The sequence below is a fragment of the Gammaproteobacteria bacterium genome, assembly GCA_029880545.1.
Classification (GTDB): domain Bacteria; phylum Pseudomonadota; class Gammaproteobacteria; order Acidiferrobacterales; family SZUA-150; genus JAOUOD01.
Window position 1 is genome coordinate 1 of record JAOUOD010000014.1, and the last position, 57,671, is coordinate 57,671.

Consider the following 57,671-nt stretch of genomic DNA (forward strand, 5'->3'; position numbering starts at 1 on the left):
GCATACGGGCACGCTGAATACATGAACATCCTACAGCAAGCTACGGATATTATTCAATTTATCGGGTATCCTAGCGCCTGCGGTTCGTTCCATGGCCAGGTGCAACTGCGCATAATGTATATTATGTCAAATTAGTTTCACACGTAAAAAGTTACGTTATTTTTCAATTGGTATTTTGACAAATGTCAGGTTCTTTATTATCAATATAGAAAAAGATAACTACGCGGTTCGTGATATCGGGGTGGTATCATGGGTCTCACCTCGCACGGTCATGGGAAGAAGTTACAACTACAACAGGACAGGATGACCCGATCAATGGCTACAAAGAAAATTCACAATTCTGCTCAAACCGGATCCAGGCTTGGCGATATCGGCATGGTACTCATGGTGACACTGATGAGTGTCGCTGCAAACCTGCCCGATACATTCGAAATCAACTTTGACAAACGTTACCTGCTCGCGGCATTGATGGGAATTGTCGGTGTTTCGCTGATCAAGTACCTGAAATTTGCCCTTGTTCTGGTTGTTGTCGTATTGGCGGTGGGCGCCAATCTTCCCGAGCATATGGCCAGTGAAATGAACGTGAATCAGAACGTTATGTTGTTTGCGCTGGTTGCGATGGTCATCGTGTCCCTGGCCAACCATGCGTTCAAACTGCCAACGGGGCTTGAACAGACTCGCAGCCAGACGGATCGTGGTCCTGGTGGCTCGGCGTTATACGGCGCAATTTCAAAAGGTCGCCTGTCTACCGTCAAGGCCATTCTGGACCAGGGCGTTAACGTCAATATTCGAACACCTTCCGGTCAGACGCCGCTTATGTTCGCTTCATACAAGGGGTTCGGCGATATTATTCAGCTGCTGATTGACCGTGGTGCCGATATTCATGCGAAGGACAAGGACGGCAAGACTGCGTTGAATTTTGCAACGCAAAAGGGCTATACGCGGGCCGTAGACTTACTGCGTAGCTCCGGCGCGCAGATGTAAGCCCGCCCTGCTGCGCGGTCATTTGGTCCGGCTGAATCATTCCGGGCATCCAGAAAATCTTTATAAGAATATTGGTGCCCGGGGCCGGAATCGAACCGGCACGGTGTTTCCACCGAGGGATTTTAAGCTATTTGTGTCTTAATTTTCGCCTGTTAGCAGTTTTTTTAACTTCCTTTAAAAACAATAAGATAGTCTCCTTTCCCTTGCGCTATTGTTTGACAAAATTAGTGGTTATTCGCTAGAGTTGGACCTCAAGTGTCTACACTGTGTCTACACCAAGACGCGAAGGATCCAAATTGGCCACCAAACGACTCAACAAAAGTTTTGTCGACACGCTGTCTACACCAGCCCCAGGGCCTGGTGGCAAGAAGACGCAAAGGTTTTTTCGGGACAGCGCGCTCCCCGGCTTTGGGCTGCGAATTACTTCGGGCGGGGCCAAGTCCTTTATTGTCGAGAAACGCATCGCCGGAAAGGTCAAACGCATCACCCTGGGCCGGTACGGCCACCTCACGGTGGAGCAAGCCCGCATCGAGGCCCAGAAGCTCCTGGGTGAAGTCGCCACTGGCAAGGACCCGATCAAGGAGAAGCAGGCCAAGCGGGCCCGGGGTGTAACGCTCAAGGAAGCCTTTGACAGCTACCTGCAGACCCGCAAGGACCTCAAACCGCTAACGATTCACGATTACACGCGCTCGATCGAAGGACCGTTTAAAGACTGGCAGAATCGGGCGCTGGCCAATATCACCAAGGATATGGTGGAACTGCGTCATCGGGAATTGGGGCAGCGCTCCCCTGCCCGCGCGAACAATGCCATGCGCCTGCTGCGTGCCATCTTTAACCACGCCCAGGCCAAGTACGAGGACGAGAACGGCAACCCCATTATTACGGTGAACCCAATCGATCGGATCAGCCAGAATCGGGGCTGGTACGAGGTCAAACCGCGTCAGACCTTGATCAAGGCCCACCAGCTGGGCGACTGGTATGCGGCCACGGAACAGCTCAACAACCAGACCACCCAGGACTATTTGCGGTTCCTGCTGTTCACCGGGCTGCGCCGGTCCGAAGCCGCCGGGCTGAAATGGAATGATCTCGACTTTAAAGACAGAACGTTCACGATCAAGGAAACCAAAAACAAGCAGATCCATACCCTGCCCTTGTCGGATTATTTGTTCGACCTGCTGAAACGACGCCATGACGGCGCAACGTCGATATTTGTATTCCCCAGCAATACCGCCCGGGGCCATATGATTGAGCCCAGGACCGCCGTCAGCCGGGTGTCGGAGCTGTCCGGGGTGCCGTTTACCCTCCATGACCTGCGCCGGACCTTTATCACCATTGCCGAAAGCTTGGATATCGCGGGTTATGCGCTGAAAAGGTTGCTGAATCACAAGGATCCGAACGACGTCACGGCCGGATATATCGTCTCGAACGTGGACCGGTTGCGTGAGCCGATGCAACGGATAACGGACTTTATTGTTGAGCATTGCAATGACAAGAACAGCGAGGAAACAAAAGCATGCTAAAAGCCCCCATTCGGCTACTCGTTACACTGTTTTTTTGCTTTCCAATAGCAACTTCTCAAGCTGGCTATGAATCTGTATTTGATAGTGAGCTTGATAAAGCGGTCACCAGGAATTCATTAATCAATGCGATCGAAAAAGACGATTATGAAGCAGTAGCAAAGATACTGGATTCAGGAAAGATAGACATAAACTTCACAACCGAAAAAGGCGGTTCGGCAATCATCTACGCGGCCCGTAAAGGGAATCCAGGAATCATAAAAGCACTTGTTTCAGCAGGTGCGGATGTAAATCACAGCACTAACGCTGGCAATACCACGCTAGCGTATGCCATGTCGGGCACAAAGAAGAATGCATACCAGATAGCGAAACTCTTAATAGATGGCGGCCTGGATGTGCGCGCGAAAAGAGATCCGAAAAATATAGAAGTCGATCCACCTGTTACTGCCGCCGTCCACAAAGGAGACGCCAAACTGGTGCGCCTGTTTCTCAAGAACGGCGCGGATATCAATGCCAAAGATTATCGTTTGTGGACGCCTCTTGATATTGCTATCAGGACAGGAAAGGCGGAAATGGCGAGAATATTAATTGGACACGGCGCGAAGATTGAAACGCTATTTATAAGCAACTTGTTTGACGGGTGGCCACCCATAAAATACGCGTATAAACAAGGCCACCATGAAGCCGTCTATGTCGCAAAGAGAGCAAAAAATGGTTTTATGCCCCTCGATATTCACTCACATTTTGACGAGCAACGGAAAATGGCAGAGGCGCTATACGAGCTATCGGGTACCAGAAAATATTCTATTGAGGGCCATAATTTTAATACGTTGACTAATGCGCTCTATGAAGACCCGGGAGTAATACTTCGGTATGAGGGAAACAACACAAAAGAACAACTGAATTTCTTCAATAAAGAGCAGTTACAGAAACTGAGGAATGCCATCTTTGCCCGGCATAACTATGCGTTTAAAACTGAAGAATTGCGGGCTTACTTCACAGAATTGTTTCCGGGTTACAGTGCTACAAATAAGAACGTGAAACTATCAAAGTCTGACAAGGATAATGTGAAGTTTATTCGTGATATTGAAGCAACTAAACAGTAAAACAACCGTGGAATACCTTCAAAGTAGCTTCAAAATACCTTCAATTGACCTTCAAAATAGCTTCAATTGACCTTCGATCTAGCTTCAGAAGCGGCAATTGGGGGTTTGAAATTGGCTCAAGTGGTTATCTGGGAGCCAAGGAGTATTTGTATGTTGTTGTATGAAATATTTGATTACTTCGATCCGAAATCAGGTCCGATGCCCGATTATTTTGAAGATCATTTCGGGTTTGTTGCAAAGAGAGCTCGCACTGTTCTGATGAGTCGAAACAAAGAATTCATACTTAATGCTTACGATATTCTCGAAGCAATGTATGACGAATGCGGTCCCTGGAAGATGGAAGCGCTAGAGAATGATGGTCAACCAGATTATGAGTTGCATAAACATTACTTAGAGGGTGATGCGCAATATTCAGTGGCGTATGATTTTGTTCACATGATAATTGGTGAATACGATCTTGTTAGTGAAGAATCCCTAAAGCATCCGACATGGCCGGAGATGCTCGCAGTAATCGCGCTGGCAAAGATTGCTGAGGCACATTGGAATATTTCTCAAGTCTCATCTGAAGAGCAAGACATCGGTCACGAACTTGATGCGATTGATTCCTGTGGAATACTCCTGTCTGAAGCAACTGATGCAATCGCTATTGCAGAAGGACTGCAATATACCGAGGATATGATAGAACATATTGACAGATTAGATAAATTGACAAGTGGTCCGAGCCGAGGAGGAAAAAAACGGGCAGAGAACTATAAGCCTTTAAGGGGCTATGTCATAAGTGAATGGCTGGAAAGGCATAAGAATATAAGTGTCAGACAAGCTGCTATAAAAATATGGAAGACTGTCCCGGACGATCTAAAAGACCTAATAAGCACAGATGACCCGGAAAAACGTCTCGAGAAATGGATTGGGATATACAAGAAACAATTTAATCTGAAATAGTTATCATGCTCGCCTAAATGTACCCGTACTAGCGCGGGTATACCTCTAGTAGCGGCGTCATTCCAATCGCCCTCAAAGACATTTATATATTTCCTCATGTTCGAAACTGCATGAGGAAATACACATGGAAACAAGACTACTCAATACCCAACAAGCAGCCCAATATCTGGGCGTAAGCAAAGCCTTTTTGGAGCGTGATCGCTGGGCTGGTGCTCGGATCCCGTTTGTCCGGATCGGCTCCCGGTCAGTTCGCTACACTCAGGAAGCTCTGGACAAATATATTGCGGGCCAGGTCCGCATGAATACTTGCGATCTCAAGGCCGGGGGATCGCATGGATGAGGGGCCGATATATAGCGATCTAAACCCCCGCCCGATTCCCAGGCAGATCCAGGGAACCCGGACGATACCGGTTCCCCTGCTCGGTCGCCCTCTGGGCGGTCCAGGGGATGTGGGCTTTATTGAGCGAGCTCTGACCAGGTCTCCGGCAAGGTTCCGGGAGGATATCGCCCGGGAGTATGAGCGCCTTTTTAAAACCAAAGGGCGACAGACTGCGAACCTGTATATGCTGGATATCGGAAACGACTTCCGATCTCACAATATCTTGCTCGCTGGAGATGATGATTATATCCGGTCCTATGCGCGGCAATGCTCGCAGATGTGCCGGGGATTTTGGCGTCAATCCCGGGACCTGGTTCACGCCTATAGCATGCAGATAGCTTACGCAGCCGAGAAAGGCATTAGTCCCCCGCTCCCTGACCGTAACCGGGTATTGAGAAGCCTGGTTCGTCGGCTTGCCTGTGAGAAGTGGTGGCGCCGGGCACTGCGGGCCACACGAGCGCAACTGGTCGAGGGTCACGCGATTCGGCTTGGCCTCGTGCATGCTCACAAGCAAATCTACGCCAGTGATGAAACCGTTTACCGATGCCGGCAGCAAAACGCCCATAATCGGGATCTGCTGGCATCGATGGAAGCCGTCAACGAACTGGATCAGTGCTACACACTGGAAGAGCTGGCCGAGCTTTCAACATCAAACCCAAAGATTCGCCGGGCTGAGCTAATGGCCAGGATGGCCGGGTTTGAATTACTCGCTGATTCACTCCGTCACATCGCAGAGTTTTACACATTAACAGCCCCGGGACGCATGCATAGGTACCGGTTCTGTTCTGGAACGGGTACCGGTCCAGCAAGGTTAAAGCCTGTATGTAACCGGAACCATGATGGCTCCAACCCCCGGGACGCGAACCGATACTTGTGCCGGGTCTGGGCACGGATCCGGGCCAAGCTAAAGCGCCAAGGCATCCCCATTTACGGCTTTCGGGTCGCCGAACCGCACCACGATGCCACGCCCCACTGGCATTTACTGCTATTCATGGCGTCTGAACACCGGGAAGCGGTCCGAGGAATTCTCAGGCATTACGCATTGCAGGACAGCCCGGACGAGCCAGGCGCGCAGGAGCATCGGTTCAAAGCCGTTGAGATCGACAGGCGCAAAGGAACGGCAACCGGTTATATTGCCAAGTACATTTCAAAGAACATAGACGGCGCTCATCTGGATCATGGAGTTTACGGAGAAGACCCTGTTAAAGGTGCTGAGCGTGTTAATGCCTGGGCTAAAACCTGGGGTATCCGGCAATTTCAGCAGATTGGTGGGCCACCTGTTGGCATATGGCGTGAACTGCGACGCATCCCCAGAACAAAGCAGGACCAGGAATCCGACAAGGACCCCTCCCTTTTGGATCGGGCCCGGGACGCTGCAGACCAGGGCGATTGGGCCAAGTTCGTGCTTTTAATGGGTGGCCCAGATGCATTGAGAAAACACCACCCTATTTCACTGGCTAAGCTACACAGCGACGCTGAGGGCTTTTATGGGGATCCTGTCGGGGAATCGGTATTCGGGGTTTCTTTTAAAAGCGAGACCTTTGAGACCCGACCTCACACCTGGACAATTCGGTCCCGAGCCCAGGTGCAGTTAAAAGAAAGTCCTTTTAAAAGGGGCTGTACGCAGCAGTTTGAAACCGGTCTGTTTAAAGAACGGCCGCTTCCCTTGGAGTTCTGTCAATAACTGTACGCAATTTAACATGCCGCTCCAGCCCATATATGTCCGCTATCGGCCAGTAGCGGACATTAATCCATGGCTTATACAGCTACATGACTATTATCTTCTCTTTCGCCTACTAGAAAAGAATAGCTGCGTGACAAAAGGCCAATCTCGATTATACCAAGCAATAGCCAGGTTGCCCCAATTAGCAATAAATTCAAAGTTGAGAAACTATCAGGAAATAGGTCTAGAATTAGTTCTGTAATAATCGGGGGAAGACTAACCAGTAATGTTAACCTCCAGCCATTTCCCCTTGATAAGCGCCATGACCACGCTGGAGTTTGTTGACCAATTCCAATTGCACATGAAGGCAATACTAAAGACCAGCGCGATATAATGTAGTATATTGGAATAATAGCGGGATAACCGATTATTGTATTTAACATATTTTCTTGTTCAATAACTGCTTCATCAATAGAAAAAGAAATCAATGCAAATGGTAGGTACAATATCGCTGCTAAAACTATAAACAAAATCCACCACGCACCATATTCAAGCTCATTCCCCGTCCAATGAATATATTTTCTGTCTTTTACATAATCTTTACCAAGAATGAAAATTCTGTGGCATCCGACTATTGCCATAAGAAGAGACAATGTAAAAATGAACCATAATAGTGCTAATACAAACATGCCTAGAACATTATCAGCACCAAGCAAGTAGGAAAAAGAGAAGAAATGATGGTAAGAAATCAGTATCGTGCCACTAATTACTGCTGGTGCGCCTACCTTTAAAAAAGCAACAGGGTTCTGAAAAGGCACCGATACCACCTGAAAAAAGATATCTCTAACTGGTAGTTTTATTGTATCCATATATCAAAATCTATATGCCCGCTTTGGGTCGTTAGTGGAAATTAATCAACCGCCTACAACCTGAATAACTATTGAAACACATCTTGGTCGCATGAGTATACTGTTGAAAATTTGTCGGCTCCCTGACCCCCCCCTCCTTGTGTCTGATATCCGTATACCCATCCAGGACAGCCACAAACTGTCCTATTTGGGTCGATTTCTGCCACATGATACATCTCCCCAAAGTGGTCATCTATATATCAATGTGTTTGTCAGAGCCCCATTTAAGGCCATCATCAACAGTCTTGTATTTTGACACGCCTAGGTAGCTCAAAAATACAATTGGTAATGCTATTGCATAAAATACAATATTTCCAAACCCAACGAATAAGGCGATGAATGGAAAGATAAGCAACGCAAGAACGAATCGTAACTTTCTTAAGTTGGCACCATCTTCATCCTCGCATAAAGTCACCCCACAGCTATCACAGACGAACGTACTGTTTTCATGGCTCAGTCCTGGTTTTAGCCAAGATTTACAATTAGGACACGATGGCATAATGAAAATATGATGTTCCCTTTATCTGAAAAACATGGCTACAAACTTTACAAAGCCCAGCAGCATTCGTCCATATCTTGGACAGTTGGTGTCATTCATGTCTACGCAATTCTGATAGGTGTCTAACACTCCATATAAAAGCAGTCCTACGACTATTGCTCCGATAGCGTTGATAATTTTATTGCTTCTCTCGTATTTCGCTCTCCACTTGTCTGCTATCTTAGCTTGCTTCCCTGTATCGCCTTCTTCTGCTGCAAAAATATATATTGATCCGCAGTTTCCGCATTTTGACGTGAGTGGATCACCATTTTTACTGGTATAACCGCAATCACGACATTTATATTTCATGCTTCATCTCGTATTTCGCGTCAACAACGAATGACTGCTTTGGGTCGATTCCAGCCGAATTGAGCCCTGGCTGGAATCAGGCGCCAATAACTCCAAAAATATTTGGCCCTCACCCTTCATAAAGGAAATCCGATATTTCTGATTACTTCAATCTATTCAGGACCATAAATATTTCATAATGGTCTATCAGTGCGAAAACATTCTTTCTGCGCTAGGTTCATTGTTTTAGGTAATAACTGAATTCTAAATCCACCATATTATCGTCTTAATGGTGAAGCCATGCTTAAGTATGAGTGTTTCATTACCAAAAATTGACGAGTACGAGATATAATGAAACCAAATACACCAGCGTGATGCTAATGATTTTCCATTGGTCCGTTTGCCAATAAAAAGATGCTGAATCTCTTCTCCTTGCGCCCTTCTCAATTTGAATCTTGCGCGTTGTTTTGAATGCAAGCCAGGCAAAACCGCCGCTCAGACCAAGCAATATGAAGGGAAGATAAAATAGACGCCTTAACTCCTCTTTGGGTGTCTCTATAGTGTCTGGAGGAAAAATTAGAGTGAAACTGACATTTCCCGCGGCTGCGATAAATAATAACGCCAATAGAATCTCAGTCAGGAGAGATATATAGAGAAAAACAATAAAAGCCCTGTTCAAAGATATTTCCTTATCCCGTTCTGGTAGATCAGAATCGAATAATAAAAAGTTGTCAGCTAGCCTGAATTCTGTGTTTCATTCGCCTAGCTCGTTCTTTTTCTCCAAATATATAGATTGATCGTCTTGATTTGGCCTTTTCAGTAAGCATGGATATAGACTAAATAATGCATTAACTACAGCAGCGTTTGCCGTATCTGGCTCGCTTGAAGCTTTCAGCTTCTTATCGTTTAGCTGCATGATCGCCAGAACATTCTTCTGCATTTCCCAAAAAGTATTTTTGCCTTCCGCTGACGATATGCATGAGGGCGAAATGAATTCTCCAGTGTCAATGGCTCTGGTAACGAAAATCCCGCTCATGGCACCCTTAAGGACGCCCATGCAGTATCCAACAACTTCCATTTGTTCTGGCTGAATATTCTTTTGGTGGACAATAGAGCATTTTTCTATGTACTCATTTACACTCCAATTAAATGCATGCACAATGGATGTGCCGAGTAACATGGTGAAAACAAAAAGCGCTCTGATCATGATATCCTCCCGCGAAAACTATGTTCTGCCACCTCTTAATATTTTTGTTCACCACTATTCGGACTTCCTAGTCGTACAAATCGTTGGTACTCGGATGCGACAACAATTGGACCAAATAGGGGCACAAAGAATAGAATCAATATTAAGCCAGAGTGCTCATCAATCCTTTGTTCCCGAGTGCCAAAATAATAGAGAATAAAAGCTGTACATAAAAGCCATATCGCTATCCATAGCTGAAATATTGGATATTTCTTTATGTATTCTCCAAGCGTTACACCTGGCTCGCCGTACCCATATGCTTCGTCACCCAATAGGCTTCTGATCAATAGCGAGGGTGCTAGTAATATAATAAATAGCCAACTCCAGTTTGATATCACCCATTCATAAAATAGTGTTCCCCCAAATAGGAGCGCCAAAACAAACCACCACGAAGCTACTAATGTTCTTTGTCTTTGATTCATGGTGTTTTGAACAAATTCTCACTGATCGTTTTTTAGTGATTCACTACAAGCATTAATTCTAGCCAATATCAATCGAGTCCGACCCTTTTGGTTCTTATCAATCGAGTCCGACCCTTTTGGTTCTTAATGATACTCCAAGTATTATTTTGGATGCCAAAAAGGCAATGATGATATTCCACCATTATTTATAACTATTGCTACACTTTGAGCCGCGCGTGTAACCGCAACATAAAAACTTGCTGCCGGTACAGGTTCTAGCTGTTCTCCAGACTGAATAAATTTAGCAATACCAGCTGTTGGTATAATAAGAACACGCTCATGTGTAGAGCCCTTCGAAACTTTAAAGTTCATATAATCTAGATCAAATGCTTTTCCAGAGCTTGCACTGTGACGCAGGCATTGTGGATAAAACATTGCAATATATTCGTTAACGTGATCAGGGTGCACAAGAAATACACCATCATGACCAGTGATTATGTTATTCTGTGACTCTGTTGTTGGAAAGGTCCATGTTGAGTCAAATATCGTATCTGAGAAAGCCGCGATACCCGGATTGCAGCGCCATGTGGTGTTATTTTCTATAATCTCCAACAAGCCACTTTTCTCTCGATCACGAAACCAGTTGATTGCCTCAGCGTAGGAATACTTCTTATTCTTATTGCTTCGTGGGTTTGTCGCTAGAACCGACTGCCTAATATCGCCAACCATATGTATATCTAATGACGACCTTAATAATACGTCAATTATTTCCCAATCATGCGCACTTAAATCCTGCGCCTCATCAATCAATACTTCATCATAAATGCACTCAAGGCGATGAATAAGTGCTCCTTTACTTTCATAGATTAGCTCATGTGCTAAGCGACCTATCTCACATGCATACACAAAGTGTTTTGAATCTAAAAAACGCCTTTCTCCTTTTGCAAAGCGATTAGGATATCCCTCAAAGTTGAATCCCTCTACTCTTTTTCCAGGAAACTTAAAAGGTATGAACGGCCGAGCAAAATCTCGCATTAAAAACGTAAACCAACCAACTACTTGAATACCAGGGTGGTCTCCAGCATAAACAGAGAGCCTTTCAAGTAGTTCTGCCTGATTATTCTGAGTGTAGGTTACTACTAATGCACGCTTGTTTTGTGGTAGCGATGCACAATGCTCTACTATTCCTTGAGTCTTACGTGAGCCAGCAACCGCAAGAGTCAATTTATTTGCCATGGATAAACTCAGCTGCAGATTTCATATAATCAGGTGGAGATATTGTTTTATTCGAAGATGCTATGCGGATAGCACATTCAGTCTTCTCACGCTTCATCCACTTATCAAGGTCAGCATGCTCTTCTATACCCAATATCTCCCGCAGATCACTTTCAGCATTAAAGTTAGCTAGTTGCGGCTCAAGCGTTGTTCCATGCTCTACATCTCCAATGAAAAGTTCGCGTTTTTCTTTGGCCAGCCATTCTTTTACTGGAGTTCGCAACTCATCTGGGTTAAAGCCATCATTGTCTCGTAAAACTGCAACCGTTTTATTAAGCGATGCACAAAGTTCTAAACAGCGCTTATGTGATAGACCCCGCATACTTAAAACATCAATTCCACACTCCATTGGTTTCTTCTTATAAATGTCGTGAAATATTCTTTCAAAAATTATTTCGTCTGATGGGCCTTCAACTAGCACAATTTTATCGGCCAATACTAAACGAAGCGTGTCGTAACCAGGTAATTTTTGGAAATATGAGACAGTATCTGGTTTGAGCTCGGGCAATTTATTCACTTCGTTTATTGCCATTAATAGAAGTGAATCAAGTCCCAGTCTATTTAGAACAAATGAACTGTGAGTTGTAATAAATATTTGCTGCTGCTCACCAGAAAGCGACTGCATGCGTGCCAATAAAGTAGCAAGACTTGTATGAGTTAGATGATTCTCTGGCTCTTCTACCATGACGAAATTGGCTCTGTCAGAATGCTTATTCATGGCGAGAGATATTTTTATGGCTGCTTGCTGTCCTTGCCCAGACATTGAAAATGGAACTTTGTCTACATGTGGCGTTACTGAGGCTTCCCATGAAGTTCTAGAGCTCTGATCCATTGCAAGTGAGATCGGTCTATCATGCAGTGATGCATGAAGTTTTCCAATACGTTCGTTAACAGACTTGAGTGTGTTACTTGACATTGAAGCCTTTACTTCACGATATGCAAGTGAGATAGAGGCCCGCTCAGGCGGGTCAAGATGTTCTCCAAGAATGTCTCGTAGGTGATAATCTACTCCAATTGTGGTTCTCACAGTCCTGGAGTCAATTATGGCAGTTGATAACTGTCGAGGCCGACTCGTGATTTTCTTATCAGCAAACGTACGCCAATCATCCATGTAGTATTCGATTGGAAGAATTTCTGACGGGCTTTCGACCCATTTCGCAAGATCTTCAGCATAATCAGGATTAGGTATGATTCGCATAGCAATTCCTGGGCACGCTAAAGTCGGTACCTCACTGTTTATTGCCCCGCATAATTGTTGCAATTCGTCTCGATTATCGAAAAACAATTCAATTCGTATTTCTGGAAAAGCGGCATGCTCGCCATTAATTCGTTTCTTTACGAAATTCTCTACTATTGCAGTATTGAATAAATATGGATTTAGTACTTCAGAGACTCTACGCCCGTCGATTCGACCCGTCAGAGCTAGTGTGATCGCCTCCATTAAAGTAGACTTACCACTCTCGTTTGGACCAACGATCAGGTTTAGTTTTGAATTTGGTTCGAAATCTAATCTCTCGTAGATACGGTAGCCGTGGATTTTAATTCTATTAATCAATGTCAGCTATCCCCTATGGTGTATAGAAGTTATATTACATGCTTGCTCTTTTTAGTATCTTTTCTAGCCCAGCCTCAAGAATGCCTGGTTCAGGAAACAGCTTTTTTGAATATAGCCAATTTTTTCTATGACCTATTGAAAATACACCGCTGTATAGCTTATATCCCGGGTATATCCTGAAGTCACCAGAAGATAATATTTCTTTCGCCTGATCTTTCGTTAGTGTCCATTGATGACCGCTTTGTTTTCCAGGCCGTCTGTCATCAAGATAACACTCCAAGCCCATATCAGTTACTTTAAGTTTTGTTGTTTGTGTGGATGTCGAGAAAACCAATAATTCAGAAGGAATAGCTGTCTCTTTACCTTTTGCTTCTGCTCCCGCTGGTTCTGTTTCCTGTACTGGCGTTCTTAGTAATGTTTGATACGCTATCCATGTACCAAGTCCTGCGAATATTGTTGTCGCAATTTTTGAAACTATATCGATTATTTCAGTAAAGCAGGACCAAGACATAAATTTACCTGGAAACTGAGCTCATAAAGTATTATGCAGGATGAGCTGAATAAAAGTGACGTACATGCATACACATAAAGCCGAGTTAGCTATATATCAGATATAGGTAGCCATGGCATTTAATGCAAAAAATAGTTGTCTACACCACGTCTACACGAGATTTTGCCCAACCTGGGCTGATTTTGAGAAGTTCTGTAAGTGATTGTTTTAATTGGTGCCCGGGGCCGGAATCGAACCGGCACGGTGTTGCCACCGAGGGATTTTAAGTCCCTTGCGTCTACCAGTTTCGCCACCCGGGCCTGATTGGCCGGTTCCAGTAAAACCCGGGTGAAATGGCATCGATTGCCCGACCCGGACGGTGTTCTGGACTGGACCCCGTGCAAGTCGGGGTCGGAAAGAGTTGGAGGCCGGGGCCGGAGTCGAACCGACCTACATGGATTTGCAATCCAGTGCATAACCGCTTTGCTACCCGGCCAGGGTGCCCTGTGTTTTCACAAGTATACTCAAAAAAATAGGGGAAGCGGAAAGCCTCCCCTATTTCCGAATCTGGAGCGGGAAACGAGATTCGAACTCGCGACCCCAACCTTGGCAAGGTTGTGCTCTACCAACTGAGCTATTCCCGCGAAGGCGCGTATTCTAAGCATTCACGCCTGACTGTCAAGCACGTTTGCTGCGGTTTACGACTGCCCTTTCAGAACCGGCCAGGCGGCTTTGAGGTAGGCAAGCATGGACCATAGCGTCAACGCGGCGGCAATATACAACAAAACTTCCCCGGTACGAAAGCATGGATGACCGAACCAGGTCAGGTCGCCCACCAACATGACCGGAATTGCGGCCATTTGCGCAGTAGTTTTCAGTTTGCCCACAAACGACACGGCGACACTGGAGCGTTTGCCCAGTTCCGCCATCCATTCCCTGAGCGCGGAAATGGTGATTTCACGCCCCAGGATGACGATAGTGACGACACTTAGTGCCATAGGGCTGATGGAAATGGCCTGGTTCTGGGGGTCTGCAACCAGCAGTATCAGTGCTGCAGCCACCATCAGTTTATCCGCGACGGGATCGAGAAACGCACCAAATGGCGAAACCTGGTTCCATTTGCGTGCCAGGTAGCCATCAAGCCAGTCTGTTACCGCCGCCATGATAAACAGGCCGGCCGCTGCGTCATTGGCCCAGGATTGGGGCATGTAATAGGCGATCACGAATAACGGGATCGCGGCAATGCGGGCCAGCGTCAGGATATTTGGAATGTTTAGCAGCACGTTGGTCTACACCCAGTTTTTGTTGTGATGCGCGAACGTACAGCCGGCTTGACGGCAGTCAGGCGTGCAAGGCATCAAAAATCTTTTGGGCCAGTTCCTGGCTGATACCAGGCACCTTGGCCAGTTCGTTCACTCCCGCGCGGGCAACTTCCTGCAGGCCGCCAAAGTGTTTTAACAGGGCCTGGCGACGCTTGTCACCGACACCGGGAATCTGTTCCAGCGAAGACTGCTTGCGGCTACGCGCCCTCCTCGCCCGGTGACCGGTAATGGCGAAGCGGTGGGCCTCGTCCCGTACCTGCTGAATCAGGTGCAGAGCCGGAGAGTGAGGCGGCAGTATAGTGGCGTCCTTGGCGGGCCACAAGAACAGCCGCTCCTTGCCGGGAATACGCTCCCGACCCTTGGCCACGCCTACCAGGGTAACGTCCACCACCTGCAACTCTTCCAGGATTTCGGCGGCAACGCCGAGCTGTCCCTTGCCGCCATCGATCAAGAGCAGGTCCGGAACGGGATGCTCACCGTCCATGGCCCGCGTATAACGACGTGAAAGCGCTTGTCGCATCGCCGCGTAGTCGTCGCCGGGTTGAATGTCCTTGATATTGAAGCGCCTGTAATCTGACTTGAGTGGGCCTTCAGGACCAAATACGACACAGGACGCCACGGTTTCAGTGCCGTTGGTGTGACTGATATCGAAACATTCAATGCGCTCGGGCGTGGCAGATAACGCCAGGGCATCGGTGAGCTGTTCAAACTGAATGCGCAGGCTGGCGTGCGTGGCCAGGCGCCGACGCAAGGCATCTTCAGCATTGATCTGGGCCATTTGCATCCAGCGACGACCGTCACCACGTTCCGGGACGAGTAGTTGAACCTTGTGCCCGCTTTGCTGGCCCAACGCCTCGGCAAGCAGGTCAGGGTCTGACACGTTTATGCTGATCATAATCCGTGTCGGCACCTGCTTTTGCTGGTAGAACTGCGATACAAACGCCTCGAGGATGTCGGCAGGCAGATCCTGGCTGTCATCGGCAACAGAGAACTTCGGGAAGAACGCCTTGCTGCCGAGATTACGGCCGCCACGAACAAAGCTGGCGCTGACGCACGCCAGGCCGCCTTCAACGGCAACCGCGAGAATATCGGTGTCGCGGCTATCGGTGCCGACAAATTGTTGTTCCTGCACCCGCGTCAGTGCCGCCAACTGGTCGCGAAACACCGCAGCCTGTTCAAACTCGAGGTTTGCCGATGCCTGCTCCATGTGCTGGAGTATCTCGTCGTTCACCTCGCGACTTTTGCCTTCCAGGAACATGGTAGTGTGGCGCACATCGTCGGCATAATCCTTGTCGGTAACCAGGCCGACACAGGGTGCCCGGCACCGTTTGATCTGGTACTGCAGGCACGGTCGCGACCGGTTGCTGAAATAGGAATCCCGGCACTGACGTACACGGAACAGCTTCTGCAGCAGGTGCAGGCTTTCCCGGGCTGATGACGATGACGGGTATGGGCCAAAATACCGGCCTTTGCCTTTCCTGGCACCGCGATGGTATCGCAGCTCGGGGAACACGTGATCCGACAGATAGATATAGGGATAACTCTTGTCGTCACGAAGCAATACGTTGTAGCGCGGATTGAGCGACTTGATCAGGTTGTTTTCGAGGATCAGGGCTTCGTTTTCGGAATGGGTAACCGTGATCTCGATATCGACAACTTGCGATACCATGGACTGGATGCGATTGCTCAGGCCGCTGGCGCGAAAATAGCTGCTCACCCGGTTACGCAGGTTGCGCGCCTTGCCTACATAGAGAATGACCTCATCAGCCCCGATCATGCGATAAACGCCCGGCAAGGCCGGCATGATTTTGGCCATCTCTCTTAGTGCGTTGATATCCCCTGCTTCAACCATTCTGCTTCAGGATTTTGTCAATGTTGCTAAAAACATCGTGGAACATCTTTTCGGTCAGTCGCCGTGTCTGCGTGTTGTAGCGACTGCAATGGTAGGAGTTCACCAGTGTCAGCTGCTCCAGCTTGTGTACGGCGTTATGGGCGAACCGGAATTGTGACTGCTTCAGATCAAGCGCACGCAACACCGCCTTGTGAGCGATATTGCCCAGGGTCAGCAGCACCGCATTTTTTGGCAGCGTCGCCAGTTCGGCTTTGAAATACGGGTTACAGGTTTTCTCTTCTTCCGTAGTCGGTTTATTGGCCGGCGGCAGGCACTTGACCGCGTTGGTAATCCTGCAACCGGTCAATACCAGGTCGTCATCTGCGGCAATGGATTCGGGCAGGTTCCCGTAGCCGAACTTGTGTAGCGTCTGGTACAGCAGGATCCCGGCATAATCACCGGTAAAAGGTCGGCCGGTGCGATTGGCGCCATGCATGCCCGGCGCCAGGCCGACAATCAGGAGTCGGGCCTTGGGGTCGCCAAATGGGGGCACGGGTGCGGCATGGTAGTTCGGGTAATCCTGGCGGATACCCGTCAGAAACTTGTCCAGTCGCGGGCATTGGCGACAGGCGGGATTAAAAGTGGATTGTTTTGCCATGATTATTTGATATCTTACATTAAATATAGTCTATAACACATTGTTATATAGGAACATTATTCCGACAATATGTCTCATCTCAGCCGCACGGTTTTTGCGTTGTCGGCGCCGCCACCGGCCGCGCCCTGGATTTTGGAATCCAGGCGACCAGCGAGCTTTTCAAATTCCGATCCAAACAATAAAATCAGCGCTCTTTTTTACACAAGCGAAAGCGGAAGACAAACACTAATGAAAATCTCAGCATTTGATATTCGCCCGGGCAATCTCATTGAGCATAACGGAAAGCTGTGGCGTGTAGCCAAGATTCAGCACGTCAAGCCCGGCAAAGGCGGCGCTTTTATGCAGGTGGAGATGAAAGATATTGCCAGCGGCTCCAAATTGCATGAGCGTTTCCGCTCTGAAGACAAGGTTGAGAAGGCCCATGTTGAAGCACGGGAAATGCAGTACCTGTACCAGGATGGAGAAAGCCTGATATTTATGGACAACGCCAGCTACGAACAGGTAGCGATTCCGGTAGAGGATCTGGAGGCGCAAATGGGCTACATGTTGCCCAATACTGTCGCCGTGGTGACTTTTCACGGCGACACTCCCATCGGACTGGATCTGCCCGCTTCCGTCGTCCTGGAAGTCGTGGAAACAGAAGCGGCCATCAAGGGTCAGACGGCTTCCGGATCCGGCAAACCTGCCAGGCTGGAAACCGGCATCACTGTGACTGTGCCCGCATTTGTGAACACCGGTGACAAGGTAAAGGTTAATACCGATACTGGCGACTACATGGAACGCGCCTGACGGCATGTAAAAGGGCGGCTACGGTCGCCCTTTTTCTGTTTTGGTGTCAGGCTGCGACAGTGTGACCCTGTCGTACAGGCAGCCATAAGACTACAGTTGTGCCCTTTCCTTCCGCGCTGTGTATGACAATATCGCCCTTGTGTTGCGTCATGATTTGCTTGACCGTAGGCATGCCCAGTCCGACACCAAAACCCTTGGTTGAAAACAACGGCTCAAATATCCTTTCCATGTTAGTGGCCGGTATGCCATTGCCGTTGTCGGTTACGGTAATTTCTATTCGGTCGTTACGCAATGCTGTTGCAATCCCCAGCTTCGGTACATAGCCTAGCCCGATTATCTCGGACATTTCCTGTATGGCCTGGCACGCATTCTCTACAACATTGATTACCGCGCGCTGCAGCCGGTTCTGATCTATATCCGCCAGGTATCCATCAAGATCGTATTGGGTATTGACGGGTATTGATTCCGGAATCTGCATTTCATCAATTATGTAGCCCAGCCAGTTGTCCAGCGCTACGGGTTGCAGGCTCAGGGTCATGTGCCGGGTGAAATCCAGCAGCTCGTCTATAATGTGATCACATCGGCTGATGTTGCGGTCAACCCGGTCTATGGCCTGCAACAATCGTTCATCACCATGAGCGCATTTCTTGCGTATTACGTAGATGGAAGGCTTAATGGCGCCCAATGGATTGCGAAGCTCATGAGATACGGTTGCAGTAAGGCGGCCGAGAGTGGCTAGGCGCTCGTTTTTCACCAGTTCTTCGTGAACCAGTTTCAATTCGTTTGTGCGCTCATCGACAAGATCTTCAAGATGATGGCGGTACTTGTCCAGCTCCTGTTCCGTTTTCTTCCTGTCGGTAATGTCTCGACCAGTAAGGTAGAACAGATTGTCCTGAAGACTGGTATGAATGTTCCACTCTATCCAGCGATACTCTCCATTCTTGCAAATGCACCTGTTTGTAATGAGATGCTGGAGTTTTCCTTTTCTTAAATTTTGCGTAACTTCCTTGACTGAGGCAACATCATCCGGATGTATGAAGCTGATGAACCTTCTTTCAAGAATTTCCTTGTCATCGTAGCCAAATGTTCTCCGGAATGACGGATTGATCTTGGTCAGGCGGCCATTCATGTTTCCCAAACCAACCATGTCATAAGACAGTCTGAACATGTTTTCAATCTGTTTTTCGGCGCGTACCTGTTCGGTTATATCCTGGACTGTGCCCACGGATCTCACTGGCTTCCCGTCAACATCAAAGAATGATTCGCATGTCTCACGGACGTGCTTGATCCTGCCATCACTCATTTTGAGGCGATGCGTTATTTCATATGGTGCTTTATTGGCCAGGGAGTCAGTATAAGCCTGGTTGACCATGTCCCGATCATCGGGATGTATAGTGTTGAGAAACGCTTCATAGGAAGCATCGAAACGTGCCTTGTCAACTTCAAAAATTCGAAATATCTCGTCAGACCATTCCAGCCTATTGTTGGTCAGATCAAGCTCCCATGCGCCCACCTTGGCCAGCCTTTGGGCTTCGTTCAATCGTGCCTCGCTGTTACGCAATGCCCGTTCCACAATATTACGTTCAGTAATGTCGTTGAATGTAATGACCGTGCCGATGATCTTTCCGTCCTGAAACATTGGCTGAGACCAGCACTCGGCATGGAACGATTCTCCACTGCGGCGTCGAAATATACCGTTGACAGACAAGGATTCTTCGTCGGAGCGGGAAGCTTTGCAGATGATACATTCGTCCTGCATGTCTTCCCTGTCCTTGTTGACGGCGCTGTGAACCAGAGAATGCATGTTTTTTCCAATAATTGAATTGGCATCCGGGTATCCAAGCAGGGTTGCGCAGGAATTGTTCGCGAAAATGCAAATCCCGTTCATATCTACTCCGTATATGCCTTCACCCGTGGAGTCGAGAATGGTGCGAAGTATTTCTCCGGATTCGTGAGCCTGTTGCTCGGCAAGTCTTCGCTGACTGATATCCTCCATACTTGCAAGCAGGAGCTTTCTGCCGTTCACCTCAATATAGCGTGCTGATACCCTGACAAAGACTTTTGTGCCATCTTTTCGATACAAAGCCTTCTCATAACCACTTTTTGAAGCGAATACTGAAGAATCGAGAACCGGGGACCCGGAAGGAAACAGATCGCCATGATTCAGTTGCAGCTGGTCACTGGCGTCATAACCGAGAATTCCAAATATGGCAGTGTTTGCGTCAATCAATCTGTCCTGCTCGTTAAACAGAGCCAGTCCCGAAGGTGACGAGTCAAATAGCATGCGGTTGTAGTTTTCATTGTCGATAATGCGTTTTATCATCGGCTTGTTAATGCGAAACAGCAAGGCCGAGGCTATGGCAATGACAAGCAATGCAATGCCGAACCCGTACAGCGTCATCCGGATATAAGGCCGCCTGACCTCGTCCATATCAATTTTTGCTACAAGGCCATAGCCGAGCTGGGGTATGTAGGTGTAGGCGGCAAGCACCTCCTTGTTACGGTAATCGTATGCGACAACCGTGCCTGATTTGCCTGATAGCGCGTATTCAACAGGCATTGGTAACGTTGCACCAGCCCCGCTCTTTTCTGAAACAGGGATCCTGTCCGGGTATTGGGATGACTTGTGGCGGGTTCTTTCGACAAAAACAATGTTGTCGTTTTCCAGTCTCGCCAGCAGAAACTCCCCGGTTTCACCGAACCCGCTGTAATTTCGGTGGGCCTCGTTTACCTGGCTAAGGGTGGCGCCTGTTGCCCCCTTTTCATGGTCACTTGCGCTGAAGCTGGCATCAAACCGGGCTACCGCCTCGATCAAGGTGGCCTGGCTTTTAACCAGTGCCAACAACTGGTCGCGCTGCTTCTGGAATGCCGTTTGATACAAGAAAATTGACGTCATCGACTCCAGCAGCAGTACAGCGAGGGAAAAGACAGCTATCAGCAGGAAATTACGTTTGTACAGCGCTTTATGTCCAGCCATTCAGACACCCTGATCCTGGTTGATAAACCAGGTATTTAACAGTTTTCGGTTTATGCAGAATACTCTGTCAACGCCTTTATGGTATCGCCAAAGTCGGAGGAATGATGGTGCCTGGCTGGCACAAATTGCGAATTGTATTAAAAATTTACAAATTTACTGCTTTTGCTGCGAGCAGCGGGGTCTTGGGGTGAAGGGCGAGATAGACCGGGATATGTCAGGATGGCATATCCCGGGCTTAGTGCTAACCGGAAAAACAGGTTGGACTTCTCGTTGCCTAACGCGGCATGTTGCTGCCGTAGAAGATTTCCAGCATTTCTCGCTTGAGATTCTTGGAGGCCTTGCTTCGCTCCTGCGTGGACAGGTCATCAGGATGGAAATTGAAAAAGTAGTTATCCAGATCGATATCCTTGAGCATCATCTTGGTATGGAACATGTTCTCCTGGTACACATTCACATCAACTGCCTGGTAGCGCTCAAGAGTCTGCTTGTCCATGAAGTTCTGAATGGAATTGATCTTGTGGTCGATGTAATGCTTGGTGCCCTTGATATCACGCGTAAAACCACGAACGCGGTAGTCACAAATAACAATGTCCGAGTCAAAGCTGTGGATAAGAAAGTTCAGCGCGCGTAGTGGCGAAATCTTGCCGCAGGTTGATACATCAATATCGACGCGGAAAGTGCTGATGCCATTAACCGGGTGGCTTTCAGGGTAGGTGTGTACCGTCAGGTGACTCTTGTCCAGGTGGGCGACAACGGTGTCCGGCAGTGGACCGGGCGCTTCGGGATTTTCCGGTTCTTCGGTAATCGGTTCTTCAGAGATTAGCATGGTGACGCTGGCGCCTTCGGGCTCATAGTCCTGGTGGGCGATATTGAGAATATTGGCGCCTATTATATCCGCGACCTCTTTCAGAATGTTGGTCAGGCGCTCGGCATTATATTCTTCATCGATATAGGCTATGTAGGACTTTTGTTCCGCCTCGGTACGCGTATAGGCAATATCGTAGATATTGAAACTCAGGGTCTTGGTGAGATTATTAAAGCTCTCGAGCTTCATTTTCCCGATGGGTTTGATCTTTGGCAATTCGTTACTACCTCTTTCTCTGGATTGCGGGTTGCCGCATTGCGGGCAAGGGCCAAATTTTATCCCCAAAGTCGTCGCGGTAAAAGCATTAAACAAGCCGGCTGATGGCTTCAGTGGATTCCTGCCAGCGAGGGTCCCCGGCAAGCGCCGTCCGTGCCAGCACAGGCTTTCCGTGCATGCGAGCCAGTCTAAGCATGCTGGTTGGTTCAGGTTCCCGCCTGTAGCCATCGAGCAACCGTGCGACTTCGTTGCTGTTATTGCACACAAGAGCCATGTCGCAACCGGCATCGATGGCGACCTCGGCCCGGGCGACTATATCGCCGGCCACGGTGGCACCCTCCATTGTCAGGTCATCACTGAATATGACCCCTTGGAAGTTCAGCTCTTTACGCAAGATCTGCTGCAGCCAGACCCGGGAAAACCCGGCCGGCGCCTCGTCAACGCGAGGGTAACGCACATGCGCCGGCATGATTCCTGCCAGGCCGTACTCGACCAGGCGTTCAAACGGTACCAGGTCGTCCATGCGAATATCGGCCAGGGAGCGTTCGTCAACGGGCAGAGCCACGTGTGAATCGGCAGCCACGGCACCGTGGCCGGGGAAATGCTTGCCGGTAGCGGCCATGCCGCCCTTTTTCATGCCGATAATCAGTGAGTGAGCCAGGTCGCTGACCACGTCCGGATCCCGATGAAAACTCCGGTCGCCAATGACTTCGCTGACGCCGAAATCCAGGTCAAGTACGGGCGCGAAACTGAAATCAATACCCACGGCGTTCAATTCCGTTGCCATGAGCCAGCCTGCCATTTCGGCCAGACGCTTGGCGCGCTTGCGATTTTCACCATATATCTCGCCAAAACGGCGCATGGGTGGCAGAACGGTAAACCCCTCGCGGAACCGCTGTACCCGGCCGCCTTCATGGTCGACGCATATGAGCAGGCGCCGCTTCTGTAGCGCATGAATTTCCTTGGCCAGCTCCTCTATTTGCTGGGCTGATTCGAAGTTCCTGCTGAAAAAAATCAGCCCCCCGGTCAGCGGGTGGCGCAACATGTCGCGCTCGTCTTCCTGCAACTGCGTGCCGCGCAGATCCATCATTACCGGACCCAATGCCATTCTAGCTTCCCTCGTCTATGGTTACCGTGGTGCCTGCAGGTACCAGGTCAAACAGTTCGACAACATCTTGGTTTTTCATCTTGATGCAGCCATGGGATCCAGGTTTACCCATCTCGTCGGCATCGGGCGAGCCATGGATGTAGATATAGCGGCGCATGGTATCGACATTGCCTCCGCGATTGAAACCCGGTTCACAACCGCACAGCCACATAATCCGGGTCAGGATCCAGTCACGATCCGGGTGAGTTTCGCGCAGGGTCTCGGAAAACACCTCGCCGGTATCACGACGGCCGACAAAAACGGTGTTGGCAGGCTTGCCTGCACCGATCTTGGCGCGAATATAATGTTGTCCCCGGGGCGTCTTTTCACTGCCGCTGAGTTCGCCAATACCGTTTTTGCCGGTTGAAATGGCATAGGTTTTCATGCGTTGACCATCCGCGAACAGGTGCAGCTCCTGCTTCGAGGTATCCACGACAATCCGATATGTTCCGGTTTCAGTTTGGTTCATGGCAGGAAATGTTTCATGGTCGAAGAAACAAGGCAATGGACTCTACATGACTGGTATGAGGAAACATATCCATGATGCCTGCCTGCGCCATTCGGTAACCTTTCCTGTTGACCAGGACGTTGGCGTCCCGGGCAAGTGTTGCCGGGTTGCACGAGACATAGACAATGCGTTCCGGTCCTGACCTGGCATCAGGCAGTTCCTTGATTGGCTCCATGGCCCCTGATCGCGGCGGGTCCAGCAACAACTTGCTGAAACGGAATCCGTGCCATGCAGGTGGCTGCACTTCTTCATACAGATTACCGGCGCGAAACTCGGCATTGAAAATCCCGTTGCGGTCGGCATTTTCGCGTGCAGCAGCAACAAGATATTCGTCAGCTTCGATGCCCAGCACCTTGCCTGCCTTGCGCGCAATCGGCAGAGTAAAGTTGCCCAGACCACAAAACAGGTCGAGAACATTGTCGTCCTGGTCAAGCTCAAGCATGTCGATGGCAAGGTCGATCATCGAGTTATTGATGTCGGCGTTGACCTGGGTAAAGTCGGTCGCCCTGAAGCGCATCTCCAGGTCGAACTTCTCCAGGCGATAGTTTAACGGCGCAGGCACCGCTGGATAAAGGCAGTGAATGCTGTCCGGCCCCTTTGGTTGCAGCCAGACCTGCAACCCGGTCTGCTTGCCAAATGCGCGTAGCAGTGTGAGATCGTTGTCATTCAGCGGTTCGAGGTGGCGAACAACAATTACTGCTTCATTGTCGCCTGCCGCCACCTCAATTTGCGGAATACGATCAGGCGTGCTCAGGCTGCTGACCAGTTCGTGCATCTTCGGCAATGCGCCGGAAAACCGTTGGTCCAGCACAAGGCATTTCTGCAGGCCGGTTAGATAGCTGGACCGTTTTTCACGGAAACCAATTAGCATACCACCCTTTTTCGGGACGAAACGCGCACCCAGCCTTGCCTTGCGTCGGTAATGCCATTGCGGACCGGTTACTGGCTCCAGCCAGGTTTCGGGCTGACAAAATCCGAGTTGTTCAAATTGACTGGCGAGCAGTTTTTGCTTGGCAGAAATCTGTGCGTCATGAGCCATGTGTTGCAGGCTGCAACCACCACACAGTTCAAAGTATTCACACGCCGGCTGTATGCGCTCGGGAGCCGCGGCCAAGACCTCAATGGTAACAGCGCTGGAAAATTTGCTGCGATCGTGAACCGGTTGAGCAATGACGGTTTCGCCGGGCAAGGCGCCATCAACAAACACCACCTTGCCGTTATTTGTCTCATTATCGTTGCCCTGGATGCGCCCGACTCCGCGGCCATCATGTTCCAGCTCGGTGATGCTGACTTCTACCGGCTCGGCCGGTCTGCGGACCCTGCTTCTGCGTCTTGCCATGGCAGGTTGTTCAACCTTGTTCCCAGGCTTCGAGGAATTCCAGCAAATGGGCTGTGCCGGAATTGCGTAACTCGACCCTGACCAGGTCGATTTCCTGTTGCCACGCGGCTTCTGTCAGTTGACCCTTGGTCAGCAACCAGCGCAGGTACACGAGGTATGTGTTAAGCACGTCTGTTTCACAATAGTTGCGGATATCAATGATGTTGCCATCAATGAACTGGTCGCATACCTTGGAACCGCTCATTCCCATTTTTCCCGGAAGCCCGAGCATCAACGCGATCTGGTCAAGCGGCGCATTGGCTCGCGCCTGGTAGGCGGCCAGTACGTCCATCAGGTCCGTATGGCGTTGATGATAACGGCTGATGTAGTTGTTCCATTTGAAATCACGGTCATCTTCACCTGTATCCCAGTAGCGTCCAGCGACAACGCCGTGCTTTAAAGCACGGTAATGCAGTACCGGTAAATCAAAGCCGCTACCGTTCCATGACACGAGCGTCGGTGTATAGCGATCAATCCCGTCAAAGAAGCGCCGCACCAGTTCCTTTTCGTCCGAATCCGGATCACCGAGACTCCAGACCTTTACGCTGTCGCCGTGGCGGAATACCGCGGAAATCGCAACAATGCGATGCATGTGATGACGGAGAAATTCCGATTCGCCGGTTTCTTCGCGGCGTTTCTGAAACATGATGCTGGCCACATCCGCATCTTTCAGAACCGGGTCAAGATCGTAGAGTTTCCGTCCAAGTTCAAAATCCGGAACGGTTTCGATATCAAAAACGAAAACATTCATTACAGTCAGTACTCCACCCGCACTTCCTGCGCATCTTCCATGACGTGAATGGCCTGGTCCAGCTGGATCTGGTCCGGGTTGTCCGTGGACTGCTTTCGTAATTCGGCAAGCAATTCGGCTTGCTCCAGTATATGGTGTGAACCATCCGGCTTCTGTACATAGGCTGCCCAGGGCACATACTTGGTTAAAGGAAACAGTTGCCCTGGTTTTGGTGAAATATCGATATGAATGCCGGAGATAAATACCAGGAACTTGCCCGCGTAGTCATGGTTCTTGGCTATGGTTCTGAATGTACGATCGAACTCGATCTGCGAATTGATTTGCGCGGCGGCCAGCAAGGGCGATCGTGATGTGACGATTCGTGGCATGCTGTTAAGAAGATTTGCCTCGAGGTGATCGCGCCCTTCTATATCCGGAGCGATGTCCTTGCGATAGTAGAAATACTGGGCTGTCAAACGTGAACCAACAGAAATGGCGGAACCTTCAGCGATTTCCAGGCCAGCCAGGGATGACGCAATGTCGTCGCTGGCAAAATAGGTTCGGGAAGTGCTTTGCGCGGATACCGGTGCAGACAGTCCGCCATCTGTCATGGCCAACAGCCTGTTCAGCCTCAGGAACAGGCCTTCATGCCTGTCGTCCCTCAGCAACTGGTTGTCGATGGTCAGTGTGATCCGGTTACCGGTTTTGCCAATAAAAATATTCTCATGAGCAAAGTCGTATTCGTTCCGGTACCACTGCAAGGTCAGGTCAACTTTTCCGCAAGACGTTGAGTTACAGTTATCACTGGTCTGCAATCGCCTGTACACACCAAAGCTTTTGGTTTCCGGGTCATAGCCGACATGGCATGCCTGTATTATAACCATGGCATCACCATGATGGGCATGCGGTCCATGCCGGTCGGTGGCGACAATGCCGCCAACCTGTCCATGATTGAACGGAAAGGTACCAAAATGCTTGGCGATCAGAATCACCGGGTAACCCTGGTTTTCGTCCGAGCAAAATGCGCGCGATGGCATAATCTTGCCGGTTTCCATGCCCAGTGATTTGCAGAAATTGTACAATCTTGGCACAAACACGCTGTAACGCATCATGCCGTCAAGTTTGAAGTTTTCCAGTGCTGATCCAGTATCCATGACTCTACCGTTTCTCGTACTTGTTGCCTGTTATTCCGGGAATACACCTGTCGACAAATAGCGATCACCCCGGTCACAAATAATGACGGCAATAACAGCATCTTCTATCGACTCGGATAATTTCAGCGCGGCCGCCATGGCGCCGCCAGAAGAGATACCGCAAAATATCCCCTCCTCTTTCGCCAATCGACGGGTCATTTGTTCGGCCTCTTCCTGGGAGACATCAATGATCCTGTCGACAATGCTGGCATCATATATCTTTGGCAAATATTCTTCGGGCCAACGGCGAATACCGGGGATTTGGCTGCCGTCTTCCGGTTGCACACCGACAATTTGTACCTTGGTGCTTTGTTCTCGCAGGTAGGTTGCGGTACCCATGATGGTGCCGGTCGTACCCATGCTGCTGACGAAGTGAGTCAGGGTGCCGTTAGTATCGCGCCATAATTCAGGGCCGGTAGTCTCGTAATGCGCCCGCGGGTTGTCAGGGTTGGAAAATTGATCCAGCACCCTGCCCTTGCCTTCAGTTTCCATTTCCAGGGCCAGGTCGCGGGCACCTTCCATCCCGGCTTGTTCGGATACCAGAATAATCTCGGCACCAAACGCTTTCATGACGGCGCGCCTTTCAACACTCATATGCTCGGGCATGATCAGCTTCATGTTGTAGCCCTTGATGGCTGCAGCCATGGCCAGGGCGATGCCGGTGTTGCCGCTGGTTGCTTCGATGAGTGTATCGCCGGGCTGGATTTCGCCCCGCGCTTCGGCGTGCCGAATCATGCTTAGCGCCGGGCGATCCTTGACCGAGCCGGCCGGGTTGTTACCCTCAAGTTTTGCCAGCAACGTGTTGCTGCTGGCCCCGGGCAGTCGTTGCAGCCGAACCAGCGGCGTGTTGCCGACAAAGGCCTCCAGTGTAGAAATATTCTGTTTCATCGGTTCGTAGTGTACCTGTCAAATCATCGCAATAACAAACAAAACGCCCGATCCGGAATATTCCGTGATCGGGCGCGAGGGGCGTGCTAACCGGTACTGTCTCAGGGAGAGACGGTGATCGAGGTAATCAATACGCAGGAGTTCTGTGCGCTGGTCGCGTCCACTGCCGGGTCAATAAACGTCTGTGAGTCAGAAGCAAAAATCACCCGTGCATAGTTATCTTGCGCAATAATATTTGATGTATCTTCAACAAATCCACCGCTCGGATGGCAATAGCCTGGAGCAATGGCGACATTCTCGACAGAATCACCACAAAGGGCTATGACGGGGTAGTACTGGCCTGCTGGCAGAACCGCCGGAACCGTGTAGGCGACTTCAATTGTCTCTGGCGAATGGTCCTGGTACCGGTCATAGGCATTCTGGCCCACCATTGCGCCAACACCTACTGTTGAGCCTACTGGAGCGAGATCGATAAACACAGATTCGGTGTCACCATCAACCTGTACCGAAATATACAGTACCGATCCTGGCGCAACTGAACTGACGGGAACCCGGTCAGTGGGGGTGGCGCCCTCGATTGCGAAACCTGCGGATCCAGTCAGATCCGGAAAATAGTTTGTCGAAAGTGCTGTGGCGCACAAGTCATCGACGTTTTCATCGGCACATCCGCTCAAAAGGGATGCCGCCAGCGCCACTGCCAAGAATTTGCTTGTTTGCATTACCTGTGTTCCTGCTTGTTGCTTGTCTCGGTAACCTCGACCGTTATTCCGGGGTTCCCGACCTTGTTCCCGATCGCCGGGACCCTGAGTCCGCGCCGAGTATACTGAACAACGCCTTGGTGGTCTATCCGGGGTAATTATCTGAACTAAAAGCAAAAGCCCGGCCGTGGCCGGGCTTGTCACCGAGCAATAAACGCGCTAGTTCACCGACAGTATTGGCATGCTGACGCAGGAGTTGGCGAGGTTGCTGAGATCAACTGATGTGCCGTTATAATTTGCCCGAACATAATTGCTCAGACTGATGATGTCGGTGGTGTCTTCTACGTACCCGGTACCCGGCGAGCAGGTGGTACTGTCCGCGATAACAGATACCAGGTCGGCGGAACACAACAGGATGACCGGGTAGTAGGTTTTTGGTGTGACAACAGTTGGCGCGGGCACGTCGATGCTTACGGAAACTGCGCCACCGACGTCGGCGCCCATGGCTGTGCCAACCATGCTGGTGGTGCCGGTTTCAGCAAATCCGACCATGACGGAAACTGTTTCGGCATCAACAGGAACTGTCACCGTGACCGTGGTGCCGCCTGCCACCGAGCTGGCGCTTAATGTCGGGCCGCCGGTAATATCCGGGCTATTGCTGATGGCCAACGGGCCGTCACACAGATCATCTGCAGTATCGCTGGAACAACCGGCCAATGCGGCAATTGCGATCAGCATGGTAAGCAGGGTTGTCGCCTGGATTTTCATAAAATTTCCCCTTGGTAAACACATTGTCTGGTGTGCCAATAATTCTATTTTTATCGTACATAACGGGTTACGGAAAATCTTTCCGTGGTCACAATTATAATACCATGGGCCGGGAATTACACATGTGAATTCAGGGAATTTCGACCGTTGGCCCGAAACTTGATGGCGCCGGTTCCAGGTGTTCGATTCGAAGCTGTGCAACTATCCTGTTGCGAAAGTCATTTACCTCGAGGCGGAATACAGCGTAAACGCGCCTCAGGTCCGGCACAACGCCGTCCGGGGCCATGCCAAATGCTATGGCTTCGATATCCACACCGCCTTTGATGGGCTGCAGTACCAGCTTAAGGTGGTTGTCTCCGACCAGCCGTTTCGACGTGACTGAAAATTCCCCTTCAAACGCAGGCTCGGGAAATCCCTGGCCCCATGGGCCACTCCGGGCCAGTAGTTCGGCAACCTCCAGGTTGAAATGCTCGGGTTCCAGCTCGCCGTCCGTATACATTGAACCCACCAGGCTGTCAGCATCCAGCAGTACACCGGCAGTCTCTTCAAACGCATCCACAAAGGATTCAAGGTGCTTCACGTCAAGACTCAGTCCTGCCGCCATGGCATGACCACCGAATTTGTGGAGCAGCCCGGGATAGCGTGTTGCCACCCTGTCCAGGGCGTCACGAATATGAAATCCTTCGATAGAGCGCCCTGAGCCTTTGAGTTCGCCGGAATCACCGGGCGCAAATGCGATGACAGGCCGATGAAAGCGTTCCTTTAATCGCGAAGCGACCAGTCCAACTACACCCTGATGCCAATGCGGTTGATAGAGGCAAATGCTTTTTCGATGTTCGTATCCGTCGGTACATTCCTTTAACGCCTTGTCAGCATCGTCCTGCATGGACTGCTGAATCTGGCGTCGTTCAAGATTGAGCTTGTCCAGTGTTTCTGCCAGTTGCCTGGCCTCGGCTGCTGAGTCAGTCAGCAGGCAGCGTATACCAAGACTCATGTCATCAATTCGCCCCGCTGCATTCAGTCGCGGGCCGAGAAAAAATCCGAGATCGGATGTGTTCAGTCGATGCATGGGGCGTCCGGCGATTAAGGCCAGGGAGTGAATACCGGGGCAGCATTGTCCGGCGCGTATACGCGCCAGTCCCTGGGAGACCAGTACACGGTTTATACGATCCAGGGGGACTACATCGGCTACGGTTCCTAGCGCGACAAGATCGAGCAGCATAGCCAGATTGGGTTGCGCAGATGCATCGAAACACCCGCGTGTACGGAGCTCGTGACGCACTCCCAGGAGCACATAAAAGAGTACACCTACACCGGCGAGGGACTTGCCCGGAAAGGAGCAGCCGGGTTGATTCGGATTAACTATTGCCGCGGCGTCCGGTAATTGATCGCCTGGCAAATGATGGTCTGTAACAACAACCGGGATGCCGGCATCGTTGGCTGCGTTCACGCCGTTGATACTTGCAATACCATTATCAACAGTAATAATCAGGTCGGGCGAGTATTTAGCTGCAAGACCAACTATCGCGGGTGTCAGGCCATAGCCAAACTCGAAACGGTTTGGCACCAGAAAATCCACCTGGCCGGCACCCAGCGCTCTCAGTCCTCGCACGGCAACAGCGCAGCTGGTCGCGCCATCGGCGTCGAAATCTCCGACTACCAGTATCTTGTCACCCGCCTCTATAGCGTCGGCGATGCGCTTCGCGGCCTGCGCCATGCCCTTGAGTTGATCGTGACCTGGTAATGACTGCAGTGACATATCCAGCTGTGTCGGGTCGGTGACGTTGCGTGCCGCATAGATTCGGCGCAACAGGGGGTGAAGGTCATCAGGCAGCGTATGCTGTTCCGGTGTTCGTCGTTTGATGTTGGTCATGCACCGGCTTTCCGGTCATCGCTGCGTTGCCAGTAGCTGTGCAATGGCCGCTTTCTTCGCCACCAGCGCTTGAGGCTTGTACGAGAAAAATGAACAGGCTGAACCGCCTCGGTGTAAATCGCCAAAGACTGAATGTGACCGGTCTTTATGTCTTTCAGTATTGGTAAAATCCAGTTATCGAGTATTACCTGCCGATAATTGCGGATGCCATCCATAGGACCGAAGTGAGCCTGGATCAGGTCCGGCGAAAGCACAACAAATGAATTGTGTTCACTGGCATCCCGGCAGTCAGTCCAGCTTGATGGCAAACCTGAAACCGGGATAGCTGCAGATTTGCCAATGCCGCGGATCGAGTCGTCTTCGGAAAAAAACCGCTGCCAGGGAATCCCGGATACATCGGGTCGTTCGCCCTCCCCCCACAGCCAGACACTGTTTGCCGGGTTCAGGCCGATGTCTTCCCGTTGCTGGTTTACCGGTGACATGTGCATGACTGTTTGCATCTCGGTAATCAATTTATGCCAGTAAAGCGCATCCGGTCCGGTTGGCATAAACGCCAGGGTGTCAACACCCATGGCCTGCTCAGTTGGCACGGTGCTGATATGCTGTCGCCCTGGCGTCGTCAATAGCCAGCGCCCGGCATCCAGGATCTGGATGTGCACAGAATCTTGGGAAAAATATGTGTTCAGCTCATTCACCAGCATTTCCGCTTCAGCCCGGGATAACTGGAGTCGCCCCGGGTGATCCAGCACCAGCTTGTCCAGGCTTGGAGCCAGATGCACGGGATCAAGACAAAAACAGCCGGCTTCGCTATCCACCTGGTTTAACGCCAGCGCCCGGCAGGGACCGGCGCCGGCCTTTCCAAGACCGATGGCTGACAGCAGTGCTGATTCGGCAGTATCTGGAAGACGGGCACCGGAAATATCGGCACGTGACAGCAGCGCAGAGAGCGCCGAGTCATCCGTTTCAGCTGTTGTCGTACCGACAATCAGTCCACTAACAAATATTCCGATTCGCATGGCGAGTGACAAAAGCTACAGTTCAGTTTCTGGCAAGTTGGTAACCGGCGCAATTGTACCAGTGATTCCTGGTATATGTTCATTGTACAGGAGTTGATTCCGGTCTCGCGAGGAATCGTCCAGCCGTGTGTTGCGCATCGGGCCAGGCATGCGCCTGCTGTTTTGCTACTGCAATACCCGGGAATCGCGCGATATCGGGCTACAGCCAAGGAATATTTCGCCAACGAACTTGTCATTATCTTGGCCAGGAAGAAATCTGTGGATAATTGCATTTGAGCAGGTCTTGACGTAGATCGTACCGACGCTGGATGCGGGAAACTTGTGTTTGTTGACCAGAGAATTTACAGTGAAAACCGGTGTTTGGCCTGAACGAATCAAAACCCTGACTATTCGCACTCCTTACGGTGAGGACCCTATGAAAACTTCAATTTTCCGAACCCTTTTTCTGGCCGCATCAATGTTGTCTGCGATCAGCGTCCTGGCTTCAGACTATGACAAGGAAAAGCGCTGGGCAGACCAGGTTGTAGATTCGATCATGACTGGCGATGCGGTTTGGCTTGAGGCAAACGGGCACAAGTTTCTCGGCATTCATACCGAGCCGGCAGATTCAGGCAAGACTACAGGTGTTATTATGTTGCACGGTGTTGGTGTACATCCGAATTGGACTGACGTGGTCCAGCCGATTCGAGTCGGTGTTTCAGAGGCGGGTTGGCACACGTTGTCCCTGCAAATGCCCATACTGGCCAACGACGCTGAAATCAGTGCGTATAAGCCACTCTTTCCCGAAGTCTCGCCGCGCATTGATGCCGGTATTGAGTTCCTTAAGGCCCGGGGCATGAAATCCATTGTCATTGTTGGCCATAGCCTTGGTGCGACTATGGGAGGGTATTTCGTCGCTCGCCATTCCGGAACCGAGGTCAAGGCTCTCATTGCCATTGGTGCTTCCGGTCTCTCATTCAAAGATGAAAACCTGGATTTTGTGAGTTCCCTGAAAAAAATCAAGAAACCGGTTCTGGAAATTACCGGCAGCGAAGATTTGCCCGACGTACTGCAAACGATGAAGCTAAAAGCCCAGTCTGCAAAAGATGCGGGCAACAAGCATTACAGGGTCGCCAGAATTGCCGGCGCCAATCACTTCCTCGTTGGCAAGGAAGCGGAGCTGGTTAAAACCATAACTGACTACCTGGAGCAGGTTGGAAAGTAAACGGATGATGCGCTGCTAGCGAAGCGCTTCAATTTTGACAATGTTGCGTTGCTCGAGCCGGAACTCAACCCGGCCGCCAGCAGCGAATTCCTTTTCCAGTACCAGCAACGATCCTTCCTGGTCTTTCAGCAAGGCTTCATGGACGTTGTTATCAATGTCGGTGATGCGAACATAGAAACCGAAATATGCCGGCAAGTCTTCAAGCGAAAACTCCTTGTAGGATTTATCCGGCTCCGGCTCCGACCGGGCTGGCCGCCGGGTTTCTGTTGTTGACTCCCTGGTGTCTGTCACTGGCTCAGGCTGACTGTCTGCAGGAGAAATTATTGTTTTGTTCTCCGCTGTCGCTTCAGCAGCCCCGGGTGTTTGTGTGCCAGCTTCGCTGACTGACTTTCCCGCCTCTATCGCCTGCGCTGCAGGTGTCGCATCACTGCCTTTCGTGTCAGCAGCTGCAGAAGGCACACCTCTTGCAGACGGTTTTCCGGTGATACCGGAATACAGCAACTTGGCCGTGGGCCCCATATTCTCGGGCTTGGTGAGACTGACCAGGTATTTGTGCGGAGGCCAATAACCTTCCGTATAAGAGGAATAAACGATGGCGCCAAGGCCAACAACGATCAGCGCCAGGCCACCACGCGCGAGGCGCCAGTGGCGCATGCAGAAGATCGGGGCAACTATCGGCGCCAAAAGCAGGAACAACACGCCCCACGCGATATGGGCACGAAATGCGCCAACAATAAGCGCAATTAACCCGAATAATACTCCAAGAACACCGAGTATAGCCGCAGCTGCCATGGAAAATCCTTTCCCTTGAAACGATCAGTCCCGGTTATTCTGTATCAGTCACCCACGATTAACAACAAGCTTTCGAATATACGCAGAATGGCCAACTGCGGCTGGCCCTAGTTATCCGTTGTCATGTTGTCCAGAATGGCCTTTTTGACTTCCGCCAATTCAGCCTTGACCTGGACTACCGGTGACGTGCTTTGTTTGATAGCCGTATCCGGATCCTTCAGTCCATGACCGGTCAAGGTGCAGACAATGCGCTTGCCTTCAGGTATCTTTCCAGCCTTTATGTCGCGCAGCGCACCGGCCACCGATGTTGCTGACGCCGGTTCACAGAAAATACCTTCATTTTCTGCCAGCAATTTCTGGGCAGCGAGGATTTCTTCGTCGTCACACTTGTCGAACCATCCGCCTGACTGCTTTTGCGCTTCCCAGGCCTTGTCCCAGGATTGCGGGTGTCCGATCCGTATGGCTGTCGCAATGGTGTCCGGGTTATCGATCATTTCACCCTTGATAAACGGCGCAGCTCCGGCAGCCTGGTAGCCGACCATGACCGGGCGATTATTCACAATTCCGTGGTCTGCGTATTCAGTGTAACCCATCCAGTGCGCCGTAATGTTTCCGGCATTGCCCACGGGCAGGCAATGATAATCCGGCGCGGCGCCAAGTTCTTCACATATTTCAAATGCTGCCGTCTTCTGGCCCTGCAAGCGATACGGATTGATGGAGTTAACAATGGTTACCGGTGCTTCTGAAGCAACTTCCTTTACCAGGCGCATGCCGTCATCGAAGTTGCCCTGAATCTGGATAACAACGGAACCATGCATCATCGCCTGGGCAAGCTTGCCCATGGCAATCTTGCCCTCAGGGATCAATACAAATGCAGTAATGCCAGCGCGCGCGGCATAGGCAGCAGCTGCAGCAGAGGTATTGCCGGTAGACGCACAAATAATCGCCTTGCTGCCCTCTTCTACTGCCTTGGTTACCGCCATGGTCATACCGCGATCCTTGAATGACCCGGTTGGATTGAGTCCTTCGTACTTGATATAGATATCCACGTTCTTGCCAACAAGGCGAGGAATGTTGTTCAGCCTGATCAGCGGCGTATTGCCTTCCCCGAGGCTGATAATACGAGTATCGTCGTGCACCGGCAGGCGGTCACGGTAGGCGTCTATTAGTCCGGTATATCGGCTGCGAAAAGGCATAACTCAGTTCCAGTCTTTGTTCAGTTGTTCCATACGAATGCGCATAATGTCGCCATCAATTGCTTCAAGTGCTTCGATTTGTGCAATCGCGGTATTCATGTCTTTTTCCAGAGTGCGGTGAGTCAGGATAATAATGGGCACGGTGGTGTCGGTTTCGCCCGGCTCTTTCTGGATAATCGCCTCAATACTGATATTGAGCTCGCTCAGAATACGGGTGATATCTGCCAGCACCCCGGGTTTGTCCATGGCCTGCATACGCAGGTAATAGCTGCTGTATACAGATTCCATGGCGAGAATCGGCAGGTCTACCAGTGCGTCCGGCTGGAATGCCAGGTGCGGCACCCGGTTGGTCGGGTCTGTGGTCAGTGTCCTGACAACATCGACTATGTCAGCAACTACAGCTGATGCAGTGGGATCGGAACCGGCACCAGCACCATAATACAGTGTTGGGCCAACGGCATCACCCTTTACCAGTACAGCGTTCATGACGCCGTCAACGTTGGCCAGCAATCGCCGCTCAGGGATAAGGGTCGGGTGAACACGGAGTTCGACGCCATTCTCTGCCTTCCTGGCAATGCCAAGATGCTTGATGCGGTAGCCCAGTTCTTCGGCATAAGCGACATCATCGCGGGTTAGCCGGGTAATGCCTTCTGTAAAAGTCTTGTCAAACTGCAGTGGTATACCAAACGCAATGGCGGCCAGTATGGTCAGCTTGTGAGCTGCATCGATGCCTTCAACGTCGAAAGTCGGGTCAGCTTCGGCATAACCAAGCGCCTGAGCTTCCTTGAGTACGTCATCAAAATCACGACCCTTGTCACGCATTTCAGTCAGGATAAAGTTGCCGGTACCGTTGATAATGCCCGCAAGCCACTCAATCTGGTTGCCCGCAAGGCCTTCACGTATTGCCTTGATGATGGGTATACCTCCGGCGACAGCGGCTTCAAAGGCCACCATAACACCCTTTTCCTGCGCCGCCTTGAAAATTTCGTTGCCGTGTACGGCAATCAGTGCCTTGTTGGCGGTGACGACATGTTTGCCATTTCCTATTGCCTGCATGACAAGATCATAAGCCAGTTCGTAACCGCCAATCAGCTCTACGACAACGTCAATATCCGGGTTGTTCACCACATCTGCCGGGTTTTCAGTCAGCGTTATGGTGGAGGTATTGCAGTTACGTTCCTTGTTGAGACTGCGGGCCGCGGCATGGGTAACCTTGATATCACGTCCGGCACGGCGCGTAATTTCCTTGGCGTTGCGTGCCAGCACATTTACCGTTCCGCAGCCAACCGTGCCCAGGCCCAATATACCTATATTAACGGGTTTCAACTTCTGCTCCTTGGATTAACCTTGCTTCAGCAATTTGCGTATTGAGCGAATCGCCTGTCTTGTTCGATGCTCGTTTTCAATCAGGCCAAAGCGTACGTATTCATCACCGTATTCACCAAAACCGACACCCGGTGAAACAGCCACCTGGGCCTCGGTCAGCAATTTCTTGGAAAATTCCAGTGACCCGGCTTCACGATATTGCTCGGGAATTCTGGCCCAGACAAACATTGTTGCTTTCGGTTTTTCAACCGCCCAGCCGGCGGCAAACAGGCCATTGCACAAGACATCACGGCGCGATTCGTACATCTGCCGGATTTCTTCTACACAATCCTGAGGGCCCTCAAGCGCGGTAATTGCCGCCACCTGGATTGGCGTGAACATGCCGTAGTCGAGATATGATTTCATGCGTGCCAGCGCCGACACCAGTACCGGGTTGCCGACCATGAAGCCTACGCGCCAGCCGGGCATATTGTAACTCTTTGACAACGAGAAAAACTCTACAGCAATATCCTTGGCACCTTTCACCTGCATGATCGACGGCGCCTTGTATCCGTCGAAAACGATGTCGGCGTAGGCCAGGTCATGTACTACCCAGATATTATGTTCGCGGGCGATCTCGACCACTTTCTCGAAGAAATCCAGTTCTACACATTGCCCGGTCGGGTTGGCCGGGAAATTCAGCACCAGCATTTTGGGCTTGGGCCAGGAATTCTTGATGGCAGTTTCCAGCTCATGGAAAAAGTCGCCGCCGGGCACAAGCGGTACATGACGTATATCCGCGCCAGCTATAACAAAGCCGTACGGGTGTATCGGGTATGCCGGGTTTGGAACCAGGATGGCATCACCCTGCTCGACGGTGGCCAGCGCCAGGTGCGCGAGCCCCTCCTTGGAACCAATGGTGACAATGGCCTCGGAATCCGGATCCAGGTCCACATCGTAGCGATTTTTGTACCAGCCACAGATCGCCCGGCGAAGTCGTGGAATTCCGCGCGACACTGAATAGCGATGGGTATCGCCGCGCTGCGCAACCTCAATCAGCTTGTCGACAATGTGCTGTGGTGTTGGCTGGTCTGGATTACCCATGCCAAAATCAATAATATCCTCGCCTCGCTTTCTCGCTGCGGCCTTAAGATCGGTGACGATGTTAAAGACGTAGGGGGGAAGGCGCTTTATGCGCGCAAATTCATCCATTTTGTTCGCGGTACCATAAGCCAGACCTGCGGTCCGGGGTGTAAGAAAGATATCCCGGCGAGCTGCCGGGTTTGCGGTCGAAACATAGCCGGTAGGATGCGCGAAAGTCAATTAGCCACTGCAAAAAAGGGCTTGCAGGCCTGCCGGCAACACGGCATAACGGACACCATCATGAAACTACGCCTCGACGGTACCAGGAAACACCAGAATGTCATCAGCGCTATTTTTGATGACCACATTGTCGTTCGCGATGAGTCGTGCCGAAGCAGTATTATCCTGACTGCAGACAACATGTCCGCCTGGAACCCGACTTCCGTAACTGCGCTCGCTGCCGCCCATATGACCGAACTACTGGAATTTTCGCCGGAAATCGTCCTGATCGGTACCGGCACCAGGCTTGAGTTTCCGGCCATGGAGTGCCTCAGACCATTGATTGATACTGGAACAGGCTACGAAATCATGAACAATGCGGCTGCATGTCGGACTTTTAACGTTCTGGTTTCAGAAGATCGGCGAGTAGTGCTGGGCATAATTTTGCCGGCAATACGCGATTGAAAGAGACCGGATTCAGGCTGGCAGACGACACCGGGTTACCTGGATTGAACGGTTCGCGGGGAAGCCTCAACGGCGAATTAGAATAACGCGTCCACAGTGTAACCGGATTTTTCCAGAATGACGCGCAACCGTTTGAGCGCTTCTACCTGGATCTGGCGAACGCGCTCACGGGTTACACCAATATCGGCACCCACTTCCTCAAGAGTTGAAATTTCCCGGCCACTAAGACCAAACCGTCGCTCCACAACTTCCCGCTGTTTGTCGCTCAGTTCGGCCAGCCAGGTCTGAAGCTGTTCCTGCAAGGTATCACTCTGCATCGCCTCATCAGGCTCCTGGACCCGGTCATCAGGAATGGCGTCCAGCAGCGAACGGTCAGGATCATTATCAAGAGGCGCATCGACTGATGTCACGCGCTCATTCAGTCCCATCATGCGTTTAACATCATCAAGAGGCTTGTCCAGCAGACTGGCCACATCTTCCGGCGTCGGTTCATGATCCAGTTTTTGCGCCAGGTGGCGCGCCGCGCGCTGATAAATGTTGATTTCTTTAAGTACATGAACCGGCAACCGGATGGTGCGCGTCTGGTTCATGATGCCGCGTTCGATGGTTTGACGAATCCACCAGGTGGCGTAGGTCGAGAATCGGAAACCACGCTCAGGATCGAATTTTTCCACGGCACGAATCAGTCCCAGATTCCCTTCTTCTATAAGGTCCAGCAAAGCCAGCCCGCGGTTCATGTATCGCCGCGCAATTTTGACCACCAGCCTGAGGTTGCTTTCGATCATCCTCTTGCGTGCGGCGTCATCGCCTTTCAGCGCGAGCCGGGCGTAATACACCTCTTCTTCAGCGGACAGGAGTGGAGAAAAGCCGATTTCCTTGAGATACAGACGCGTGGCGTCGGCCTGAACCCCGGTGTCGTCGGCCTCGAAGAATCTTTTGTCGACTTCGCTGTCTGAACCGGATTCCGAATCATCAGTTTCGGCTGTCTCGGCTGCAGTATCATCGTCTTCAAGCTCGTCACCGATTACGTCGACGTCATCGATACCAGACTCTGCTACCGGCTCTGTCACAGGCTTCCCCTCTTTGGACTTCCTGGTCATTGATTCTATCCCGATTCCGGCTAACGTCGCGGCAGAAATTTCAAAGGATCTACCGATTTTCCCTTGTAACGGATTTCAAAATGCAGCTTGACCCGGTTGGTTCCCGAGTCGCCCATGCCCGCGATTTTCTGTCTGCTTTGTATCACATCACCTTCTTTGACGTAAATATTTTCGCAATGCGCATAAGCACTTAGATAATCATCGTCATGTTTCACAATAATGAGATTGCCATAACCACGCAACCCGCTGCCCCGATACACCACGGTTCCCGGGGCCGCAGAGACAATCGCCTGTGCTTTTTTCCCGGCAATTTCGATGCCTTTGCGTTGCGCTTTCCCGGAGTATCGACCGATCACTGTGCCAGCTGTAGGCCATGACCAGCGTCCTCGATAAGGTTTTGAGCGCACGGTTTCCGGGCTGGATTGCCGTGATTCAGCCGATTTGGGTTTTGGGGCCCGAGCCTGGTGTGACGATACATCGGTCATGCTGCCAGTCACGTCTAGCGTCTGACCGGGATAAATGCGGTACGGTTTGTGTAGCTTGTTCAATCCAGTCAACCGGGTCACTGACAGTCCGTGGTGTCTGGCGATACTGTAGACCGTATCACCCTTGACTACTTTATACTGGCCGCTGGCGGTTTCCGGGTTGCGCCCGGAGTCAGGTCGAGGTGTGTCACCGGGCGGGCCTAGAGTGATTTTTTGCCCGGGTTTGATCAGGTAATCATTACCAATTCCGTTCCAGGAGGCGAGGTCTCGATAGTCACGACCGGTTTCCCAGGCAATGCTGTACAGGGTGTCTCCCGGTACAACTTCCCGGGTCGGGTTGGCCGGTTCGCGCAAAGATTGCCCTTTGTTTTCTATTGGTGCCCGATTAGGGCCTGCGCATCCGGCGACAAAAATTGTTGCCCATACCAGCACCCTGATCCTGATCGGCAACAATTCAATCACTCCCTGTCAGCCCTGTGCCCGGTTATCAGGGGAACAAAATTGACCTTCTCGAGCAATCTGCAATCAAAATCTTCTTCCAACCGCGTATACAGCAGCAGATCCTGAGGCTCGCCTTGTCGTCCAACCGGAATCACCATCCGCCCGCCCGGCGCCAGTTGTTGTAGCAAAGACACCGGTGTCTCGGTTGCGGCAGCTGCCACCAGGATACCGTCATAGGGCGCATTGTCCTGCCAACCCCAGCCTCCATCAGACAGGGTTGCCTTCACGTTTGTGTAGTTGAGCTGTTGAAATCGTTTTCGGGCCGCAAAATGGAGTGGCTCCAGACGCTCAACGGTAAAAACCTGCTGAACCAGCGGTGACAATACACAGGCCTGGTAGCCACAACCGGTACCCACTTCGAGAACCTTGTTCAGCGGACCGGATTCGAGCAGAGCTTCAGTCATGCGCGCGACAATATAGGGCTGCGAAATGGTTTGTCCATGGCCTATTGGCAGCGCGGAATCTTCGTATGCCCGACTGGCCAGTGCTTCATCCACGAACAGATGGCGAGGTGTATTCCTGATGGAATCGAGAACCAGGAGATTTTTTATCCCTTCTGACTGAAGGCGCTGCACCAGCCGTTCCCGGGTGCGCGCTGACGTCATCCCGATGCCTTCGCGGTTCATCATTCATCAGTCCCGGCAACAAGGTGGTTCACGGCATCCATAGCAGAATGTCGGGTCAGGTCCACGTGTAGCGGTGTAATGGATACAAAGCCGTTTCGCACCGCATGAAAATCCGTTCCCGAGCCTGCATCCGCTTCAGCGCCTGGCGGGCCAACCCAGTATACAGGGTTGCCGTGCGGATCCTGTGCGCGAACCACCGGTTCAGCCTTATGCCGATGCCCCAGGCGTGTCGCCTGCCAGCCGGCGAGCTGTTCATATGGAAGATCAGGGACATTGATATTCAGAATGGTATCGGCAGGTATCGGGCTGCCAGGTATCCGGTCAAGTACATCACAGACAACACGTGCCGCTGTCTGGTAATGCTTCGGGTCGAAATTGCCCATAGATACTGCGATGGCGGGCAACCCCAGGAAGCGCCCCTCCATCGCCGCCGCGACCGTGCCGGAGTAAAGTACGTCGTCTCCCATATTGGGGCCGGAGTTGATGCCGGAAATGACGATATCCGGCTCGGCGGCCAGCAAACCTGTAATCGCGAGATGAACACAATCGGTAGGTGTGCCATCAACATGGAAACTGTGTTCGCCGGTTTGCTTTGCCCGTAATGGCCGGGTCAAGGTTAACGAATTGCTTGCCGCGCTCCTGTCCCGGTCCGGCGCCACCACCCAAACCTCGCCGTACCGATGAAGTGCGGCAACCAGGCATTGAATGCCCGGGGATTGATAACCATCATCATTGCTCAAAAGTATCAGCATAAACAGAACATACAAGACTGCGTGCTATTCCCAAAGCGGTACACGGTCAATCCTGGTTGATTAGCAAAGTGGTTTGTATGCCCGGTTAAGAAATAATAATTAACTTTAAATATAGTCAATATCGTATTGTTTTTTAAAGTAAATAATATTTGAGAGATTGGTCGGGGCGAGAGGATTTGAACCTCCGACCACTGCAACCCCATTGCAGTGCGCTACCAGGCTGCGCTACGCCCCGAATGCTCGTTTTGTTGATGCCCAAACGGCGGCCGGATAATACCGCCATGTGCAATGTGATGGTAGCCCGACAGCTGGCTTGCGAGGAAAAAAATCTGCTCAGACGTGATGGGTTGATGAGGCCTGGTCTTCTGCCGATTTTAGAACGGCCAACACATCCTCGAGTTCGTCTATTAACGAACGAATCGTATCGGAATGAGCTGAAAGCATCAGTTCTGGGTCATCGGTAATCAGCTGGTTGCGCGCGCCACTAATTGTGAACCCATCAACGTATAAAAGTTCTCTAATTTGGCGAATCAACACGACATCATGACGCTGGTAATAACGGCGATTGCCGCGACGTTTTACCGGTTTCAGTTGTGGAAATTCCTGCTCCCAGTAACGCAGAACGTGCGGTTTTACGGCGCACAATTCGCTGACTTCGCCTATGGTGAAATAGCGTTTGCCCGGAATCGGGGGGAGTTCATGGTTATCGCCTGGATCTAGCATCACTTTTTATTTTTATCCCGCGCTGGCTTCGACTTTCTCTGTATCCGGACTCAGCAGGTGGGCATTTTGCTCCACCCTCTCTTTCAGTTTATGACTTGCACGAAAAGTTACAACCCGTCTTGCTGAAATCGGAATTTCTTCCCCGGTTTTTGGATTTCGTCCCGGCCGTGAATTCTTGTTGCGCAGACCAAAATTGCCAAATCCTGACAGCTTGACGGCCTCACCGTCTTCCAGTGAGGCACGAATCTTTTCAAAAAACAGCTCCACAAACTCCTTGGCTTCGCGTTTATTCAGCCCAAGTTCGTTATACAGGCTCTCTGCCAAATCAGCCTTTGTCAGTGCCATATTCCTACCCTGTTGTTAATGCCGAGGTGAAGTTCTTATCGTAGTTCGGCGCCGAGTTCCCGACGCAGCACCCCGAGGATGTTTTCGATGACACCCTCAATCTCTACCTCTTTAAGAGTGCGCGAAGAGTCCTGTAAGGTCAAGCCCAAACCAAGACTTTTTCTTCCCGAATCAATACCTTCGCCACGATAGTCGTCAAAAAGCTGGAGGTCTGTGAGCCAATTACCTGCTGCAGCACGAACTAATTTCAAAACCTCGCTCGCCGGAGTTTCAACGGGCAGAACTACGGCCAAATCGCGATCTATGGCAGGGAATCGCGAAATTTCTCGAAATTTGGCGATTTTATCACCCTGTATTGCGGAAATCGCAACCTCCGCCAAGTAAACGGCCTGATCAAAATCAGATTTTGCAGAAATTTCCGGATGCAGCGCGCCAATCCAGCCAATATTTTTGCCGTTTCGGCTAATCTGGGCGCACTGCCCCGGGTGCAAGGCCGGGTGGCTGGTGGCCTGGAACTCGAAATCTTCACCATTTAACCCACTCAGGCCCAGAACTGCTTCCAAATCCCCTTTTAGATCAAAAAAGTCCATCTGCCGAGGTTTCTCAGCCCAACTCGGGGTGGATGCGGGACCGGTAAGGGCCATAGCCAGCATTTGCTCTTCCAGGCTGCCCTTACCCTTTTTGAGGAAACGGTGGCCAGTTTCGAATATCCGGATCCGATACTGCTGACGATTGAGGTTGTGCTCAACGACCTTTAGCAGCCCTGGCCACAGGTTGGTGCGCATGACAGCCAAATCGGAAGCAATAGGATTGGCTAATGGTATAGCCTGCACCTCGGGATTCAGGCGTTGCTGCATTTCCGGATCGACAAAGCTGTAGGTAACGACTTCCTGGTAATCCCGGCTGGTCAATAGCCTGGCCACGTCATGTGTGCTGACCTGTGTTTCCGGGACCGGCGCCATATCCAGGATGCCCTGCGGCATGGTTTCCGGGATATTGTGGTATCCGTACAGTCGCGCCACCTCTTCGATCAAATCTTCTTCCCGGGCGATATCAAATCGATAGCTCGGTGCCGTGACCTTCCAGCCGCCGTTGATTGCCTTGACAGTCATGCCCAGTCGCTTCAGGTAGGATTGAATGCGACCAGATGCCAGCTTGATGCCCAGAACCGATTCAACCCGCTTGTGACGAACAACAATAGCCATGGCCCTGGGCAGATGTTTTGCCAGCTTTTTTTCAATCACTGGACCGGGTTTACCGCCGACGATGTCAACCAGTAACGCGGTGGCGCGTTCAAGCGCATCCTTTTGTAACTGTGGATCGACACCGCGTTCGAACCTGTGCGATGAATCTGTTTGCAAGCCAAGGCTGCGAGCCCGGCCCGCTATGGCCGAAGGCGCAAAATATGCGCTCTCGAGGAAAATATTGGTGGTATCGTCCGACACGGCAGACTGGGCGCCTCCCATAATACCGGCAAGCGCTACCGGGCCTTTGTCATCTGCGATCAGCAAGCTGCCGGTTTCGATGTCGCGTGTACTGCCATCAAGCAGTTCCAGTCTTGTTTTTTTCTGACAGTGTTTGACGTGGATGTTGCCGTTCAGTCGACCCAGATCAAATGCATGCATGGGCTGGCCAAGCTCCAGCAGTATGTAGTTGGTGACATCAATGCACGGACCCAGGCTGCGCAATCCGCTACGGCGCAATCGCTCCTGCATCCACATGGGTGTTACCGCGGCTGGATCGATATCTTCGATAACCCGGCCGACGTAGTGCGGGCAGTCTGATCCCGCCTCCAGGCTGATGTTGATTCGCGTCTTGCTGGCAGCCTTGACCGGAGTAATCTTGACCGGTGTCAGTCGCGTGGCTGTCAATGCTGACAATTCACGAGCGATGCCGGCAACGCTAAGGCAATCACCGCGGTTTGGCGTAAGATCAATTTCTATTGCCTTGTCGTCAAGAGCAAGCGCCTTGAACAATGACTGACCGGGCTTCATGTCACCATGTAATTCCATCAGCCCATCAGATTGCTCTGACAGACCAAGCTCCTTTGCCGAACAAAGCATGCCGAAAGAGTCTACGCCGCGAAGCGTGGCGGTTTTGATTTCCATGCCGCCAGGCAACACTGCGCCAACCAGTGCAACAGGTGCTTTCAGTCCTTCGCGTGCGTTGGCAGCACCGCAAACAATCTGCAGCTGCTTCTTGTTCCCGACCAATACCTGGCAAACCTGTAACCTGTCAGCTTCCGGGTGTGGCCCGGCTTTGACAATCTGGCCAACAACTATGTTGACCAGGTCGGGACTAACGGGTTCTATACCATCCACTTCAAGACCGGCCATAGTCAGGCAGTCGGCGATGCCCTGCGTCTTCAGTTCGGGATCGACCCACTCACGCAACCAGGATTCACTTATACGCATAGTTTATTTCCGCTATTACTTCCCGCTTCAGCCGTTGAACTGGCGCAGGAAACGAAGATCATTTTCGAAAAACAGGCGCAGGTCATTGACGCCATAACGCAGCATGGTCAGTCGCTCGACGCCAAGACCAAACGCAAAACCGGTGTATTTTTCCGGGTCAATGCCACCGCACTTCAGCACATTGGGATGCACCATGCCGCAGCCCAGCACCTCAATCCAGCCAGTATTGCCGCAAACACGACAACCCTTGCCAGAGCAGATCACGCAACTGATATCCGCCTCGGCAGATGGCTCGGTAAACGGAAAAAATGATGGCCTGAAACGAACCTTGAGATCGGCTTCAAAGAACTGGCGCAGAAACTCGGCCAGGATGCCTTTCAGATTGGCAAAGCTGACATTGTCATCCACCAGTAATCCCTCAATCTGGTGGAACATCGGTGTGTGGGTGACGTCGGAGTCACAACGATAGACGCGGCCGGGGGCGATGATCCTGAGCGGCGGCTTGTTGTTTTCCATGTACCGTATCTGCACAGGCGACGTATGGGTGCGCAGCACGTTGCCGTTTTTGAAGTAGAACGTGTCGTGCATGGCGCGAGCTGGATGATCGGCGGGAATATTGAGCGCTTCGAAGTTATGATAATCGTCTTCAATCTCCGGGCCATCTGCGACTTCGAAGCCCAGGCGGGCAAACAGTTGTTCCAGGCGCTCAAGCGTTTGTGTCACCGGGTGCAGGCCGCCACGACTGTTTCCACGACCCGGAAGGCTGACATCTATCTGCTCACTTACCAAACTGGCCTGGCGCAGTTGTACTTCCAGCATCTGCTTGCGTGCAGCAATTCGATCCTGGAGTGTTGCCTTGGCCTGGTTGACCCACTGCCCCACCTTTGGCCGCTCTTCCGGCGGCAAACTGCCCAGTTGTTTCAGTTGCTCGGTCAGCTTGCCTTTCTTGCCCAGGTAAGTGACACGCAAGACCTCGACTTCGTCAGGACTGGTTGCGTTGTCAGTTTCCGCAAGCGCCTGCTCCAGCATGCGATCCAGGGTTTGTTGCAGATTCTCAGTCATGGTGTTTGGTTTTTCTCAGCGTTTTATTTTATCAATTGGCAAAACAAAACGGGAAAGGTCAACGACCTTTCCCGTTGCTGATAGCTCGACGAATAAAGCTAGAAATTCGTCTTGACGATCAGTTTGCGAGTCCGGCCTTGGCCTGTTCAGCCAAAGCAGTAAACGCATCCATATCGTGAACAGCGATATCGGCAAGAACCTTGCGATCAATCTCGATATCAGATTTCTTCAGGCCATCCATAAGACGGCTGTAGCTCAGGCCATTCATGCGTGCCGCGGCATTGATACGGGCAATCCACAGTGCGCGGAACTGGCGTTTTTTCTGGCGGCGATCGCGGTAGGCGTACTGGCCGGCCTTATCCACAGCCTGCTTGGCTACACGATAAACATTCTTGCGCGCACCGCGGTAACCCTTGGCGCGATCAATTACTTTCTTGTGACGAGCGTGTGCAATGACACCGCGTTTGACTCGTGGCATTGTTCTGTCTCCTTATACGTACGGCAACATGCGGCGAACGAGGCCGGTGTCTGCTTTATGAACCATGTCACCGCCACGCAAGTGACGCTTGCGCTTGGTGCTCTTCTTGGTCAGGATGTGGCGCATATGGGAAGAACTGCGACGAAAACCGCCACTGGCAGTTTTCTTGAAGCGCTTCGCGGCACCGCGATTGGTTTTGATCTTTGGCATTGTCAAACTCCTCAGTCTTGCCGACTGCAATTCAAAATCTGATTACTTGCTGATAACTGCCTTGGGTTGCAGCACCATCACCATCTGGCGACCTTCCAGCCTGGGAAACTGCTCTACGGATGCGTACTCCGCCAGGTCGGCTTCGACCCGTTTAAGCATTTCAAGCCCCAGTTCCTGGTGCGCCATTTCACGGCCTCTAAACCGCATCGTGACTTTTGCCTTGTCGCCCTTTTCAAGAAAGCGAATCAGATTTCGAAGTTTGACGTTGTAATCACCTATATCGGTGCCAGGTCGAAACTTCACTTCTTTGACTTGTATCTGTTTCTGCTTTTTCTTGGCCGCATGTTGCGCTTTGCTCGCTTCATACTGGTATTTGCCAAAATCCATGATCCGGCATACCGGCGGTTCCGCATTGGGTGAAATTTCCACCAAATCCAGGCCCGCTTCTTCGGCCTTGTCCAGGGCTTCTGCGATAGTCACGACGCCAATCTGGTCGCCGTCTGCTCCGATTAACCGCACCTCCGGGGCCTGAATTTCCCGGTTAAGGCGCGTCTCTTTTTTTGCTGCGATACGAATTATCTCCTGAAAAATTAAACGCCGCGGCCCGCGACTTCGTTGGTGAGGCGTAGACTGAATTCGTCCAGGGTCATAACACCCAGATCCTCACCGGTTCGCGTGCGCACGGCAACGGTACCGTCTTGCGCTTCCCGGTTGCCCGCTACCAGCAGGTACGGGATGCGCTGCAATGTGTGCTCGCGGATTTTAAAGCCGATTTTTTCGTTTCTCAAGTCCGAATGTGCTCGGAAGCCTTTATTTTTCAAACTTTTTTCCAGTTTTTCACAATATTCGGCCTGGTCGTCAGTAATATTCATCACCACCACTTGTGTGGGTGCCAACCAGGCCGGCATGGCGCCGGCATGTTCCTCGATCAATATACCGATAAACCGCTCCAATGAACCCAGGATTGCCCGGTGCAACATGACCGGAACCTGGCGGCTGCCATCCTCCGCGACATAGTGCGCATCGAGCCGTCCCGGCATGGAGAAATCCACCTGAATGGTGCCGCATTGCCAGACCCGCTCCAGGCTGTCGCGCAGGGAGAATTCAATTTTTGGTCCGTAAAACGCGCCCTCGCCCGGTTGCAGTTCCCATTCAAGACCCTTGGAGTTAAGTGAATCTTCCAGCGCCTGTTCCGCCTTGTCCCAGATTTCATCGGAACCGACGCGATTTTCAGGACGCGTGGACAGCTTGGTTTCAAGCTGATTGAAGCCGAAATCCGCATAGACCTTGGTCAACAGATCAATGAAATCAGACACCTCGTCCTGGATCTGGTTCTCGGTACAGAAAATATGCGCGTCATCCTGGGTGAAGTTGCGCACGCGCATGATGCCGTGCAGGGTTCCTGACGGTTCATTACGGTGGCAGGAGCCGAATTCTGCCATGCGTAGCGGCAGGTCCCGGTAACTCTTCAGGCCCTGGTTGTAAATCTGTACGTGGCAAGGGCAATTCATCGGCTTGACCGCGTAGTCACGGGCCTCCGAATGCGTGGTGAACATCATGTCACCAAATTTGTCCCAGTGACCGGATTTTTCCCACAGGCTGCGATCGACCATTTGCGGGGTTTTGACTTCCTGGTATCCGTGATTGCGCAAGGTGGCGCGTATGTACTGTTCAATTTGTTGCCAGATAGTCCAGCCTTTGTCGTGCCAGAACACCATGCCCGGCGCTTCATCCTGGGTATGAAACAGGTCAAGCTGGCGACCCAGCTTGCGATGGTCACGCTTTTCCGCTTCCTCGAGCCGATGCAGGTATGCCTTGAGATCTTTCTTGTTGGTCCAGGCCGTGCCGTAAACACGCTGCAGCATTTCATTGCGTGAATCCCCGCGCCAGTAGGCGCCGGCGACTTTCATCAGCTTGAAGGCCTTGAGCTTGCCGGTATTGGGAACATGAGGGCCGCGACAGAGGTCGATAAATTCGCCCTGCTTGTACAGCGAGATCTCCTCGTTACCGGGTATGCTGCCGATAATCTCGGCCTTGTAATCCTCACCCATTCCCTTGAAGAACGTCACCGCGTCGTCGCGCAGCATGACTGAACGGCTGACTTCATCACCGTTTTTGGCCAGTTCGGTCATCTTGTTCTCGATAACAACCAGATCTTCTTCGGTAAAAGGTCGCTCGTAGGCGAAATCGTAGTAGAAGCCGTTGTCGATCACCGGACCAATTGTGACTTGCGCTTTCGGGAATAGCTCTTTGACCGCCTGAGCGAGCAAATGAGCCGTGGAATGGCGAATCACGTCCAGGCCGTCTTCGTCCCGGTCGGTAACAATGCCCAGCTCAACATCGCGATCAATGGTATACGAGGTATCGACCAGTTTACCGTCAACACGACCGGCCAGCGCGGCACTGGCCAGCCCTGGGCCGATATCTGCTGCAACATCGGCTACGGTTACGGGGTTGGAAAATTCGCGCTTGGAACCATCTGGTAAGGATACAACCGGCATCTCTGCTCCCTCAGTCAGTGGCGACCCCTACCAAAGGCCGCGTGTGGGCAATGAAATAAAAACGGCGAATTCGGGAGCAAATTCAACAGAGCCTCCGGATTCGCCGTTCTAGCGAATGGTAGGCACGAGTGGACTCGAACCACCGACCCCCACCATGTCAAGGTGGTGCTCTAACCAGCTGAGCTACGCGCCTGTCGAGGCGCGGAAATTATCATAATCGCTGGTTCAATCAAAGCCTTAAATCGTGCCAACCCAATCAAATACGGTCCGTTTCAACGGGGCAAGTCATCCCGCCCCAATACAAATTTTCTGGGCGTAAAATCCAGCGCTTCACTTGCCTGCTGGTGGTCAAAAACCAGGTCCTGGTTCATCCGCTCAATCATGCCGAAAGACAGCTTGCGAAACCCGGGAATCAGTCCGGACACGACCAAGGCAGCCTTGAATACCACCGCCGGAATCCGAACGATACGCGGTGATCGATTCATTGCCCGGAACACGCGTGACACCATTTCTGTATAACTGAGCACTTCTGCCCCGGAAATATTCATCGCCATATTCTTCGTACTGCTCGTTTCCAGTGCCGCGAGACATGCCTTGGCTACGTCATCAACATGGACTGGCTGTCGCCTGCCTTGCGCCGGACCAAAAACAGGAAAGAAACCAAATCGGTGAATCAGGCGGGCTATCCTGGAAATATTCTGATCATGGCCACCGCCATAAATCATGGTCGGCCGGAGAATTATCCAGTCGATGCCGTTGGACTCCGCCCAACTGGCCAGTTCTTCCTCCGCTGCTGCGAGCTTGTTAGCAAGTTGACGATCAGCGGGGTCTTTTGCGTCAGCCTTGGTAAATCGGCTGGTAGAAGAAAGCGCAACTATGCGCCGGGCACCTTTCGTTAACAAAAAGTCAAAATAGTCGGGGAGCACCCAAATGGGCGCGAGAGAAAGCCAGAAAGGTATAACGGGTTTGCCGGGGCTCGAATCCGCTTGCCCGAGCTGGTGCCAGACTTCAGACTTACTCGATCGACCTGCCTGCCGACTGAAGGCATGAACCTCCCGGGTCTCCTGCTGACCTGTTGAAGCCAAACGACTCAGCAGTTTTGTACCGACCAGGCTTGTTGCCCCGAGTATGCCCAGCCTGAGATCAGGTGCTGCCAATCCTGCCACCGTGGCGGATGCGCCTGGCTAGCTGGCAGGTTGCGACCATCCCAAACCGCAACCAGACACCGCAGCTCACCAGCCACATAAATGCGCCGGGGTATTGATGACGAAAGAACTTGCGGTAAAACCTCATCATGCCCTTGTGTTTGTGCCATTCGACGAATAAAGGACGCGAACGGCCACAAGAGCCCTGAAAATGTTTTGCCGGGGCGTCGGGCACAAACAGGATTTTCCAGCCTTTTTGACGCAACCTCATGCAGATATCAAGGTCCTCACAATGCAGGAAATAGTTTTCGTCCCATCCGCCGATTTCCTCCAGCACGCTTTTTCTGACGAGCATCATCGCCCCGGAAATGGCTTCGACCTCTACCGGATGTGTCGGAAGCGGTTGTGTGTGAAGGTAAAAATCATAAAAGAGTCTGGGCCAGCGTTTTGAAAAACGCGTCAAACCAAATGCCCGAACGAATGAGCGCCACGGAGTAGGTATCGCCCTTCGACCACCAGCCTGTTCCGTGCCATCCGGATTCATCAGGCGCCCCCCGGCCATGGCTGCACCCGGGTTTGCCTCCAGGGCATCAACGAGCTTTTTTAGTGAGCCAGCAGCCAACATGCAATCGGGATTTAGGAACAAAACATAGGGGCTGGTCGCTTCGATGTTGCCACGATTGCAGCCACTGGCAAATCCGTGATTGTTACGGTTGTCGACTACCGAAACATAATCCTTCCCAAAATATGTGCTTTTTATCGGGTCGGTACTGCAATCCGTAGAACCATTATCAACTACAACAACATCTTGAGAATCGTCCACACACGCCGCTACACTTTGCTGCAGCAGATCGCCCGAGTTGTAATTCACGATAACAGTTGTAACGGGCAAGCGCCCGGTTTTAGCCAACCCTGCCACGAGAACCGGTATATCTACAAGCTTTGCCTTGATTGGCTTGTGATCCAGCAGATTGACGACCTTGCCTGTATTCAACCTGGCTGACGGCTTTGAGTCTATGCGTGGAGTATCCATGACGCACTCCTTGTTATGCGCTATTTACTATCTCATTTTGCTGTTTTGCGTGCGTCTTGGGTGAATCGTTTTGCGGGAGGGGTATAGTCGTTTATCCAGCACCGCCCAGATATCAGCAATAGAAGCTCGGCGATTTTTCTGTATGAGCGACCGCTTTTTGAGCACACCGGGTAGACCTTTCAGCGCATCCCGCTTTGCCCGGAGTATCACTCCACCCTTCCCTTTTAGTATATAGATCAACATTATAACCAAGTTGAGGGCGATGTGAAGAGGCAGGAACAACCAAAACAGGATGCCGGGCATATTTTTCACGTATGCCCAGACCAGGTTACGATGACCGTGATAGATGGCAAAGTCACTATGACGGCCGCCGGTAGTGGCTGAGCCAACATGATGAACCACCGCATCCGGTACATACATGGCCTTGTGCCCTGCCAGCCTCAGACGGAATCCCAGGTCGACATCTTCGACATAACAGAAAAAATCCTCATCGAACCCGCCCATTTCCCGGAGCACTTCGGTTCGATATAGCGCGGCCCCGGCACAGGCGGAGAATATTTCGTGTGGGCAAGTATGCTCGGGGTCAGAGCTGTCAAAATCGTCCAAAAAGCCATCGCGCCAAACAAGACCGGACATATGGTATACATCCCCAATCCCGTCGATCTGGCGCAAATCGCTATAAACTAGCTGCCGAGACCCAAATGCGGCAATATCAGAATGCATGTCCGCCGCCTCTATCAGTGCACCCAGCCAGCCAGGATCTGGGAATGCGTCGGGGTTCAGCAAAGCAACATATCTCGCCTCTGTATCGCTTATAATGAAATTATTTGCGTGCGCAAAACCGGTGTTTGTGCCCAGCAGGCAAGCAGTCACAGCAATTCCGGGGTATTGAGAATATTCCGATGGTACCGACGGGACGCTGCCATTATCAACGATAATTACCCTGCGTGGTTTTAATGTTTGTATCGATAGATGCTCAAGACACCTCTTTAAAAGATCGTTACTATTCCAGTTTACTATTATGACTGACACGTCTTCTGCACGCATAACGATCTCGCAACCTATGTATATATCCGGCAGAAATATCTAAAAGCCGGTCATGCCTTCGCGAATAATGTCCTGGGGCATGTGCCGCGCCTTATTAACCGCGTCATGCCAGCCAGCCAATAGTTTTGACCTGTCATTCTCGCTAATACGGGGTACGAATGTTTTGTCCAGTTTTTGAATAGACGACAGTTCATCAATTGATAACCAGACACCCGCTCCAAGGCCAGCCATAAACCCAATACCAAATGCAGTCGATTCTATATGTCGTGGGCGATGAACTTCTGTATCGAGCATGTCCGCCTGAAACTGTAAAACAAATTCATTTTTAGTCATGCCTCCGTCCACCTTTATACCTGATATTGGCAAACCGGAGTCAATTTCCATAATTCGCAAAACATCTACACTTTGATATACCACAGACTCCAATGCAGCCCTTACAATATATCTTTTATCGGTACCAAAACTCAAACCAACAATAGCAGCTCGACAGTTCATATCCCAGTAAGGTGCACCAAGGCCGGTGAAAGCTGGCACAATATACACGCCTTCGTTTGAACTTACGGCCCGCGCCATGGCCTCGCTGTCCGACGCATCCCCTATCAATTGCATACCATCGCGCAGCCATTGAATCACTGAGCCCGCAGAAAATATCGAGCCCTCAAGCGCAAAACAGCGCTCACCAGTTTGGGAAACAGCGACTGTTGTTATTAGGCCATGGTCCGATGTGATACGTTTTTTTCCGGTGTTCATCATTAGGAAGCAGCCGGTACCGTATGTGTTTTTGACACTGCCTTCAGCTAGGCAGCCGTTTCCAAAAAGAGATGCTTGCTGATCCCCGGCTATAGCGAGAATAGGGACCCCGTTTACCGCAGGTATCGTGCTTACTGAACCGTACTCGTAGATTGAATTATAAATTGACGGCAAAATACATCCAGGTATGTTGAATATTTCGAGCAACTCCGGATCCCAGCTTCCCGTTTCAAGGTTGTAAAGGAGTGTTCGAGAAGCATTGGTGTGGTCTGTTGCATGAATAGCGCCACCGGTCAACTTCCAAAGCAGCCAGGCGTCTACCGTTCCAACCAAGGCTCTTTCAATATCAACTTTAACATTATCGAGAAGCCATCGAATTTTGGTGGCACTAAAATAGGCATCTAGCGGTAACCCGGTTCTTTCTTTCACAAAATTCGCTGAACCTTTCAGATCTGCACATATGTTGCTTGTTCTGCGGCATTGCCAAACGATGGCATTATGGTACGGTTGGCCTGTAACGCGATCCCACAATATAGTAGTTTCTCGCTGATTTGTAATACCTATCGCAGCGACCGATCCTGAAGTAGAATCCATTACCTCTTCAATGCCTGATACGACTGAGTCCCATATATTGTACGGATCATGCTCAACCCATCCTGGTTGTGGATAATGTTGTCGAATTTCACGATATGCGCGCGCCTTGATATCTCCTTGGTCGTCGAATAAAATTACCGTTGTACCGGTAGTTCCTTGATCAATTGACAATAAATTCATAATACACTCACGCCCCCTTTATCCACATACAGACACTCCTCTGCCTTATTTATACCTCAACTGGCCAGGGAACTTGGTCCAATGAGCTTTTAGCTCGTATTCTTCCGACAGGCCAGATTGCTGCAAGCATGAGTTAATTCGTAGATACATTTTCCAGTCGAAGTCGTTTGGAATGTCAAAACGATATTTTCGATTTTCCTTGTGCCCATGATTTAGCCAGTGCAGCTTAACGTCATGCTCCTCTGTTATGCCAGCCTTGATCAAATCGCGATTTAAATACAAATATTCCTTCCACTTGAAATCTGAAGGTATCAGGTCTCGAGTTTCACAAAGACTGTGATGCGAAAATAATCCAAAATTATTACGCAGCAGCTCTTCTTCTATTAGTCTGTCTTGACCATGTATAAATATCTTCACACCAAATGACAACAGTTTGTATATATCAGAATTTTTCGTATTAACATTTCCGGTTACGCAATTCTTGTACCGCAGGGAAATACCGATCGGGTGGTACGGGTCAGCATCAAAAATTCGTTCGAGATTTTCCAGCGACTTCGCACTAAACGGATCTTTGTCAAAATACTTCCACAAGCTCACCATCGAACCATAAAAGTCGTACTTGATAACATGCTCAAAATCTTCATAGCAGTAGACCTGCGGTATAAGTCTGCCTTGAACGTTATATTCAGCTGCGACGGCGTGTATATCATCAACCCCTTTGCAATATTTGTCGCCTACGTCCTTTATATCCAGTACTATATAAACATCTTTGTCACATATAAAAGCACATAATTGGCGAAATGACATAGGCGTGTATTTACCATTAAACCTGGATTGAAGAAATGTATCAGTGGTAACGTCGCTAAATTTTTGACTAAGCCCATATTTTTCTTCTGTTTCATCATGCGCCACAACCAGTCCATCACTGCAACTCACTATATCCAGCTCAATTAGCGCGTTACTCCGACACGATTTGATTATGGATTCCTTGCTGTTCGTGTAGCCATCTCCGTCTACGATTCCACCTGCATGAGCGATAACATTAGCTGCGCCAACCCTCATTAGATTTTTTTGATACTTAGATCTATCGTGCTCGTTTCTGTTTTTTTGTGAAGTAGACCCAAATTCATTTATACATGTAATCAACTGCTCGGTTATTCTTCTATAAGAATCTCTGGCTATTACAGTTCCTTTGAGAATCTTCTTTTGGGAATAGGAAAGAGCATCGCTGTAATTGGAAACATTCTTTATTGCCCAGCCAATTTGCGATGGGCGAGCTGGTAATCCGCAAACAAAGAAACGCGCTGATCCTGCTGATACAGGATACTCGTAGTCTTTAGATGGATTATCAGGGTATGACTTTAGCAACACCTGTATAATATGTTTCCCCAATGCCGCAGCCTCGTAGAGAATTGATGACGTATCAGATATAACAATATCTGCATGCTTCATGATCTCCACGATTATATTATTATCATTTGATACGATATTTAATTTAGTCTCGCCGTCAAGTTGTGCCTTTTCTACATGCTGACAGACTATATGGTTATCACATTTTTCTATCTCATCTAACACCAATCTCGTATCATCGTTGAACTCGGTAAACCACGTTGGTGCAAACAACACAATATTCTTATTTTCATCTAGATTATATCTGGCACAAAATGATTTTCTAGTCATGGACGGGCTACTGAAAAGAAGATTAGACTTAATAAAAGCAGAAGCCTTTATATTGTTATCAGGACCGAAAAAGCTTTCCATCGATTCTTTATGGTGTGGTCCGGCAGTAAGGAAGTAATCGCATGACAAATAGCGTTCAAATGAGCCCAAAAACCATTTTAGATTACTGGCGCCATGATCGATAAGAATGATTGGCGTTTCTCTATAGGTATGCCTAAGCCTTTCATCCGCTTTGTTAAATACCACTATCGCATCGAACTTTTCGTCAGGATATTCGTCTTTTGTCGTAACCGCGTGACAGGTGACTTTAACCTTGTCAAGATATTCCATGTACGGCTGGGCGCAGTGCAGGTGTTTTTGTATATAACAGTCTGCAAATAGCAGACGATAGGTTTTTATACTTTCAAGCAGGCCAAGTTTAATCTCGGTAGTTGATACACCCTGGGTGCGCGGCAAGTATACAGTTTGGCAACCAACAAAATCGAATTTTCCTTTCCAGTCATCTCCCATAACAAGGACATCAGCCCTGTATTGTTCTATGTAGGCATCCTTTAACTCAAGCGATTCCTCTACAAATATTTCATCAACAAACTTAAGATTGCGCACTATTTCCAGTCGGTGAGAAAGGGGCATGATACTAATTTTTCCCTTTCGGTAATTCAGGTCATCGGAAGACACACCTACAATCAGCCAATCGCCAAGCTCCTTTGCACGGCGAAGTATGTTAATATGGCCAGGGTGAAACATGTCAAACGTGCCGAAGGTTATTATACGTTTCATTATAACTCTCGTATTAAATATTTATCGATAAACAATATTTTGCAAAACCGAATTGCCGTATGGACGAATCCTATTTAAAGCGATTTTCAACAACTTGCTTCACGCTATCAGTAAAGCGATCTTCTGAACATTCGTTACGAATTCTTGCCAGCGCGTTTTCTCTAATCTTTTTCCACAAGAGATCGTTTTGATAAATTTCTATACACATCTCCGCGAATCCTTCCGGATTGTCAATTTTAGATGCCAATATATCCTGACGATTTATCCAGCCAAGTTGATCAAGAATCAATGTGGTGGTTACTACTGGTAGTCCATAGCTGGCGGCATGGTGCACCTTCATCGGAATACCCGCCGCATAACGAGTTGGGGCAATAAAAACTCTTGCTGTTGAATATAGCGACCAAAGATCATCCACCCTGCCGTGAAATATAATATCGCTATTTTTTTGTTCATAAAGTTTTTCGCAGTCACAGATACCGGCAATGTTCAACTTTACGTCTGGAAAGAATTTTCGAATTTTTGGAAAAATATTCTCGATAAACCAAATCAATGAGTCGGCATTGGGAGATTCACATGCATGTATTCCCCCAACAAATAATATATCCTTTCTGTTTTTCAATGATTCCGGTGTAGCGCGCACCACCGCTTTATGTGCAAGTATATGGACATCCCTGAAACCGTGATCCTGGTATACTTTGCTCTCTGGAGGAGAGACGGTAACAATTCTGTCGGCATACTTTGCAATTGCCAGCTCGTTATTTACCATCTGCTTCTTTCGGTTTAATGATAGGGATTTTCCTTGTAATTCCTTGAAGGAAATATCCCGCAGAGAGAAGAGCGCCTCCGCATCAT

Annotated in this window: 52 protein-coding genes, 5 tRNA genes and 1 pseudogene (1 of these 58 running past the window's edge); 9 read left to right on the forward strand and 49 right to left on the reverse strand. The window is 50.6% G+C overall.

The genetic code is table 11. The features are described 5' to 3' along the window. Positions 1-315 precede the first annotated feature (315 nt). The 6 genes from OEZ10_13490 to OEZ10_13515 all read left to right on the forward strand — a co-directional run bounded on the left by OEZ10_13490 (position 316) and on the right by OEZ10_13515 (position 6,612). Complete coding sequence (locus tag OEZ10_13490) at positions 316-984, forward strand: ankyrin repeat domain-containing protein (protein MDH5633987.1); 669 nt, start codon at positions 316-318, stop codon at positions 982-984. Between the two features lie 296 nt (positions 985-1,280). Then, positions 1,281-2,504: a site-specific integrase gene (locus OEZ10_13495; GenBank protein ID MDH5633988.1), complete on the forward strand. Its 1,224-nt coding sequence runs from the start codon at positions 1,281-1,283 to the stop codon at positions 2,502-2,504. Further along, on the forward strand, positions 2,498-3,607 hold the full coding sequence (locus OEZ10_13500) for an ankyrin repeat domain-containing protein (protein MDH5633989.1): 1,110 nt from the start codon (positions 2,498-2,500) through the stop codon (positions 3,605-3,607). Before OEZ10_13495 ends, OEZ10_13500 begins: the two co-directional genes overlap by 7 nt. A 150-nt stretch (positions 3,608-3,757) precedes the next feature. Then, positions 3,758-4,549 (forward strand): hypothetical protein, encoded by a 792-nt coding sequence (locus tag OEZ10_13505; GenBank protein MDH5633990.1) that lies wholly within the window; start codon positions 3,758-3,760, stop codon positions 4,547-4,549. A 124-nt stretch (positions 4,550-4,673) separates the two neighbouring features. Beyond that, a complete protein-coding gene (locus OEZ10_13510) occupies positions 4,674-4,889 on the forward strand; it encodes a helix-turn-helix domain-containing protein (GenBank protein MDH5633991.1) in 216 nt (71 codons plus the stop codon). A 316-nt stretch (positions 4,890-5,205) separates the two neighbouring features. Next, a complete protein-coding gene (locus OEZ10_13515) occupies positions 5,206-6,612 on the forward strand; it encodes a replication endonuclease (protein ID MDH5633992.1) in 1,407 nt (468 codons plus the stop codon). Positions 6,613-6,686: 74 nt separating this feature from the next. Here the strand turns inward: OEZ10_13515 and OEZ10_13520 are convergent, their stop codons facing one another. The 12 genes from OEZ10_13520 to OEZ10_13575 all read right to left on the reverse strand — a co-directional run bounded on the left by OEZ10_13520 (position 6,687) and on the right by OEZ10_13575 (position 17,103). Continuing rightward, a complete protein-coding gene (locus OEZ10_13520; GenBank protein ID MDH5633993.1) occupies positions 6,687-7,460 on the reverse strand; it encodes a hypothetical protein in 774 nt (257 codons plus the stop codon). 559 nt (positions 7,461-8,019) lie between these two features. Beyond that, positions 8,020-8,346 carry a hypothetical protein gene (locus OEZ10_13525; GenBank protein MDH5633994.1) on the reverse strand — a complete coding sequence of 109 codons (327 nt, stop codon included), beginning with the start codon at positions 8,344-8,346 and terminating at the stop codon, positions 8,020-8,022. A 733-nt stretch (positions 8,347-9,079) separates the two neighbouring features. After that, positions 9,080-9,532 (reverse strand): hypothetical protein, encoded by a 453-nt coding sequence (locus OEZ10_13530; GenBank protein MDH5633995.1) that lies wholly within the window; start codon positions 9,530-9,532, stop codon positions 9,080-9,082. Between the two features lie 602 nt (positions 9,533-10,134). Then, positions 10,135-11,208, reverse strand: a complete 1,074-nt coding sequence (locus OEZ10_13535) for a UvrD-helicase domain-containing protein (protein ID MDH5633996.1) — start codon at positions 11,206-11,208, stop codon at positions 10,135-10,137. After that, a complete protein-coding gene (locus OEZ10_13540; protein MDH5633997.1) occupies positions 11,198-12,802 on the reverse strand; it encodes an ATP-dependent endonuclease in 1,605 nt (534 codons plus the stop codon). The genes OEZ10_13535 and OEZ10_13540 overlap by 11 nt, the downstream gene beginning before the upstream one ends. Positions 12,803-12,836: 34 nt before the next feature. After that, on the reverse strand, positions 12,837-13,313 hold the full coding sequence (locus OEZ10_13545; GenBank protein ID MDH5633998.1) for a hypothetical protein: 477 nt from the start codon (positions 13,311-13,313) through the stop codon (positions 12,837-12,839). A 212-nt stretch (positions 13,314-13,525) separates the two neighbouring features. Beyond that, positions 13,526-13,612, reverse strand: a tRNA-Leu gene (locus tag OEZ10_13550). Positions 13,613-13,714: 102 nt separating this feature from the next. Continuing rightward, positions 13,715-13,788, reverse strand: a tRNA-Cys gene (locus tag OEZ10_13555). A 72-nt stretch (positions 13,789-13,860) separates the two neighbouring features. Further along, positions 13,861-13,936: transfer RNA gene (locus OEZ10_13560), tRNA-Gly, on the reverse strand. Positions 13,937-13,990: 54 nt separating this feature from the next. Beyond that, positions 13,991-14,572: a CDP-diacylglycerol--glycerol-3-phosphate 3-phosphatidyltransferase gene (pgsA, locus tag OEZ10_13565; protein MDH5633999.1), complete on the reverse strand. Its 582-nt coding sequence runs from the start codon at positions 14,570-14,572 to the stop codon at positions 13,991-13,993. A gap of 61 nt (positions 14,573-14,633) precedes the next feature. After that, entirely contained in the window at positions 14,634-16,466 is a 1,833-nt protein-coding gene (gene uvrC / locus OEZ10_13570; GenBank protein MDH5634000.1) for an excinuclease ABC subunit UvrC, read from the reverse strand. Then, positions 16,459-17,103: a uracil-DNA glycosylase gene (locus tag OEZ10_13575; protein MDH5634001.1), complete on the reverse strand. Its 645-nt coding sequence runs from the start codon at positions 17,101-17,103 to the stop codon at positions 16,459-16,461. The genes uvrC and OEZ10_13575 overlap by 8 nt, the downstream gene beginning before the upstream one ends. A gap of 228 nt (positions 17,104-17,331) precedes the next feature. On the opposite strand from OEZ10_13575, the gene efp reads away from it, so the two are divergent. Further along, positions 17,332-17,892: an elongation factor P gene (gene efp, locus OEZ10_13580; GenBank protein ID MDH5634002.1), complete on the forward strand. Its 561-nt coding sequence runs from the start codon at positions 17,332-17,334 to the stop codon at positions 17,890-17,892. Between the two features lie 46 nt (positions 17,893-17,938). Here the strand turns inward: efp and OEZ10_13585 are convergent, their stop codons facing one another. The 12 genes from OEZ10_13585 to OEZ10_13640 form a co-directional block, all read right to left on the reverse strand. Continuing rightward, positions 17,939-20,869, reverse strand: coding sequence for a PAS domain S-box protein (locus tag OEZ10_13585; protein ID MDH5634003.1), 2,931 nt, complete (start codon positions 20,867-20,869; stop codon positions 17,939-17,941). A gap of 274 nt (positions 20,870-21,143) precedes the next feature. Beyond that, positions 21,144-21,923 carry an adenosylmethionine decarboxylase gene (speD, locus tag OEZ10_13590; GenBank protein MDH5634004.1) on the reverse strand — a complete coding sequence of 260 codons (780 nt, stop codon included), beginning with the start codon at positions 21,921-21,923 and terminating at the stop codon, positions 21,144-21,146. Positions 21,924-22,038: 115 nt separating this feature from the next. Beyond that, entirely contained in the window at positions 22,039-23,040 is a 1,002-nt protein-coding gene (gene nagZ / locus OEZ10_13595) for a beta-N-acetylhexosaminidase (GenBank protein ID MDH5634005.1), read from the reverse strand. A gap of 19 nt (positions 23,041-23,059) precedes the next feature. Beyond that, positions 23,060-23,566 carry a L,D-transpeptidase gene (locus OEZ10_13600; protein MDH5634006.1) on the reverse strand — a complete coding sequence of 169 codons (507 nt, stop codon included), beginning with the start codon at positions 23,564-23,566 and terminating at the stop codon, positions 23,060-23,062. 13 nt (positions 23,567-23,579) lie between these two features. Continuing rightward, positions 23,580-24,944 (reverse strand): 23S rRNA (uracil(1939)-C(5))-methyltransferase RlmD, encoded by a 1,365-nt coding sequence (gene rlmD, locus OEZ10_13605; protein MDH5634007.1) that lies wholly within the window; start codon positions 24,942-24,944, stop codon positions 23,580-23,582. A gap of 10 nt (positions 24,945-24,954) precedes the next feature. Continuing rightward, entirely contained in the window at positions 24,955-25,734 is a 780-nt protein-coding gene (locus OEZ10_13610; protein ID MDH5634008.1) for a 3'-5' exonuclease, read from the reverse strand. A gap of 5 nt (positions 25,735-25,739) precedes the next feature. After that, positions 25,740-26,867 carry a hypothetical protein gene (locus OEZ10_13615; protein ID MDH5634009.1) on the reverse strand — a complete coding sequence of 376 codons (1,128 nt, stop codon included), beginning with the start codon at positions 26,865-26,867 and terminating at the stop codon, positions 25,740-25,742. A gap of 30 nt (positions 26,868-26,897) precedes the next feature. After that, positions 26,898-27,794 carry a cysteine synthase CysM gene (cysM, locus tag OEZ10_13620; protein ID MDH5634010.1) on the reverse strand — a complete coding sequence of 299 codons (897 nt, stop codon included), beginning with the start codon at positions 27,792-27,794 and terminating at the stop codon, positions 26,898-26,900. Between the two features lie 101 nt (positions 27,795-27,895). Next, on the reverse strand, positions 27,896-28,495 hold the full coding sequence (locus OEZ10_13625) for a hypothetical protein (protein MDH5634011.1): 600 nt from the start codon (positions 28,493-28,495) through the stop codon (positions 27,896-27,898). 216 nt (positions 28,496-28,711) lie between these two features. Beyond that, positions 28,712-29,260 carry a hypothetical protein gene (locus OEZ10_13630; GenBank protein ID MDH5634012.1) on the reverse strand — a complete coding sequence of 183 codons (549 nt, stop codon included), beginning with the start codon at positions 29,258-29,260 and terminating at the stop codon, positions 28,712-28,714. A 130-nt stretch (positions 29,261-29,390) separates the two neighbouring features. Next, entirely contained in the window at positions 29,391-31,133 is a 1,743-nt protein-coding gene (gene recJ / locus OEZ10_13635; GenBank protein ID MDH5634013.1) for a single-stranded-DNA-specific exonuclease RecJ, read from the reverse strand. Beyond that, positions 31,130-32,149, reverse strand: coding sequence for a hypothetical protein (locus OEZ10_13640; protein MDH5634014.1), 1,020 nt, complete (start codon positions 32,147-32,149; stop codon positions 31,130-31,132). The genes recJ and OEZ10_13640 overlap by 4 nt, the downstream gene beginning before the upstream one ends. 415 nt (positions 32,150-32,564) lie before the next feature. Here OEZ10_13640 and OEZ10_13645 point away from each other — a divergent pair, with 415 nt between their 5' ends. Then, a complete protein-coding gene (locus OEZ10_13645) occupies positions 32,565-33,353 on the forward strand; it encodes an alpha/beta hydrolase family protein (protein ID MDH5634015.1) in 789 nt (262 codons plus the stop codon). A 15-nt stretch (positions 33,354-33,368) separates the two neighbouring features. Here the strand turns inward: OEZ10_13645 and OEZ10_13650 are convergent, their stop codons facing one another. From OEZ10_13650 to alaC, 4 genes are all read right to left on the reverse strand, one after another. Then, entirely contained in the window at positions 33,369-34,145 is a 777-nt protein-coding gene (locus OEZ10_13650) for a hypothetical protein (protein ID MDH5634016.1), read from the reverse strand. A gap of 107 nt (positions 34,146-34,252) precedes the next feature. After that, positions 34,253-35,341 carry a threonine synthase gene (gene thrC, locus OEZ10_13655; GenBank protein MDH5634017.1) on the reverse strand — a complete coding sequence of 363 codons (1,089 nt, stop codon included), beginning with the start codon at positions 35,339-35,341 and terminating at the stop codon, positions 34,253-34,255. Positions 35,342-35,344: 3 nt separating this feature from the next. Then, positions 35,345-36,667, reverse strand: coding sequence for a homoserine dehydrogenase (locus tag OEZ10_13660; GenBank protein ID MDH5634018.1), 1,323 nt, complete (start codon positions 36,665-36,667; stop codon positions 35,345-35,347). A 15-nt stretch (positions 36,668-36,682) separates the two neighbouring features. Continuing rightward, positions 36,683-37,858, reverse strand: a complete 1,176-nt coding sequence (alaC, locus tag OEZ10_13665) for an alanine transaminase (protein ID MDH5634019.1) — start codon at positions 37,856-37,858, stop codon at positions 36,683-36,685. A 171-nt stretch (positions 37,859-38,029) separates the two neighbouring features. On the opposite strand from alaC, the gene OEZ10_13670 reads away from it, so the two are divergent. Further along, positions 38,030-38,413, forward strand: a complete 384-nt coding sequence (locus OEZ10_13670) for an MTH938/NDUFAF3 family protein (GenBank protein MDH5634020.1) — start codon at positions 38,030-38,032, stop codon at positions 38,411-38,413. A gap of 77 nt (positions 38,414-38,490) precedes the next feature. On the opposite strand, the gene rpoS is transcribed toward OEZ10_13670, so the two are convergent. The 21 genes and pseudogenes from rpoS to OEZ10_13775 form a co-directional block, all read right to left on the reverse strand. Next, a complete protein-coding gene (rpoS, locus tag OEZ10_13675) occupies positions 38,491-39,456 on the reverse strand; it encodes an RNA polymerase sigma factor RpoS (protein MDH5634021.1) in 966 nt (321 codons plus the stop codon). Positions 39,457-39,533: 77 nt separating this feature from the next. Continuing rightward, entirely contained in the window at positions 39,534-40,460 is a 927-nt protein-coding gene (locus tag OEZ10_13680) for a LysM peptidoglycan-binding domain-containing protein (protein MDH5634022.1), read from the reverse strand. Continuing rightward, positions 40,457-41,128 (reverse strand): protein-L-isoaspartate(D-aspartate) O-methyltransferase, encoded by a 672-nt coding sequence (locus tag OEZ10_13685; GenBank protein MDH5634023.1) that lies wholly within the window; start codon positions 41,126-41,128, stop codon positions 40,457-40,459. Before OEZ10_13685 ends, OEZ10_13680 begins: the two co-directional genes overlap by 4 nt. Further along, on the reverse strand, positions 41,125-41,877 hold the full coding sequence (gene surE, locus OEZ10_13690) for a 5'/3'-nucleotidase SurE (GenBank protein MDH5634024.1): 753 nt from the start codon (positions 41,875-41,877) through the stop codon (positions 41,125-41,127). The genes OEZ10_13685 and surE overlap by 4 nt, the downstream gene beginning before the upstream one ends. Positions 41,878-42,035: 158 nt before the next feature. Next, positions 42,036-42,112: transfer RNA gene (locus OEZ10_13695), tRNA-Pro, on the reverse strand. A gap of 98 nt (positions 42,113-42,210) precedes the next feature. Beyond that, entirely contained in the window at positions 42,211-42,600 is a 390-nt protein-coding gene (locus OEZ10_13700; GenBank protein MDH5634025.1) for a MerR family transcriptional regulator, read from the reverse strand. A gap of 12 nt (positions 42,601-42,612) precedes the next feature. Then, on the reverse strand, positions 42,613-42,945 hold the full coding sequence (locus tag OEZ10_13705; protein ID MDH5634026.1) for an integration host factor subunit alpha: 333 nt from the start codon (positions 42,943-42,945) through the stop codon (positions 42,613-42,615). 35 nt (positions 42,946-42,980) lie between these two features. Next, a complete protein-coding gene (pheT, locus tag OEZ10_13710; protein MDH5634027.1) occupies positions 42,981-45,359 on the reverse strand; it encodes a phenylalanine--tRNA ligase subunit beta in 2,379 nt (792 codons plus the stop codon). A gap of 27 nt (positions 45,360-45,386) precedes the next feature. Next, positions 45,387-46,388 (reverse strand): phenylalanine--tRNA ligase subunit alpha, encoded by a 1,002-nt coding sequence (gene pheS, locus OEZ10_13715; GenBank protein MDH5634028.1) that lies wholly within the window; start codon positions 46,386-46,388, stop codon positions 45,387-45,389. A 151-nt stretch (positions 46,389-46,539) separates the two neighbouring features. Then, entirely contained in the window at positions 46,540-46,899 is a 360-nt protein-coding gene (gene rplT / locus OEZ10_13720) for a 50S ribosomal protein L20 (GenBank protein ID MDH5634029.1), read from the reverse strand. Positions 46,900-46,911: 12 nt separating this feature from the next. Further along, positions 46,912-47,109, reverse strand: a complete 198-nt coding sequence (gene rpmI / locus OEZ10_13725; protein ID MDH5634030.1) for a 50S ribosomal protein L35 — start codon at positions 47,107-47,109, stop codon at positions 46,912-46,914. A gap of 42 nt (positions 47,110-47,151) precedes the next feature. Then, positions 47,152-47,685: a translation initiation factor IF-3 gene (gene infC / locus OEZ10_13730; GenBank protein MDH5634031.1), complete on the reverse strand. Its 534-nt coding sequence runs from the start codon at positions 47,683-47,685 to the stop codon at positions 47,152-47,154. 14 nt (positions 47,686-47,699) lie between these two features. Beyond that, on the reverse strand, positions 47,700-49,610 hold the full coding sequence (gene thrS, locus OEZ10_13735) for a threonine--tRNA ligase (protein MDH5634032.1): 1,911 nt from the start codon (positions 49,608-49,610) through the stop codon (positions 47,700-47,702). Between the two features lie 116 nt (positions 49,611-49,726). Next, a tRNA-Val gene (locus tag OEZ10_13740) sits at positions 49,727-49,803 on the reverse strand. A 79-nt stretch (positions 49,804-49,882) separates the two neighbouring features. Continuing rightward, positions 49,883-50,767: an NAD-dependent epimerase/dehydratase family protein gene (locus OEZ10_13745; protein ID MDH5634033.1), complete on the reverse strand. Its 885-nt coding sequence runs from the start codon at positions 50,765-50,767 to the stop codon at positions 49,883-49,885. After that, positions 50,754-51,788, reverse strand: a complete 1,035-nt coding sequence (locus OEZ10_13750; protein MDH5634034.1) for a glycosyltransferase family 2 protein — start codon at positions 51,786-51,788, stop codon at positions 50,754-50,756. Before OEZ10_13750 ends, OEZ10_13745 begins: the two co-directional genes overlap by 14 nt. A gap of 27 nt (positions 51,789-51,815) precedes the next feature. Continuing rightward, entirely contained in the window at positions 51,816-52,835 is a 1,020-nt protein-coding gene (locus OEZ10_13755; GenBank protein MDH5634035.1) for a glycosyltransferase family 2 protein, read from the reverse strand. A gap of 39 nt (positions 52,836-52,874) precedes the next feature. Beyond that, positions 52,875-54,359 carry a glycerol kinase GlpK gene (glpK, locus tag OEZ10_13760; protein ID MDH5634036.1) on the reverse strand — a complete coding sequence of 495 codons (1,485 nt, stop codon included), beginning with the start codon at positions 54,357-54,359 and terminating at the stop codon, positions 52,875-52,877. A 45-nt stretch (positions 54,360-54,404) separates the two neighbouring features. Then, positions 54,405-56,369 (reverse strand): CDP-glycerol glycerophosphotransferase family protein, encoded by a 1,965-nt coding sequence (locus tag OEZ10_13765; protein ID MDH5634037.1) that lies wholly within the window; start codon positions 56,367-56,369, stop codon positions 54,405-54,407. A gap of 90 nt (positions 56,370-56,459) precedes the next feature. Beyond that, a pseudogene (locus OEZ10_13770) lies at positions 56,460-56,819 on the reverse strand (adenylyltransferase/cytidyltransferase family protein). A gap of 70 nt (positions 56,820-56,889) precedes the next feature. Next, positions 56,890-57,671, reverse strand: partial view of a glycosyltransferase gene (locus OEZ10_13775; protein MDH5634038.1) — the 3' end only. Its footprint extends 2,830 nt past the window's final position; the window shows 782 of its 3,612 coding nt (coding positions 2,831-3,612); its start codon lies off the right edge, out of view — the gene reads right to left on this strand; it ends in the stop codon at positions 56,890-56,892.

What these genes read in the sequence shown, in the direction of transcription:
- thrC (MDH5634017.1), bottom strand. Translation starts at nt 35,341, where the DNA reads ATGCCTTTTCGCAGCCGATATACCGGACTAATAGACGCCTACCGTGAC.
- rlmD (MDH5634007.1), bottom strand. Translation starts at nt 24,944, where the DNA reads ATGGCAAGACGCAGAAGCAGGGTCCGCAGACCGGCCGAGCCGGTAGAA.
- recJ (MDH5634013.1), bottom strand. Translation starts at nt 31,133, where the DNA reads ATGACCAACATCAAACGACGAACACCGGAACAGCATACGCTGCCTGAT.
- OEZ10_13525 (MDH5633994.1), bottom strand. Translation starts at nt 8,346, where the DNA reads ATGAAATATAAATGTCGTGATTGCGGTTATACCAGTAAAAATGGTGAT.
- OEZ10_13585 (MDH5634003.1), bottom strand. Translation starts at nt 20,869, where the DNA reads ATGGCTGGACATAAAGCGCTGTACAAACGTAATTTCCTGCTGATAGCT.
- OEZ10_13765 (MDH5634037.1), bottom strand. Translation starts at nt 56,369, where the DNA reads ATGGAATATCTTGACAAGGTTAAAGTCACCTGTCACGCGGTTACGACA.
- OEZ10_13750 (MDH5634034.1), bottom strand. Translation starts at nt 51,788, where the DNA reads ATGGATACTCCACGCATAGACTCAAAGCCGTCAGCCAGGTTGAATACA.
- OEZ10_13650 (MDH5634016.1), bottom strand. Translation starts at nt 34,145, where the DNA reads ATGGCAGCTGCGGCTATACTCGGTGTTCTTGGAGTATTATTCGGGTTA.
- OEZ10_13670 (MDH5634020.1), top strand. Translation starts at nt 38,030, where the DNA reads ATGAAACTACGCCTCGACGGTACCAGGAAACACCAGAATGTCATCAGC.
- OEZ10_13600 (MDH5634006.1), bottom strand. Translation starts at nt 23,566, where the DNA reads ATGAACCAAACTGAAACCGGAACATATCGGATTGTCGTGGATACCTCG.
- rplT (MDH5634029.1), bottom strand. Translation starts at nt 46,899, where the DNA reads ATGCCACGAGTCAAACGCGGTGTCATTGCACACGCTCGTCACAAGAAA.
- OEZ10_13510 (MDH5633991.1), top strand. Translation starts at nt 4,674, where the DNA reads ATGGAAACAAGACTACTCAATACCCAACAAGCAGCCCAATATCTGGGC.
- OEZ10_13500 (MDH5633989.1), top strand. Translation starts at nt 2,498, where the DNA reads ATGCTAAAAGCCCCCATTCGGCTACTCGTTACACTGTTTTTTTGCTTT.
- OEZ10_13685 (MDH5634023.1), bottom strand. Translation starts at nt 41,128, where the DNA reads ATGATGAACCGCGAAGGCATCGGGATGACGTCAGCGCGCACCCGGGAA.
- OEZ10_13575 (MDH5634001.1), bottom strand. Translation starts at nt 17,103, where the DNA reads ATGGCAAAACAATCCACTTTTAATCCCGCCTGTCGCCAATGCCCGCGA.
- OEZ10_13505 (MDH5633990.1), top strand. Translation starts at nt 3,758, where the DNA reads ATGTTGTTGTATGAAATATTTGATTACTTCGATCCGAAATCAGGTCCG.
- OEZ10_13520 (MDH5633993.1), bottom strand. Translation starts at nt 7,460, where the DNA reads ATGGATACAATAAAACTACCAGTTAGAGATATCTTTTTTCAGGTGGTA.
- OEZ10_13515 (MDH5633992.1), top strand. Translation starts at nt 5,206, where the DNA reads ATGTGCCGGGGATTTTGGCGTCAATCCCGGGACCTGGTTCACGCCTAT.
- surE (MDH5634024.1), bottom strand. Translation starts at nt 41,877, where the DNA reads ATGCTGATACTTTTGAGCAATGATGATGGTTATCAATCCCCGGGCATT.
- pheT (MDH5634027.1), bottom strand. Translation starts at nt 45,359, where the DNA reads ATGCGTATAAGTGAATCCTGGTTGCGTGAGTGGGTCGATCCCGAACTG.
- rpmI (MDH5634030.1), bottom strand. Translation starts at nt 47,109, where the DNA reads ATGCCAAAGATCAAAACCAATCGCGGTGCCGCGAAGCGCTTCAAGAAA.
- pheS (MDH5634028.1), bottom strand. Translation starts at nt 46,388, where the DNA reads ATGCTGGAGCAGGCGCTTGCGGAAACTGACAACGCAACCAGTCCTGAC.
- OEZ10_13535 (MDH5633996.1), bottom strand. Translation starts at nt 11,208, where the DNA reads ATGGCAAATAAATTGACTCTTGCGGTTGCTGGCTCACGTAAGACTCAA.
- nagZ (MDH5634005.1), bottom strand. Translation starts at nt 23,040, where the DNA reads ATGATGGATCTGCGCGGCACGCAGTTGCAGGAAGACGAGCGCGACATG.
- efp (MDH5634002.1), top strand. Translation starts at nt 17,332, where the DNA reads ATGAAAATCTCAGCATTTGATATTCGCCCGGGCAATCTCATTGAGCAT.
- OEZ10_13700 (MDH5634025.1), bottom strand. Translation starts at nt 42,600, where the DNA reads ATGCTAGATCCAGGCGATAACCATGAACTCCCCCCGATTCCGGGCAAA.
- alaC (MDH5634019.1), bottom strand. Translation starts at nt 37,858, where the DNA reads ATGGATGAATTTGCGCGCATAAAGCGCCTTCCCCCCTACGTCTTTAAC.
- OEZ10_13610 (MDH5634008.1), bottom strand. Translation starts at nt 25,734, where the DNA reads ATGAATGTTTTCGTTTTTGATATCGAAACCGTTCCGGATTTTGAACTT.
- glpK (MDH5634036.1), bottom strand. Translation starts at nt 54,359, where the DNA reads ATGAATTTATTGTCAATTGATCAAGGAACTACCGGTACAACGGTAATT.
- OEZ10_13545 (MDH5633998.1), bottom strand. Translation starts at nt 13,313, where the DNA reads ATGTCTTGGTCCTGCTTTACTGAAATAATCGATATAGTTTCAAAAATT.
- speD (MDH5634004.1), bottom strand. Translation starts at nt 21,923, where the DNA reads ATGAAGCTCGAGAGCTTTAATAATCTCACCAAGACCCTGAGTTTCAAT.
- OEZ10_13705 (MDH5634026.1), bottom strand. Translation starts at nt 42,945, where the DNA reads ATGGCACTGACAAAGGCTGATTTGGCAGAGAGCCTGTATAACGAACTT.
- uvrC (MDH5634000.1), bottom strand. Translation starts at nt 16,466, where the DNA reads ATGGTTGAAGCAGGGGATATCAACGCACTAAGAGAGATGGCCAAAATC.
- OEZ10_13640 (MDH5634014.1), bottom strand. Translation starts at nt 32,149, where the DNA reads ATGCGAATCGGAATATTTGTTAGTGGACTGATTGTCGGTACGACAACA.
- thrS (MDH5634032.1), bottom strand. Translation starts at nt 49,610, where the DNA reads ATGCCGGTTGTATCCTTACCAGATGGTTCCAAGCGCGAATTTTCCAAC.
- OEZ10_13615 (MDH5634009.1), bottom strand. Translation starts at nt 26,867, where the DNA reads ATGGATACTGGATCAGCACTGGAAAACTTCAAACTTGACGGCATGATG.
- OEZ10_13630 (MDH5634012.1), bottom strand. Translation starts at nt 29,260, where the DNA reads ATGAAAATCCAGGCGACAACCCTGCTTACCATGCTGATCGCAATTGCC.
- OEZ10_13645 (MDH5634015.1), top strand. Translation starts at nt 32,565, where the DNA reads ATGAAAACTTCAATTTTCCGAACCCTTTTTCTGGCCGCATCAATGTTG.
- OEZ10_13755 (MDH5634035.1), bottom strand. Translation starts at nt 52,835, where the DNA reads ATGCGTGCAGAAGACGTGTCAGTCATAATAGTAAACTGGAATAGTAAC.
- cysM (MDH5634010.1), bottom strand. Translation starts at nt 27,794, where the DNA reads ATGAAACAGAATATTTCTACACTGGAGGCCTTTGTCGGCAACACGCCG.
- OEZ10_13490 (MDH5633987.1), top strand. Translation starts at nt 316, where the DNA reads ATGGCTACAAAGAAAATTCACAATTCTGCTCAAACCGGATCCAGGCTT.
- OEZ10_13530 (MDH5633995.1), bottom strand. Translation starts at nt 9,532, where the DNA reads ATGATCAGAGCGCTTTTTGTTTTCACCATGTTACTCGGCACATCCATT.